The sequence below is a fragment of the Iodobacter sp. CM08 genome, from assembly GCF_033446605.1.
Lineage (GTDB): Bacteria > Pseudomonadota > Gammaproteobacteria > Burkholderiales > Chitinibacteraceae > Iodobacter.
The window spans coordinates 115,343-160,311 of the sequence record NZ_JAWQUO010000007.1 but is presented as its reverse complement, the minus strand read 5'-3'; the positions used below and the strand labels follow the sequence as shown (position 1 = coordinate 160,311).

Below are 44,969 nucleotides of genomic sequence, written 5' to 3'. Positions count from 1 at the left end.
AGTGAGGTGAAGGGCTTTATCTACAAAACAAGGTCGATGCCTTAAGGGCGCTATCAAGCTCACTTCACCTCGTGTGGTAGTAGCTAACCACCACAGGGAACAAGATACAAGGGTGCCAATAAGCTTTGCTTGCGACGTTTACGTCGCCAAGCGAAGCGCATTGCACCGCCGTTGCCATAATCTCGGCTAGCCTAAACGCAACCTCATTGCCAACATGGTGCAATGCGTCTGGATAAACCCTCAGACTTATTGGCACCCTACATAACATCAGACTAACTGCCCCTACAAAAGCAGCTGAAATACGCCCCAATCAGCTTATCTAGGATGCGCCCTGCGGTAATCCCAGGGCGGGATGGGGCTGGCTTCTTGCCATAGCCCGCGCTGGGCGGCGCGGGCTTCGCTTTCTGCAGCTTGGTAGAGCGCAAATTGCGCTGTGCTTTGCTTGCCCTTGGCAAAATGCTGGTAGTGCCAAGCTAAGCCTGCTTTTACTTGCTCGGCATTGATATCTTTGCCGGCAATCTGTAGCAGCACCACGCTGCGCTGGTATTTATCGGTATCGATGACCGTTGCAACTGCCGTTTTTTGATAAGCCCACCGATCTAGGCTGCGCCGTGACTCGCTGCCAAAAGCTTGGCTGTATTCGGGGGCATCAATAAAAGCCAGCCGTAGTGCGTGCTCTTGATTGGCCGCGTCACGGATAATTAAGGAATCACCATCCAGCACTTTAATCACCACGCCAGCAAGCACGGCGGGCTGATCGGCCTTACACGCCGTTAAAAATAGTAGCAGCACACAAAATCTAAGCATCGGCCCACCTCCACTCACTCTCTATAGCAGGGCTGGCGAATGTTTACTTAGCCCGCAGCGCCCGCCATAGCAATCTGGGCCAATCGCGCCAGACCAGTACGGGGCGGTGGCGGAAGACATCGGGCTCGAGCTTTAGTTTTTCTAAAATAGCGTCGCCGCCAAGGATGGTGAGGCGAATCTCTAGGCCAACTCGTCCTAGCAAGATTTTGCCTAGCGGCGCTCCGGCGTGCAGCATTTTTTGGCTGCGCCGCACCTGAAACGCCATTAAGCGCCGCCAGTTGGCGTTGATTTCGCCAGCGGCAATTTGCGCTTCGCTCACGCCAAAGCGCTCTAAATCAGCTTGCGGGAAATAAACCCGGCCATTGGCCCAGTCTTTTTCTACATCTTGCCAAAAATTAATTAGCTGCAAGGCGCTACAAATGCCGTCAGACAAGGCCAAATTACGCGGCGTAGCCAGCCCAAAAATATGCAATAAGATACGCCCAACGGGGTTGGCAGAGCGGCGGCAGTAATAGATTAGCTCACCAAAATCCGCAAAACGGTGTTTGGTTACGTCTTGGGTAAAGGCATCCAGCAGATCGTGATAAAGCTGGATTGGGATTTGATACTGCTGCGTGGACACGGCCAACGCCTGATAGCGCGCTGTTAGCGGGGTTTGCCCTGCCGCCATCAGGGCTAATTCTGCACGGCAAGCGGCCAGCGCGGCTAGGCGCTCTGCGGGCGTGGCATCGCCCTCGTCGGCCAGATCGTCGGCATGGCGGGCAAAGTGGTACACCGCCGCCACGGCTTTGCGATATTTGCGGGGTAATAGCAGGGATGCCACAGGGAAGTTTTCATAATGCCCCACGGCTTGTTCGGGTGTAATTGCAACCATAAACTGAACCTAATCTGACGCGAAAAGCACTTGCTAACAAGGCATGCTATATTAAGCAGGCATTGCCCTCAGGGCCCGTCTGTTTATCTTAAATAAAGGGAATCTCATGAAGAAATGGCTAATCGCATTATTAAGCGCTTTTGCACTTCACGGTATGGCATTTGCGGTGGTGGATATTAACACTGCTAGCCAAACAGAGTTAGAAGCCGTCAACGGATTTGGCCCAGCCAAGGCAAAAGCGATTGTTGAATATCGCGGCAAAAATGGCCCATTTAAAACCGTTGAAGACCTGAAAAAAGTACCTGGTATCAAAGACGGCGTGTTCAATAAAGTCAAAGCTGAAGTTTCTGTAGGTGGTAAAACAGCCGCCCCCGCAGCAAAAATGGAAAAACCAATGGCTTCTGCAGCCAAGGCAGAAAAACCAGCTAAGCCCGCTGCTAAACCAGAAGCGAGCAAGCCTGCAGCAAAGAAATAATCCCTTAGTTATAAAAAATAAAAGGCACGCGAAGTGCCTTTTATTTTGCCTACTCCCCGCCTAAGTAAATTCCCTTTTAACTTGAATCCAGCCTGTACTCATGGAATGCTGTGCTCTAATTTGCCAAAAGATGAGCATAAATATGACTGATAGCCGCGCTTGGGTTGCTCGTGCAATTCGCACCATTGAAGCTGATTTTAACCGCTCTGCCGATACTCACTTAATCCCGCTCACTTTGCCTGGCTTCCCAGGTATCGACTTTTATTTAAAAGACGAATCCAGTCACCCAACGGGCAGCTTAAAACACCGCCTAGCGCGCTCGCTGTTTTTATACTCGCTGGCAAATGGCTGGATTCACGCCAAAAGCACGGTAATTGAAGCCTCTAGCGGCTCAACCGCGATTTCTGAAGCCTATTTTGCTAGGCTGCTAGGTCTACCATTTATTGCGGTAATGCCCGCATCCACCAGCCCAGAAAAAATCGCTGCGATTACTTTTTATGGCGGCCGCTGCCATTTGGTCAGCGACCCCACCACGCTGCATAGCGAATCGCTCAAGCTTGCCGCCGAAACGGGCGGGCATTTTATGGACCAATTTACCTATGCCGAGCGCGCCACCGATTGGCGAGCCAATAATAATATTGCCGAATCCATCTACGCCCAAATGGCGCTGGAGCCGCACCCTATTCCAAAATGGATTGTGGCTAGCTGCGGCACCGGCGGCACATCAGCCACGCTAGGGCGCTATGTGCGCTACCGCCAGCACGCCACCAAAATTGCCTGCGTGGACCCTGATAACTCGGTGTTTTTTGATGCGTTTTGTAGCAAGGATCGCAGCTTAAGCCTGCATTGCGGCTCTTTAATCGAAGGCATTGGCCGGCCTAAAGTAGAAGCATCGTTTATCCCATCAGTGATCGACAGCATGTTTCAAGTGCCCGATGCACTCTCAATTGCCGCTACACGCTGGCTAGCGACCAAACTGGGGCGGCGCGTTGGCGGGTCTACCGGATGTAATTTAGCGGGGGTACTGGCTTTAGCGCTAGAAATGAAAGCCGCTGGGCAAAGTGGCAGCATTGTTACCCTGCTTTGCGACAGCGGCGAGCGCTATGCGCATTCTTATTACAACGACGCCTGGCTGGCTGAGCGCGACATTGATATTGCACCTTGGCTAGCGCAAATTAACCAGACGGCAGAACACGGCGAGCCGCTGAGTTTACGCAGGGCAGATCAACTGTAGGGTGGGCACCTGTGCCCACGCGTTAGCCGCGTGGGCAAGATAAAACATCCTGACTTAATCAGCCAAAGCGCCCTTGGCGCATCCACTTGGTGGCGATCCATTTTTCGCCTTTGATCACAGGGTTGCCGCCGTGTAGCGTGAGTGGATCGGTTTGGCTATGGCTATTACAGTATTCAAAATAAACCGCCGAGCCTTTCTTTGGTGAAATCGCCATGCCCAGCTCAGGAAAAATCGTTTCACCGCCCTCTTCCACATCATTCAAATAGATCACCATGGTGGATACCCGTTGGCCGCCATTTTTTAAATGCACTTGGCTGCCTGGGTCTGCTACGGGGAAGTAATCAAAGTGTGGCTTATACTCACCGCCCATTTTGTAATTTAAAATTTGCAGCCCCTCGCCGTTTTCAAGCGGCCAGTGCATTGCCTCGGCAATACGGCGATCTAGGCGGGTAATCAATTCGCTTTCATTGGCATTAAAAAAGGTGCCAAAGCTACTTCTATCATCGATCACTTCTTCCGCTCCAGTTTGCGGATCAACAATAGTAGAGCGCTTTAACTTACTTTTAGATAAACGCACCAGCTCATCGCATTCTTCTGGCGACAAGATATCGTCCAGCACCACCACCACGGGTGCGCTCATTCTAGTCGTTACCCGCACCGGCCTATCATGCGTTTGAATCACGCTACCTTGCATGGGAAACCGCGGCCGCTCGGCAACATAGCCAGCAGGCACCGCAGCAGCAGGCAAAGCGGTTTTAGCTTGCGTTGAAATATTCGAAAAATGAAAAACAATCGCATTGGCAAAAATAGGATCAAAGCCCTTGCCCGCCATCACTTCCACCAAAGATTGCGGCACGCAGCCCCTCGCCAAGTTTTCCACAATCCAGTTTTGCCAATCAGGTGTAATTTGTGTGTTCATTTCCCCCATCCTTTTCTTTATATTTGTAGCGCCATTCTTACAAGAGCCGCCGCTGCTGTCATCCTTATTTATTCTAGCGTTGCAAACAGATCAAGGCGTCTCTCTACATAAGATTTCATCAAAGCATGCTATTGCTTAAAGCTTAAGTAGGATACTGATACAAACCGCCCTTGATAAACGCTACAAATTAACAAACCCCTGTAAAAACAACACTCATCCTACTTTTTGGCAAATAGATTTCTCCGCTAATGCAGTTTGCACAGAGCAGCATGCGGCGGCTGTGTTAAAATTAGCGCCTTGATTTTTGTAGACGTGAGACTTGGCTTAGAATGGAACTTTCAGCCCTTACTGCCCTATCCCCACTCGACGGTCGTTATGAAAAACAGCTCGCCGATTTACGTCCTTATTTTAGCGAGTACGCGCTGGTTAAAAACCGCGTTGCCGTTGAAATTGCTTGGCTAAAAGCCCTTGCTGCAGAAGCGGCCATTGAAGAGATTAAACCATTCTCTGCAGCCACCATCGCTGAACTCGATGCGGTTGTCGCCCAGTTTTCACCCGAGCACGCGCTCGAAGTTAAAACCATTGAGCGCACCACTAATCACGACGTAAAAGCCGTTGAATACTGGATGAAAGAGCGCTTATCTGGCAATGCGGAAGTCAGCGCTGCCAGCGAGTTTATCCACTTCGCTTGTACCTCTGAAGACATCAATAATCTGAGCCACGCCCTAATGCTAAAAGGCGCGCGTGACGCCGTGATGCTGCCTAAGCTCAAAGAAATGGTCAGCAAGCTCAAAGAGCTGGCCCATGATTTAGCCGATGCGCCAATGATGAGCCGCACCCACGGCCAGCCAGCTACGCCAACCACCATGGGCAAGGAAATGGCCAATGTGGCCTACCGCCTTGAGCGCCAATTGGTGCGCATTGAAAAAATCGAGCTGTTAGGCAAGATCAATGGCGCGGTAGGTAACTACAATGCCCACATCTCCGCCTACCCTGATTTTGATTGGGAAAGCTTCTGCCGCCGCTTTGTAGAAAGCCTAGGCATCAGCTTTAACGCCTACAGCACGCAAATTGAATCGCACGATTATATGAGCGAGCTGTACGACACGTTTACCCGTGCCAACACCATTCTGATTGATATGAACCGTGATATCTGGGGCTATATCTCGCTGGGCTTCTTTAAACAGCGCGTCAATAAAAACGAAATTGGCTCCTCCACCATGCCGCATAAGGTAAACCCAATTGACTTCGAAAACTCCGAAGGCAATCTAGGGATGGCCAATGCAATGCTCACGCACCTATCGCAAAAACTGCCCATCAGCCGCTGGCAGCGTGACTTAACCGACTCCACCGTTTTGCGTAACATGGGTGTGGGTTTAGGTTACAGCTTGCTTGCTTATGTGGCCTGCTTAAAAGGCTTGAACAAATTGGAAGTCAATCGCCAAGCCATGCTTGATGACCTGAATGCCAATTGGGAAGTGCTCGCTGAGCCAATTCAAACCGTGATGCGCCGCTATGCCGTGCCAAATCCGTATGAGCAATTAAAAGAACTCACACGTGGCAAAAGTGGCATTACCCGCGAAGCACTGGCGGTATTTATTGATGGTTTAGAAATCCCTGAGCTAGAAAAAGCCCGCCTGAAAGAGCTGACTCCTTGGAATTACATCGGTAAAGCCGTAGAACTGGCGAATCGGATTTAATCCCATCAAAGCGGGCGCCACAAGCGCCCGTTTTTCTGTCAAGCTATCCCAATACGAAGCTTGTTATTGAATGCCGGAGAAAATGGTGAAACGTAAAGTATTACTGGGCAGTGCAATTACCGCCGCCATACTGTCTACTGCCTATATTGGCGGGGCCTATGTTGCAGGTAAAGCTGCAGAAAACACATTGCAAAAGCAGCACGAATGGCTAAGCAGCCTGCCCTACTTTATTGTAAAAAATCGTGAATATCAGCGCGGCTGGTTTAGCTCTAGCGAAAAAACCGCGCTATTGCTTAACCCTGAGCTATATCGCTTTTTTATTGAGCGCGCAGGCACCGAGCTACCTAAATTTGAAGTCACCTATACCCAGCATATCCAGCACGGCCCATTGCCGCTGCTTAGCCGATTTAACCTACACCCATATAAAGCGGTGGTTGAATCGGAATTTATGTTTTCGCCAGAAACTCAAAAGTTTTTAACTCAGTTCTTTGGCGCACAAAAACCCATTCATATTGAAAATAAAATCGGCTTTAATGACGATGGCGTCATTGATATTAAAGTACCCAGCTTTGATTACGAAGAAGCCATCTCTGGCGTAAAAGCCAATTGGAAAGGCTTTAATGCCACGCTAAATTACGGCGGCGATTTTAACAGCGTAAGACTGATTGCCAATGCGCCCGGCCTATCCGGTGGAGCCAAAGGCAAGCTCTCTTTCGCCTTTAATGATTTAACCTTTGGCTTTGATCATGTACGCGGTAAAACGGGCGTGATGCTTGGCAACACCCAAGCCAAGCTGGCTGGCTTTGATATGCAATTGCTTGAAGGCACACCGATCAAGCTCAAGCTAGAAAACCTAGCCTACGCAGGAAAAATCAGCGAGGAAGGTGAGTTTATCAATGGCAGCGCAAATATCAACCTAGCCAAGCTGGTTCTAGACGACCAACCTTACGGCCCAGCCGAAGTGCAAGCCACGGCCAGCCATTTGCACGGCCCAACCCTTGCCAAGCTTGCCGACGAATTTACCGCACTACAAAAGAAACAGCTTAGCCGCGATCAGTTTTCAAACGAGCTAGTTAAGTTGGTTAAAACTCACGGCATGCCACTGCTCACCCACGACCCGCTCTTAGCCATCAAAAAGTTTGACGTTAAACTGCCCGATGGCTCCATCCACTTCACTACCGAAGTAGGCCTAAAAGGCTTCCAGCCTGCCGACTTAGATAAACCAGTGGAATTCGTGAATAAACTGCACGCCAAGGCTGATTTCTCGGTACCGCGTAAAGTGATTGAAACCATGGTGATGTGGCAAGCCCGCAATATGTTTGGCGGCCCAGATAGCGGCGTGGCAGCCGATGATCTTGATTATCTAGCAGGGCAATTTGTAGAAGGCCAGATCAATAAGCTCACCGATCAAAACCTGATCCGCAGCGAAAACGGCCTGCTCTCTGCCAAAGCCTCGTTAGAAAAAGGTAGCTTCTTACTCAACGGCATCAACGTGCCCCTGCCTTGGCAACAGCCTGCGGCAGAATAAAGTGTTTTAAGCCATAACCGCCCTGATTATCAGGGCGGTTTTTTTATGCCCCTATACAACGCATTCTGAGTTAATGACCTGAACTACCCTAAGAGCTAGAAAAATTCATAGCGATATCCTTACCCATTTGATCAAATAAAGCCCAATAAACTTATCTCCATTCAACCGCTCATCAGCTAGATACGACTGAGCACAATGTTACATAATCTATTTATTACATGAATATTTTTACTACAAACAAAACAAGTAAGATAATATTTTTGTTTTTTTAAATTAAAAAAATGCATCTAAAAGCAATATAAATCCATTTATATGAAAATATGAACATGAAAAATAGCCTCAAACAAATAGGTACATAATTTTACTTATAAAAAATAAATATAAATTACAAAATTAAACTAACTAGTACAAGCTAAGTTTTCTAACAAAGTAATTAAGTAAAACAAGGCTTGTAGCAAAAGAATAAACCATCTTGGGCTTAGCTGCTTATCAGTATATAAAAAAAAAGAATGTAAACATATGTAACAACACAAAGAAATGTAAACACCAAGAAAGAATAAAAAAAACAAATGAAATCAACACGAAAGAATGAATCTTTACTTCCTCCAGTAAAAAAAATATTATGAATTAGCTGCGAAAAGTAAACGTGCAGCTAATTCCTTATTTTATATGGAGCTAGCAAAATGAATAAATACTTATTACCTTTAACCATATTTGCTTTCAGTTTATATACTGGCATCGTTAATGCTACTGTAAACCCCATACCTAAAACTATTCCTTCTTTAAGGCTTTGGAATGGGGGCGAGGGTGAGCTTGATTTATCTCATAAAATAAGAATTATGTTTGTAGACCCAAAGTTTGAAGCATTTTCAAGAGAGCTAGCTAGAGAAATACACAACTCCATTGGTTCACAAGTACAAGTCATCAATGGAAAAAAATTAGCAAATGATATTACTGGCCTTTCAAAGCTCTACCCCAGTTCAGGAGACTACACTAATATTACATTGGATATTCAGCAGGGCAAAACACTCACAAATAATATTGAAGGATATCAACTTAAAATTAGCAATGAGGTAAATATAACTGGTGAAACATATCAAGCAGCAGTATTTGGCACAAGAAGCTTACTGCAAATATTAAAGCAATCAAAAAAAATACCCGTAGGCACTGCCACTGATTACCCCGACTTAAAAGAAAGAAAGTTTATGCTTGATGTTGGCAGGCGTTTTTTTAGCAAAGACTATTTAATAGATACCATTCGATTTTTAAGTTACTTCAAATTAAATCAGTTTCATATTCACCTTAATGACAATAGTATTCAAAATAATAACTATGCAGCTTTCCGTTTAAAATCAAGCAATGCAAAATTCATAGACCTAGCTGCAAAGGATGGCGCTTACACTAAAAGCGACTGGCAACAAATAGAGCTTGCAGGTGCGATATATGGCATTGAAATTATTCCTGAATTTGACACTCCCGCTCACGCCTTAGCATTTACTAATTTCAAACCTGAAATTGCAATACCATCTAATAAAAGCATGCTTGATTTAAGCAACCCTAAAACACTACCTTTTATAAAATCAGTTTTAGACGAATTCTTACCTTGGTTTAGCAGCAAGCAATTTCACCTTGGAGCAGATGAATACGATCACAACCATGCTGAAGATTATATTTCATACGTCAATAACTTAAGCATATACCTAAAAAGCAAAGGTAAAACACCTAGAATATGGGGGTCTGCCACTGCACTTGGCTTTAGTGGAAAACGTTTAGATCCAGAGATCATTATCGACGCTTGGTTGAGTTCTCAATACTCACTAAACAATGTACTCAATGATGGGTTTAAAGCAAATTACATCGACTGGGAAAACTATTTAGTTGCAAAGTCCGACTACACAGATAATGTTGCTCTCGGCGCAGCCTATAATCTAGGTGGTGATAGCCAAAAACTGTATATCAATTGGCTCCCCCCTTATTCAGGCAAAAATGCACCTAGCCAATTTCTAGGTGCTGGCATTCCCTTGTGGAATGATAATGCAGCCATTGGCGTGCAATACAGCGATCAGTATGTTGACGCATTAATTCAGCCCACTCTTATTGCTTTAGCCCAAAAAACATGGAGCACAACTGATGCTCTACCCATGAACTACGGACAATTCAGTTTACTCGCCAATAAAATAGGGACAGGAACAGGGATAAGTGTAAAAAGTATGACTAATTCATTTGAATTTAAACAAGGGGATTTAGCCGCAGGTAAACCTACTACAGCCTCTAGCTGTTACGCATGTGGTACCGCTCAAGCATATTCTCCAGAAGCAACCACTGATGGTAATAGTAGGAGCAGATGGGCAGGCGCTGAAACTGATAATAAAGCATGGCTGCAAGTTGACCTTGGAAAAAACACTTTTTTTAATAAAATAGTTATCAATTGGGAAATAGCATCTGCTATTGATTATGATATCCAAACCTCTTCAGATGGAATCAAATGGACGAGCATTTACCAAAAAAGAGGCCAGAATAGTGCTGGAGTCACTCAGTTATCTGTTCCACCAAGTTATGCTCGCTTTGTTCGTATTGCCGGCATCACCCCAAAATACCCTCAATGGTCATACTCAATCTGGGATTTTGAAATTTATGCGGAATAACCCACTTTTTTGAATCGATGATGTTATTTGCTTTAACAGGTTAAAAATTTTTATTGAAGGCGCAGCTAATTAATCACCACCTTAAATGTAATATTTCTGGAGTCTTAAAATGAAGCTATTTCAACAATCCATAACATTTTTTTTATTGGCTTTATCTCTTGCCATTTCATCCACTGTTTTTGCAAAAGTCATTAATTTTGATGATTTACCAAGTACTGGCGACCCAATAACAGGGCTTTATAATGGCTTTACTTGGAACAACGTTTTTACAGATGGGAATTATACTGCGGCGACTATCTCTGGCCATAATGTAGCGTTTAATGGCTATGGTGATCCTGCTTCATTTTCTAGCACAAACCCTTTCCAATTAAACGATCTGTACGTGAGCATGGCGACACTCAGTGGCATAACCCATTTTGAAGGCTATGTCGGAAATACTTTAACTTTTCACAGTGATATTGCAGCCCAAACGACCTCAGCTACCCATGCAATTTTTAATTGGAGCGGCTTAAATAAAGTTGTTTTTTATAGCACAGGGCCTTTCGCAAACTCTTCATTATTAGACAACATCAATGTAACTACCCCGGTACCTGAGCCAGAAACCTATGCACTATTAGGACTTGGTTTAATAGCCCTATTCTCGACCCGGAAGCGGAGAAGTAATTGAAAGCATTCATAAATTAGTGGTGCTATATACATTTAATTTAAAAAAATAAAGCCGGATTATTTCCGGCTTTATTTTTAATGCACCTGCGGGTTCACCTCAGTAATCCCATTCCCAATAAACAGCTGGGTGACGTCTACCTGATCGAACTGGTATTTTTCGTTGCAGAATTCGCAGCCAACATCCACGTGACCTTGTTCGGCCAGTAGGCCTTCGATTTCTTCTTTGCCTAGCATTTTAAGCATGCCACCCACGCGCTCTCTGGAGCAGGTGCAGGCGAAGCTTGGGCTAACAGGATCAAAGATGCGAACTTTTTCTTCGTTATATAGGCGGTAAAGCGTTTCGCGCAGCGGTAAGTTGAGCAGCTCTTCATCTTGAATAGTTTGCGATAGCGCGTTGACACGGTCCCAACCATCGTCATCGCCGTGCCCATCAGGCAGCTTTTGAATTAATAAGCCACCCGATGTTTCGCCATCTGCAGCGAGCCATAGCTTGGTATCTAGCTGCTCGGAACGCTGCATATAGGTTTCGATGATTTGGGCGACGCTCTGGCCTTTTTCAAAGCCCACAATACCTTGGTAGGTTTCGCCGTCTTGCGGATCAATCATGATGGAGAACTGACCTTGGCCGATCAGTTCCGCCAGTGTGGCATCGTTGGCAATCAGCCCTTCCCAACGTGCCGTAGCCCGCATAGTCATTTCGCTGGTGCATTCCACCACCAGCATTTTAAGTGGGCCATTGCCACGCAATTGCATGACCAAAGTGCCATCTAGCTTAATGGTGGCGGTAAGCAAGGCAGCAGCGGCCATTAGCTCACCGATGCGTTTTTGCAAGACCGGCGGGTAAGGGTGACGGGTAAGCACTTCTTTGTAAGTGGCATCTAGTTGCACGATTTCGCCGCGTACTGGCAAGCCATCAAACAAAAAACGCTCTAGTGAATCTTTCATTATTTTATCTCTACAAACTTGCGCGAGGGGTGTGAGCTTATCCGCGCGGGGGATGCCAAAAAACGCGTGGGCAGAAACACCTGCCCACCCTACATTATTTTTCCTGATTATGTCTCTTGCTCAATGGACTCTGTGTAGATGAATTTCTTGAGTGTTGGGCTTGGTTTTTGAATGTGTAGGGCGGGTGAAACCCGCGAGCCATGCTGAAGAAATACGCGGGTTTCATCCGCCCTACAATATTTATAATGAAATTGAGCAAGAGACATAATCAGATTATTTTTTGTGTTTTTCCAGCGTGTAGCTGGTCATGGGCATGGATGAGCTGACGTCAAAGGCGCAGCCGGCTTCGATGCCAATGCGGGCGATATCGGCGGCGCTGAGATCTGGGTTATCGTAAACCGCGTTCATGGCGCCAATGGCGTAATCACGCCCGCTACCTATGCCCCAAAAGCGCTGGTATTCGTAAACTTCACGCAAGCTATACACGGCAAAAATACCATGCGGATTAGCCATCAAAACGGTCATTTGGCTGGATTCGTAAGGATCATCGTCTTCTTCGTCTACTTTTAAGAAAAAATCATCTTTTAATTTGGGATGCAGTTTTCTAAAGCTTTCAAAAATAGCAGGGCGATCACTAAAGTCTAAATTTTTTACTTTTTTAAGCGCAGCTTGCAAAACTAAATCGTGTGCAGCACTACCGGCGATTGAAAAATAGCCATCGTGTGCGGCAAAAATTTTATTCCAACATGCATCGTCACCTGCACCAAGACGAGTATCGCCGAAAGTAGATTGGCTATCCGCCGCAATGGCGATTTGATCGCCTTTTTTAACCACAACAACCGTCGTCATTTATTTTCCTTATTAGCGCAATTTCTAAAAAGAGCTGTAGACACAGAGAAAAAAATCAGAGCACAGAGCACGCAGAGAAAACCTCCAGGATAGGACTCGAAATAAGCGCCCGAAATAGCATGTCATCATCCCCGAGTGTTTATATTGGAGATCCAGCAGCGCAGCTGGATTCCCGCCAAAGACACGCGGGAATGACGAAGGTTTGATCTATTTTTTCTCTGTATGCTGTATTTACCCACTGTATTCTCTGTGCTTACACATTCTTTTAAAGAGAGTTAATCCAATTAATCTTGTTCTTCAATTAACTCAATCAGGCGAATCAAGGCATGGCGTACTGTTTGCTTACGCACGTCGCGCCTGTCGCCATCAAATAATTCTTGTTCGGTGATAATTCCCGCTGGCCCTGCAAAAGCAAAGCAGACGGTACCCACCGGCTTTTCAACGCTGCCCCCTGCCGGGCCTGCCACGCCGCTAACGGCAACACCCCATTCAGCACTGGCTAAATGACAAGCGCCTTGCACCATGGCGGCAACTACAGGCTCGCTCACCGCGCCCAGCTTGGCGATAAAATCAGGCGGGACGGCAAGCATGTCCATTTTGGCTTCGTTGGAATAAGTAATAAAGCCACGCTCAAACCACACCGAGCTGCCAGCCACATCGGTAATCGCTCCGGCAATCAGGCCACCCGTGCAGGATTCTGCAGTTGTTACGCTCTGACCACGCGCCAATAGCACACGACCGAGTTGAGTTGCTAATACCAACATGGGGATGGCACCTTTATATTTCAAATAAAAACAAATGCGTAGGGTGAGCAGGATTTTGTGCCCACGCGTCACTTATCCATACGCTGAGCTAAGCCTAAGGCGGGAATCCAGCGGCACTAAAACAACGGGGACGACGGGCTGTTATCGTTGCTCTTAATAATGCCTATGGGGGACTTAGCCCCCAATCCTATCAACTTAAGGTGAATTCGTAGGTTGGGTTAGCAGCTTTATCGCGTAACCCAACATTCTTGTGCGCCAAATGTTGGGTTACGCTGATTTATTCGCCCTCTTAATAGGCGAATAAACCAGCTAACCCAACCTACAAAAGCGTTATTTTCCATTGTTCGCTTAAGTTGATAGGATTGACTTAGCCCCCCCTATCCTTTTAAACCGCTGCGGGAACAGCTACCGCAGGCTCTCGAATAAAGTTCTCGCGGTAGAACTTCAGCTCATCAATCGATTCTTGAATATCGGCCAGTGCCGTATGCGCGCCGCGCTTTTTAAATTGCTTGGCCACGTCTGGCTGCCAGCGCTTGCACAACTCTTTGAGCGTGGAGACATCCAGATTGCGGTAGTGAAAAAATTCTTCCAAAGTTGGCAGATATTTCACTAAGAAGCGGCGATCTTGGTGCACAGAATTACCACATAGCGGCGATGCACCCTTAGGTACGTATTCTTCTAAAAAGGCAATCAGCTGCGTTTCTACTTCTGCTTCGCTTAAGGTGGATACTTTTACCTTATCAATTAAGCCCGATTTGCCATGGGTGTTTTTATTCCAGTCATCCATCGCATCTAAAACGCTAGCGTCTTGGTGCACAACAAACACTGGGCCTTCGGCAATCAGGTTTAAATTGCTGTCTGTAATAATGACGGCAATTTCAATCACACGCTCTTTTTCTGGATCAAGCCCAGTCATCTCCATATCAACCCAGATGAGGTGGTTCTTGTCTTGTGGCATACTTGGCCCTATTCAACATACAAAAATGCTATTTTACCTGCAAATGAACGCTAATCAGTTCTCCCTCCTCTTTCTGTTTGCATTAACGGCCAGTGTCATCATGCAACTCTGGCTGGCCATGCGCCATATCAACCACGTAAAGCGCCATAGAACCTGCGTTCCAGCAGAATTTAATGGCCATATTACCCAAGCATCACACCAACGCGCCGCCGATTACACTGTCGCAAAAACGCGTTTTGGTATGATCGTTAGCCTATTTGAGGCGATGCTGCTGGCAGCATTTACCCTAGGTGGTGGTATTGAGTGGATCAATCAACAACTATCTGGCTGGATTAGCTCCCCACTTTGGGCAGGCGTTACGCTGATTGCAGGCATCACCCTGTTGCATAGCTTAATTACGCTGCCGTTTACTTTGATCTCTACTTTTAAAATTGAAGCCTCATATGGCTTTAATAACACCAGCGCCAAGCTTTTTATCACCGATACGCTTAAAACCACCGCCGTTGCTACCGCGATTGGCCTGCCACTGTTGGCTGGGGTGCTTTGGCTAATGGATCAGATGGGGGCTTATTGGTGGCTGTGGGTTTGGGCCGTGTGGGTAGGATTTTCTCTGCTCTTGATGTGGGCCTTCCCCACTTTTATTGCACCTATTTTTAATAAATTTGAACCGCTAGCCGATGCGCATTTACAAACGCGGATTGAATCCTTATTAAAACGCTGTGGCTTTAAAACCAATGGCATTTATGTGATGGATGGCTCTAAGCGCTCTAGCCATGGCAATGCCTACTTTACCGGCCTAGGTAAAGCCAAGCGGATTGTCTTTTTTGATACCCTGCTTAAGTCTTTAAATGCAAGCGAAGTGGCCGCCGTATTAGCCCATGAATTAGGCCATTTTAAACATCGCCATATTGCCAAGCGCATGGCTTGGACCTTTGGTTTAATGCTGGGCATGCTCTGGGTTTTAGGTCAATTAAAACAAGAGCTATGGTTTTATCAGGGTCTTGGCGTAAATAGCCAATCCACTGCCACGGCGCTATTACTGTTCTTTTTAGTGATGCCCGTGTTTACGTTTATTTTTGCGCCGCTAAGCTCCATGTCATCAAGAAAACATGAATACGAGGCCGATGCCTACGCAGCAGAGCAAGAATCCGCTGGTGATCTTATTAATGCCTTAGTCAAGCTTTACGAGGGTAATGCAGCTACGCTGACACCTGATCCATTGCATAGTCTATTTTATGATAGCCACCCTCCGGCAGCGCTGCGCATTGCCGCTTTGAAGAAACTAAAAAACAAGGAATAAATCATGTCTCTTAGTACCGAACACTGTATCGATGGCGCAGCACAGCTCAGCGAAGTAGAAGCTGAAATGCTTTCTACCGATTTACAAGATTGGATTGTGACGCCAGCGTATTTAGAAAAAACCTTCCGCTTTAAAAACTTTTACGAAACCATGGGTTTTGTAAATGCGGTGGCTTGGATGGCCAATCAACAAGATCATCACCCCGATCTAGACGTGAGTTACAGCCGCTGCCGCGTACGCTGGAACACCCACACCGCCAATAATGGCATTAGCCGTAATGATTTTATCTGCGCTGCCCGTTCAGACGCACTCACTTTAAAAGCCACTTCATGACAGAAACAGCCCGCATCGTCGCTAGCCACGGCAGGTCTTATATTATTGAATGCGCGGGTGGCAAGCGCCTTCGGGCCAGTACCCGTGGTAAAAAAACGGACTACGCCTGTGGTGATCTAGTCGACATTCAGATTCTCAATGATGAACAGGCGGTGATTGAGCGTGTATTAGAGCGCCAAACCCTGCTTTACCGCTCGGATGCATGGAAAAGCAAGCTGATTGCCGCCAATGTCACCCAGCTGATTATCGTGCTGGCCTCAGAGCCAAGCTTTTCTACCGAGCTAATCAGCCGCTGCGCCATTGCGGCCGAAGCGGGTGGCATCCAAACCTTAATTTGCTTAAATAAGTGCGATTTACCCAGCGCTACAGCGGCCAAAGAGCGTTTAGAGTACTTTGTGAATCTGGGCTATAAGGTGATCGAAGTTTCGGCACTGACCAACGATATCACCCCACTACGCGCCGCCTTAGTTGGGCATATCTCTGTGCTGGTTGGGCAATCGGGGATGGGTAAATCCACCATTACCAATGCGCTATTGCCGGATGCCAACGCCCGTGTGAATGAGATTTCTATCGCACTGGATGCGGGTAAACACACCACCACTAACGCCACTTTTTATCACTTAGATGCCGAATCGGCGCTGATTGATTCACCAGGGCTGCAATCGTTTGGCCTTGCCCATATCACCGCTCAAGATTTACCTGCTTATTTTCCTGAGTTTAAAGAGCGTATTGGCACTTGCCGCTTTCATAACTGCCGCCACCGCCAAGAGCCAGATTGTGGCATGCGTGCGGGGGTAGAAGAAGGCACCATCAGCCCACAGCGATTAGCGCTGCTACACCGTTTACAAGATGAATTAAGCTCTGGTAGCCGCTATTAATCGCAAACAAAATAGCCACTTTATTTGAGAAATACGCAGCCTGGGCTAAGCTAAAATTAAAAAAAATACACGGGAGCGGTCAGCCGCTTCTGTGTCAATAAGGCTGCTTTAACACCGCTTAAATCTACCAATGCAAAACGCTTAACTCACTTTGCAAGCTGCAATCATGCGCTGACAGATAATTAAGATACTCAAAGGTTGCACCCACACTACGGTGATATTTTATTTAAGTTAATAGGATGGATCTAGCCCCAGCCTAAGTGAGCTATATTTTCTAAAACCCCACTCAAAGCAGCGCTCTTTTATCAAAAAACCAGAAATTATTTACAATAAAGTCAGTTCACACTATGACTAGCCACGCAAAGTAGGCAAAATTGCTGTCTAATTTTTAGATGTGATTTGCCATGGTTGCCGTTACTCGTCCGCTTGCCCAATCTATTGCTGAAGCTGCAGATCCAGATCGCTGGCTTAACGCGCTGACTGAGCGCTATCCGCCCACCGATATCGTGCGCTTGCGCCAAGCCATTGATTGGGTGTTCGAGCAGTACGGCCAACAAATTCACGCCGATACCGGCAGCTCATTATTTCAGCACGCCGTAGCCAGCGCATCGATTGTTGCCGATCTGCGCTTAGATGCTAATTCCGTAATCGCCACGCTGTTGTTTGCCCTGCCCAATCAATTGGACAAACCGCTTGAGCTTATCAACAGCCAATTTGGCCCCGATGTAACACGGCTGGTTGATGGGGCAAGTAAGGTCAGTAAATTACGCAGCTTGGCGCACCCCACGGGCGGCAAATCACAAGACGCTGCTCAACAGATTGAAGCCGTACGTAAGATGCTAATCGCCATGGTAGAAGACATCCGTGCCGTGCTGATTAAGCTAGCTTGGCGCACGCAAACCATGCACGAACTAGCGCGAGCCCCAGAAGAAACCCGCCGCAGGATTGCCCAAGAAACCCTCGATTTATTTGCCCCATTAGCAAATCGGCTAGGCGTATGGCAAATAAAATGGGAATTAGAAGACTTAGGCTTTAGATATCTGCATCCCGATACCTATAAAAAAATTGCCAAGCTATTGGATGAGCGCCGAGTCGATCGGGAAAAATTTATTGATGATGTATTAAATACGCTCAGAATTGAGCTTAATAATGCCGGTGTAAAAGCTGATTTAATGGGCAGGCCTAAACATATTTTCAGCATTTGGAAAAAAATGCAGAAAAAGAAGCTCGATTTCTCTGAGCTTTATGATATTCGTGCCGTACGGATTTTAGTTCCTGATTTAAAAGACTGCTATACCGCCCTCGGTATTGTGCATAATCTTTGGCAGCCTATCCCAGGCGAATTTGACGATTATATTGCTCACCCTAAGGGTAATTTTTATCGCAGCCTGCATACCGCCGTGATTGGTGAAAATGATAAAGCCGTTGAAGTACAAATTCGCACCATAGAGATGCACGAGCATGCCGAATATGGCGTGGCCGCACACTGGCGCTATAAAGAAGGCGGCCAAGGTGATGCACGCTATGAAGAAAAAATTGCTTGGCTGCGCCAATTATTAGACTGGCGTGAAGATATGGCCAGTGAAACGCAATTTGCAGAAACCTTTAAAGCCGAGTTATTCGACGACACCATTTATATTCTCACCCCCGCAGGCCGCGTCATTACCCTGCCTAAGGGCAGCACGCCAGTTGATTTTGCCTACCATGTGCATACCGATTTAGGGCATCGCTGCCGAGGCGCCAAGGTAAACGGCCAGATTGTGCCGCTCTATACCGCGCTAGAAAACGGTCAGCGAGTAGAAATACTATCGACCAAAGAAGGCGGCCCTAGCCTAGATTGGCTACATAATAGTTATGTAAAAAGCCACCGTGCCGCCAGCAAAATCCGCCACTGGATACGCCAACAGCATCAAGATATCGCGCTTGAGGCAGGCCGCTCTATTTATGATAAAGAGGCGGCTCGCTGTGCTGCGCGCGATGCTAATCAAGACAATATAGCAATTAAGCTAGGCTGCAAGCACATCGATGAGCTGTATGCCGCGCTTGGCCAAGGCGAAATATCCCAGCGTGAACTCAATCAAGCATTCAGAGAAAGTTTGGCTCCAATCGAGCCCATAACAGAACCCGCCAACGACTTTATTAAAGCCGCCAGAGCCAATGGAAATGGCGAAGGTATTTTAATTGAGGGCGTAGATAAACTCATGACGCTACTGGCTAAATGCTGCAAGCCCGTTCCACCCGATCACGTCATGGGTTTTGTGACTAAGGGGCGTGGCATTTCTATTCACCGCAGTGATTGCAGCACACTAAAACGCTTAGCTAGCGCCGCGCCGGAGCGCTTAATTAATGCTGATTGGGGCATACAGCGTGGCCATGTATTTGCAACAGATTTATTAGTAGAAGCGCATAACCGCAGCACTTTACTTAGAGATCTATCTGACATTATGGCGCGCGAGCGAATTAACGTCACGGCAGTGAATACGCAAAGCAAAGATCAGCGAGTGATGATGCGCTTTACTTTAGAAATCAGAGATGCTGAGCAATTACAAAGAATCTTAATTAAATTGCAAGATGTGAATGAAGTTATTAGAGTCGTGCGCGGGTAACACCTTACATCAGTTAACCCTCATTTACTAATGCCTTTATATTTTTTTGTGCAATAATACCAATAGGAGTATTTATACCAGCGGATGAATAAACGAACTTGAGAATGATATTTAAATTCATTCTTACAGTTTATTCAGCAAATGACCATTAATAAGTAGCGGTAGAGAGACCAATCATGAATCAATCCCTCAAAGTTAAGCTGATTATATTTATCTCGGTTTTAACACTTCTCTCTGGCTCTGTGCTTACATTTGGCAGCTATTTAAAAATGCGCCATGAAATGGTAAATGTAAGCCTGCATAATGAAATAGTAGGTGTTGCCACTGGTTACAATGTAGTACTTCGTAATTGGGTCAGCGAAAAGCAGAACATTGTTTCTGGCCTTGCCGAGGCATTAGCCAAAGCAGATGACCCCGTACCTGCCTTATACCAAACAGAAAAAAGCGCTAAATTTGATTTAGCCTATATCGGTACTCCAGATAAGAAATTTATCAGCGGCCACAAAGTCGATATGCCTGCAGGGTTTGATGCCACATCTAGGCCTTGGTACAAACAAGCCGTAGCGGCAGGAAAAACCATCCTTACTCCGCCCTATGTAGATGCAGAAAGCAAGCAACTGATCCTATCTTTTGCCTCCCCTGTAACAGGAGAAGCTGGCTTTAAAGGTGTTGCCGCCGTTGATATATCCTTAGAAGGCGTGGTGAAAGATGTATTAAACATTAAATTAACCGGTAATGGCTATGCCATTCTGGCAGACAAAAATGGCCAAATACTTGCACATAATGATAAAGATAAGCTCAATAAACCTACTAGCGATATATCCAGCGATTTAAATGCCAATAGTATAGCCAGTATGGCTGCAAGCAAAGAGTTAGCTGAAATCACCATTGCCAGTGAAAGAAAATTTGTCTTTATTCAACCCATTGAAGGCACTGATTTAAACTTAATCTTAGTCATTGATAAATCAGTCATTTTGGAACCGCTCAATCAACTGATCATACAAGCTGTTGCCGCTTTAGTTATTTTATTAATTATCGTTATTCCACTAGCTGGTTTTTTAATTACTAAAATGCTACGTAGCCTTGATAAAGTTCGTCATGCAATGCAAGAAATTGCTCAAGGTGGTGGAGATTTAACCCGCAAAATTGAAATTGATGGTAATGATGAAATTGCTGCAACCGCGCAAGCATTTAATCGCTTCACCGATCAATTACGCAATATGTTTATTGATATTCGTAAAGAAACAGAAAACTTAACCACCGGTATTGGCTCTATCAATTCGGTATTAAATGATCTGGCCAATGACTCGCAAAGATTATCTGATCTATCTGCATCCAATGCAGCAACCATTGAAGAAATCACTGTCAGCATTTCGCACATTGCTGATAATTCCAGAGATGCCAATCAACTCGTTACCAGTACGGGTGCCTTATCTGGGCAATCTGCAGCCACAGTTAAAGAAGTTGCCAATGAAGTTGGCAAATCAGCCAGAGAGGTTAGCGATTTATCTAATCTACTCGATCGCCTCAATCAAAGAGCCCAAGATATTAGTGGCATTATCCGCGTCATTAAGGAGATTGCTGACCAAACTAATTTGCTGGCCCTTAACGCTGCCATTGAAGCCGCCCGGGCGGGCGAACAAGGCCGAGGCTTTGCCGTTGTTGCAGATGAAGTACGCAAACTGGCAGAACGCACTTCTTCTGCAACGATTGAAATCACCGGCATGATTGAAGGCATTCGTGGAGAAACAGGCATTGCCGTCAATAATATGCAAACTACGATCACTGCAGTACAAAGCGGCGTGAACTTATCCGAGCAAGCGGCAACCAATATTGGCACTATCCGTGAAAATATGGATGAAGTTATGGCTAAGATTGGCGAAATTGCGCACGCAACCCTTGAGCAACAAAATGCCACAACCGCAATGGCACAAAGCGCGGAAAACATTACCAACCAAATGCAACAATCCGATGCCAATCTACAAAATGCCACCAGAACGGTTCATGATCTAAACCAACTAGCTGCCTTCCTAAGAGAGCAATTTGGCCGCTTTAAGCTTTAAACATAAATGCCAAGCATAAAAATAGCCCCAATTTATGGGGCTATTTTTATGGGTAAAAGCGGCAAACCATACAAAACCTGTACCACGTCAGGCAACAAAAAACCCGCAGAGCATAAAGCTTGCGGGCTGATGTTTGTAGCACAAAGCTGGTGTCCCCGACAGGAATCGAACCTGTATCTAGCGCTTAGGAGGCACTTGTACTATCCGTTGTACTACGAGGACTACTTTTGCAGCGCAGATTATACCCATCATCCGCAAGGTTTTACATCCTAATGCTTAATTTCTTTATCATCGGCTCTAAATCGCTAGGAAAATAAATTGCTTCACCAGGCGTAGTCAAAACTTCTAGCTTGCCATTACTAATAATGCCCACTTCTAATTTTCTATTTTCAACATCAATCAGAATATACGCCTTCCCCTTACCTTCCTCTCGGCTGCTGCCAGTCACATACAACACGCGATCTTGCAAAAGTGGGCTGGATTTTTCTATATACAGCTTAAAGGTAGCCAGCTGAGGGCCAAGTAATAAGCGCAGTGCATGCTTAAGCGGTGCGCGCTCCCATAGATTAATATCTTGTGGGTTTTGACCAATAAACTGCTGCAAGGTATCCCATTCGGCTTGGTTCTTTTTAAAAAACACATCAGGGGTGCTCGCTTCTGCTTGAGCCTTAGAGCGAGGAGTGTGGTTTTCTTGGCAAGCAGTCATGACCAAGGCCAAGCACAAAATAGTAATACGGAACAGCATAACAAATCCTTAGCGAGCGATCCTTGTTTGGAAAGAATACAGAGCTAAAGTTCATTTTTTAATATGTAAATGCTGCCCACTTCTTATTTGATCAAACCACCGGAATTATTCCCACAGTTTTTTCCAACCCGCTAAGCCCATAGCACGCAAATTGGCAATATTGCGCTCTACAATCACATCGGCATCAGCCTCTACCTTAGCAATGCTCTCTTCGCGGATTAAATGCAAAGTGGGATAGGGGCTGCGATTGGTGTAGTTATCAATATCATCCGGGGCGCTGCCCTCAAACTGATATTGCGGGTGAAAACTGGCAATTTGCAAAACGCCTTCTAGATTCAGCTCTTCCAGTAAAGAATCAGCAATTTCTAGAAAATCGTTATAGGCTAAGAAATTGCCCAAAACATAGGGATGGATGAGCAGCGTAGTTTCAATTTCAGCAGGATCTGCAGCAGCTAAAGTTTCTAGCTCGGTAATCAGTATTTCAATCAAAACATCAATATTGCGTGCCTCACTCAGCACATAGCGAATTTGCTTTTTAACGTGTACCGCTTTAGCAAAGGGGCAAAGATTAAGACCAATCACGGCGGTCGTTAGCCAGCGTTCAGTCTCTTGAATGATTTGTTGATGAGTTGGAAGAGTCATTTTGATAGGGGTGGATATTTAATGGCATTAAGCAGCATTTTTTCACGAATGGCAGTTTCTAAATCTACATTTAGCACATCACTTAGCCTAATCATATATAGCAGTACATCGGCCATTTCTTGCTCTACAGCGATGCGCTTCTCACGGCTTAATTGCTGGGATTCTGCCGCGGTATCCCATTGAAAATGCTCAAGTAATTCGGCCATTTCTACCGACATTGCCATGCATAAATTCTTAGGCGTGTGATAACGCTCCCAATCACGATCTTTAGCAAATTGGCGAACATCGAGCATTAATTGATTTAAATCCATAAATAGATAACTCTCTATTACATTGCGCGTGGGCATAAAAACTTGCCCACCCTACATTATTTATATGCTTTTAAAACCGCAAAATGCGCTTCGATAGATTGGCTGTTATCTGCCAACCATACTTGCCCATCTTGAATCGTGCATTGCAATTGCATATTGCGATTAGCCAGTGCGGCTAATGTGTGAGTCATTTCTATTGGTACATTAATCACTTGCAGATTATCTAAACGCTCTAGTTTACTGGCAATGCCTTTCCACCAAACATCGGCGCTATTGCCACTATAGGTAAACACCGCCACTTTTTCGGCGCGCCCACACGCTTGGCGAATCCGCTTTTCATCGGGCTGGCCTAATTCAATCCACAATTGAATCGCGCCGGTTAAATCTTTATCCCAAATATCTGGCTCATCGGTATCGCTCAAGCCTTTAGTAAAAGCGAGCGATTCGCTGGCATTCAGGGCGAATGCTAATAAGCGCACCATCATACGTTCATCATTTTCAGAAGGATGGCGTGCAATCACCAGCGGATGGGTTGCGTAGTAATGCCGATCCATATCGGCAATTTGCAAATCAGACTTAAAAATAGTTGCCTTGAGGGCCATGGCGGTTCACGAAGTTGAAATAAGCCCGCATCTTACCCTGCACAGACCATCCAAGGAAATGTAAAGCTAAGCCTCACGGCTTGCTGCTATGGCTATCTTGATGATGTGCTAGATGCTGCATTTTATGATGGGCGTCGGTCAGGCTTTCTAGGCAGGCACTGCGCAGCAATTCTTGCTCGCCATGGTGGGTGACGCGAAACAAGCCGTATTCCATCGCTTCAGGTTCGCTTACTGGCCAGATAGGGTGAATAACAAAGGTACTCATGATAGACATCCTGATAATCAAGTGTTATCAAAAGGTTATGCAAGCATCGTGCCAACAAGTGGAAAATTTGCATACCGTATACCCAGATCATCGGCCCAAACGATGGCGACTTTAATGCGGCAGCCAAACGGCCACCGCAATGCAGCAATTTACTCGATTCCTAGCTCCGCACAGATCTGTGCAACTTTTTGTTTTAATTCCAACAGCTCAGCCTCTAAAGCATCCACCTTAAGCTGTAATGCCGAATCTACAGCGCCCTTAGTATGGGACTGCAGCTCATTCATCACTGGCTCACCCGATAGCAAGTGCGCCCAGCGGCATTCCCTTGCACTTGGTGCGCGTGGCAGCTTCACGACTAAACCGCCCGCGCTTCGCTCCGCCAGCTCTTCTAAAAAGCCTTCTACCGCCGAAATATCTGAGAATTTGTGTAAACGCTCGCAGGCTAAACGCAGCTCACCTGCCGTTTGCGGGCCACGCAACATGAGCGCGGCTAAAATTGCCACCGATTGCGACGGAATTTGTAGCACAGCGGCAAAATGCTGCGAATAACGCGCAATTCGCCCACCGGGATGGTAGCCATCCACCAATTTCAATTCTTTTAAACGAACCAGCGCCTCATCCACCTCGGTGTCATTCACCTCCATGACAGGATCACGGTTAGATTTTTGATTACAAGCTGAAACAAGGGAGTTAAGCGAGAGGGGGTAAGTATCAGGAACAGTAATCTGCTTTTCAATCAACGCACCAAGAATGCGGGTTTCGAGCAGGGAAAGAAGGAAAGTCATAAACCACCAGCTAAACAATGCAGACAGGCTTATTATGCACCGATTGGGGGAAAGCTTACTAAAGAAGTTACACAGTAAAATCCATCAAAAAAACCTAGACCTTGAGCCACGGAGCAAAAGGAGGACACAGAGGCCCACGAAGGAAAACAAAGAAATAGTGATGTGCTGCAAAACATATCATTACTCACAAGGTTTTCTCCGTGTAGCTCCGTGCTCTCTTTGTCCTCCGTGGTTCAAGAGTTGGGTTTTAGTGCTTAGCTAATACTCATCAAGCTAGCATTACCGCCTGCTGCTGCAGTATTGACGCTGATAGAGCGCTCTGCCAAGAGGCGGGCTAAATCGAAATCTTCGCCCGCAGCCAAAGCCGCACTGGATAGACCTTGCACTTGTAAGATTGGGCCTGCCAACTCGGTGATTTGACGGTTGATCTTAGCTAATGCATCGCTATCCCCCTCAAATAATACTGCCCCAATATTTCTAGCCTCTTCAAGAGTAGATTTAAGAGATAAGCGGCTTTTAAGGGTGTTCGGCAAGGAATCTTGCAGCGCTTGCGCTACGGGGTGAGCAATAAAGACCGCTTGATTACCACTAGCCAATGCTGCGGCAAATTGCGCAATCGCGCCTTGCTCGCTGGCGGCAATACAAAGCACGGGGCCACGCGGATGCAGCAGATAGCGATTGCGCTCACCCGTTGGGCCTGGCAAATCAAGATTGGCACCTAGGCCAGATCCCGCTAAATAACGGCTGCAGCGCGCAGCGGCTTCGGTTTGCTGGCTCGCTTGCAAGTGATCGTGATAAGCCAGTAATGGGGCTAAGGCAGCCTGATCACCAGGCAAGGTTTGTGCTGGGCGGCGTGATAATAAACGTGGCAGATACAGCGGCCCGCCCGCCTTAGGCCCCGTGCCTGACAAACCTTCGCCACCAAAAGGTTGTACTCCAACTACGGCACCAATCACATTACGGTTTACATAGACGTTACCTGCTTGCACCTTGCCAACCACATGAGCAATGGTTTCGTCGATGCGTGTGTGCACGCCAAAGGTCAGGCCAAAACCTGTGCCATTGATATCGTCAATCAATTGATCTAATGCTTCGCGGCGATAACGAATCACATGTAGCACTGGGCCAAACACTTCTTGCTTCAGCTCAGTAAGGCTGTTGATTTCAATCAGCGTTGGCGCGATAAACGTGCCTTGCTGACAAGCTGCTGGTAAGGGCAGCGCCAGCACTTTAGCACCACGCGCCTCAAATGCGGCAATATGCGCAGCAATATTTTGCTGGGCTTCAGCATCAATAACAGGGCCCACATCAACGCTGAGCGAATCTGGATTACCAATATGCAGCTCTTGCATCGCGCCTTTAAGCATATGCAAGATGTGATCAGCAGCTTCTTCTTGCAGGCACAATACACGCAGTGCCGAGCAGCGTTGGCCAGCCGAATCAAAGGCCGACATCAGTACGTCCCCCACCACCTGCTCTGCCAGCGCCGATGAATCGACGATCATGCAATTCTGCCCGCCGGTTTCCGCAATCAGCGGAATAGTACGGCCATCTTTATCTAAACGCTGGGCTAAATTGCTGGCAATTAAACGTGCAACTTGAGTGGAGCCGGTAAACATCACCCCGCTACAACGCGCGTCGCTAATCAAGGCGCTACCAACGGTTTCACCACGCCCTGGCAGCAGTTGCACCGCCCCCGCTGGCACACCTGCGGCACGTAAAATACGCACGGCTTCGGCGGCAATCAATGGCGTTTGCTCGGCAGGCTTAGCCAGTACAGGATTGCCTGCGGCTAAAGCGGCGGCCACTTGGCCAATGAAGATCGCCAGCGGGAAATTCCACGGGCTGATACATACGATAGGGCCAAGCGGACGGTGCGAATCGTTAGCAAAATCTTGCTCGATTTGCTGCGCGTAATAGCGCAAGAAATCCACTGCTTCACGCACTTCGGCGATCGCATTAGGCAGGGATTTACCCGCTTCGCGCACAATCAGCCCCAACAGCGGCTGCATTCCTGATTCCAACAATTGCGCCGCACGGTTGAGGCAAGCAGCGCGCTCGCTCACTGAGGTGGCTTGCCAAATGGGGCCAATATTGGCGGCGTGCATAAAGGCGGTCGCCACATCGGCCACATCCGCTTCAATCACATGGCCAACAATATCTTGATGATCTGCAGGATTTTTAACGGCCTGCTTACGTGTTACATCCGGCTCAGCCGTCATCCCAAGCATAGGCAGGGCTAGCCATTCGGTATTAGCCCCCGCCAGTAGCGCGGCAGAAAGCGACGCCAATCTATGCTCATTAGATAAATCTAGGCCACTCGAATTGAGTCGATTTAAGCCAAATAAAAACCTTGGTAAGGGGATTTTATCGTGCGGGGCAAAGGCGGGTATCACCGCTAGAGCTTGTACGATAGGATCCACAATCAGCTCTTCAATTGCCACGTTTTCATCGGCGATGCGGTTTACAAAAGAGCTGTTAGCACCGTTTTCTAAGAGACGGCGTACCAAATAAGCCAAGAGCGTTTCATGGCTGCCTACCGGCGCGTACACGCGGCAAGGGCGGCCTAGTTTTTCACGCGCGGTGACTTCTTCATACAAAGGCTCGCCCATGCCGTGCAGGCATTGGAACTCATACTGGCCTGGATAGTAATTTTGCCCGGCCAGATGGTAAATCGCCGAGAGTGTTTGGGCATTGTGGGTAGCAAACTGTGGGTACACCGCGTCTGGCGTGGCCAATAGTTTTTTAGCGCAGGCTAGGTAAGATACATCGGTATAAACCTTACGGGTATACACCGGATAATCTTCTAGGCCATCGACTTGAGCACGCTTGATTTCGCTATCCCAATACGCGCCCTTCACTAAGCGAATCATCAGGCGATGGCCGCTGCGACGCGCCAAATCGATCACATAATCGATGACATGTGGGGCGCGTTTTTGATAGGCCTGAATCACAAAGCCAATCCCATTCCAGCCAGCCAGCTCCTCATCAAAGCACATGGCTTCGAGTAGATCGAGGGAGATTTCTAGGCGATCGGCCTCTTCGGCATCAATATTTAAGCCAATATCGTAACGGCGAGCCAAACGCGCCAAGGCGATCACGCTAGGCAAGAGCTCAGCGGTTACGCGGTCTTGCTGCGCGCGAGAATAACGTGGGTGCAGGGCTGATAACTTGATCGAAATACCTGGGCCTTCGTAAATACCACGACCAGCGGATGCCTTACCAATGGCATGAATCGCTTGCTCATAGGCGGCGTAATAGCGCTTAGCATCTTCTGCCGTGGTGGCGGCTTCGCCCAGCATATCGTAAGAATATCTAAAGCCACGCGCTTCAAATTTACGGCTATTGGCCAACGCTTCGGCAATGGTCTCACCGGTTACAAACTGCTCGCCCATCAAGCGCATCGCCATATCGACGCCCTTGCGGATCAGTGGCTCACCGCCCTTACCAATCATGCGAGTGAGCGCCGCCGACAAGCCCGCCTCGCTATTGGTCGCCACTAATTTACCGGTCAGCATCAGGCCCCAACTGGCGGCGTTTACAAACAATGAAGGCGATTGGCCAAGGTGAGCGTGCCAATCACCCTTGCTGACTTTATCGCGGATCAACACATCCCGAGTAGCACGGTCAGGAATCCGCAGCAGCGCTTCGGCCAAGCACATCAGTGCCACGCCTTCTTGGCTAGATAAAGAGAATTCGTGGATTAAGCCTTCAACGCCGCCACCGGTGCGCTTAGCGCGCAGCGCCGCCACCAATTTATGCGCAAGTGCTAGGGTTTGCTCTGCCATTTGCGTATTCGGCATTTTGGCTTGCTCAAGCAATACCGGCAGACATTCTGCCTCTGGGCGGCGGTAAGCCGAGGTAATGGCTGAACGCAAAACACTTTGCACCGCAATACTTTGTGCCAGCTCTAGGAAAGGTAGATTACTTTCAATCCCTTCACTATCATCAGGAAGAGACAGTGCTTCGCCATCTTGCGCCAGCTCCAGCGGACGAACACCCTGCTCAACCTGCTGCAAATAGGCAAAAATGGATTGCTTAATCAACCAATGCGGCGTTCTATCCATTTGCTGAGCAGCGGTTTTAATCCGTGCGCGCAAGGCATCGTCTACTTTAATTCCTAGTGTTGTGCTGGCCATGTCTATGCCGTGGTTATTTTATCAAGCTCGCATATTAAGACAGAGTTGCACCTAACAAATCAGGACTATCCCTAGGGTTGCACCTTTGTGGTTGCACCTCAAATAATTAACGACCGTCTATCCCCACAAAGCCGCAAATTGCAATAGATAGACCAACTCCTCCATGTCATTTGTAATAACATCGGCTCATTAGAAAATCATAATAAACCTAGTAAACAGAGGATTGAGAATGCTTTATACCCTGAAAGGAAAAATTCAGTTCGTCATGGTTTTGCTGACGACGCTAACCGTAGCGCTCTTTACCTACTTTAGTTATCAACAAGCACGCAGCCATGCACTGCAAGCGATTGATAGCCAGCTAGTTGCAGCGGCAACGGGTTATCACTTTGTACTCGGTGAAGGCTTTCATTCTGAGCTTAAACCGCGCGATCAAGCCGATTTACACCAGATGCGTGTCTTATCAGAGCGCCTTACCCGCTATAGCAAAGAGCTAGGCCTGCCGTTTATTTACGGTTACACCATGAAAGATGGCAAAGCCCACTACGTGCTTTCTTCTTTATCCCCAGAAGAAGAAAACAAACCCGATGCCGAGGTTTACCTCACCTCATCAGATACCGTAAACGAGCAGCTACAAACCGCGCTCACCCAAAACAAACGTACCTTTGCCGAATACGACAGCAAGTTTGGTAGCTTTCGCACCATTTACTTACCCTTTAAAACCAATAAAGGCGAAACCATTGTTGCCGCAGCTGACGCCAACCTATCCTCAGTAAAAGAAACCTTAAATAGTATTTTGCTCAAATCAGTTATCTTAGGCGCGATCGCCATTTTACTGTCTACGCTGGCATCGCTATGGCTGGCTAACTTAGTGACCCGCCCGCTGAATCGCTTAAGATTGGCCATGCAAAACTTGAATAGCGGCAATGCAGATCTTACTGTGCGCTTAGATAGCAGCAGCCGAGATGAAACATCGCATATCGCGATCGCGTTTAATCAGTTTATGGGCGATTTACACCAGGTGGTTAATCAGGTGCGAGATCAAGCCGGCCGCTTGAGTGGTGGTGTGGCCGATATCGAGCAAATGGCACAAAAGTTATCCCACGAATCACATAAACAAGCTGATATGGCAGCTGCCTCCGCTGCCAATATTGAGGAAGTCACCGTCAGCATTGCGCATATTGCCGACAGCACCCAGCAAGTAGAAAGCACCGTGCGAGAAGCCGATAAAGGCGCGACGGCCAGCGCCGATGCGGTTAAAACCATGCGTGACGACACGGATAAAATGGCCAATACCGTGGGCGAGCTCAGTACCACGATGCAAGATCTATCTACTCAATCACAGCAAATTAGCCTCATCACCGTCACCATCAAGGACATTGCTGGCCAAACCAATCTGCTAGCGCTGAACGCGGCCATTGAAGCGGCCCGAGCTGGCGAAACAGGCCGAGGCTTTGCCGTAGTTGCCGATGAAGTCAGAAAACTAGCAGAGCGCACCGCAAGGGCTACCGAAGAAATCGAGCAGATGCTTGGCTCTATCAGCGATAAAACCAATCATGCCGTTGGTAAAATGCAAGCCACCAAAGATATGGTTTGCGGCAATCAAGCGCTATCGCAAATCATTGCCGAGCGCATTGGTGCGATGCAAGTTGAAATGCAATCGGTATCTGGCAAAATCATTGAAATCTCCAGCGCCACCCGAGAGCAATCGATGGCCACCGAGCAAATCGCCCAAGTCGCCGAAAAGATTAACCATCAGGTCACCGAAACCGATATCGCACTGAAAAACACACGCACCACCCTCAGTGATTTATCTAGCCTTGCAGCTAATTTACAAACGATTGTGGGTCGGTTTAAGCTATAAAAACGGTAAATTTCCAGTAATTTTACAAGCAACTAAAGAAACGCTGATTAAATTGTCGTCCTTGAATTTTTTTATCGAGAATCCAGCGTAAATACTGGATTCTCGCCAGCACAAGAATAACAAAACTGAATAAATTAGTGTTTCCCTAAGGGGCGTTGCAGGCAGCGCCCCTTAGTTTTTAGATCAGCCATTTTCTTGATATGGGCAACACACCAACAATATGCATTATAAATAAGCCGTTTCTAATTTCTGTAATATCAAGCTGTTAAGCTCCGCTCCTATATGACTTGGTGGGGTGATCCATGAGTGTTTCTATCCAATTGATCGATACGATTTATGCGAAAACTGCCAAGGGCCAACAAGAAATTGCCGAGCGTAGTTTTGGTCTTTCGGCACGGATGCGCCGCTTGCTGATTTTAATTGACGGGGCTAAATCCAGCAGCGTGCTCGCTGCGCTATTAATTGGTTTAGAAATTCATCCCAGTCTCACAGAATTAGAACAAGCCGGGTTTATTCAAGATATCCGCATTATCGAGCGCAATATCGAAACGGCAATTGCAGAAAAATCGCTTGAGCAGAGTATCGCCCCCCAAGCCCTTAGCCCTTCCGTGATTGACCCCCTCTTACTTGAGCAGGCCAAAAACCTGATGGCAGAAAGTGCTAAACAATTTTTAGGACTCATGGCCAATTCATTAATTACAGAGATACAAGCCTGCAATATTGATAATTACAAACAAACGATTGCACGTTGGAATATGGCATTACGTCAATCACATAAAGCCAAACAACAAGCCGATCAATATGTTGATGCAGTTAAAACATTAATTGGTTTGGAATAATTGCTACGTCCTTGTTTTAGAAAACATCCAGTTCGCTTTATACTGCACCTCCAAATATAAAAACTGTTGGAGACTTGGATGCTTGCTCGATTTCGTCCCCTGATTGTTGCCGTCGCTGTCGCCACCACCCTCCTCGCCCCCCATGTTAGCGCCGCTGCCAATAAAGCCAGCGCAAGTGCCAAAGTAGAAAACAGCAATAGCTTGCTGTGGAAAATAGAAAAAAAAGGCACGCCTAATTCTTGGCTGTATGGCACCGCCCACGTTGGCGATCCTCGCGTTACCCAACTTAGCCCCAAAACCGAAGCCGCCTTTAGCGACGCCAAGCATGTTGTCACTGAAATTCGCCTAGATTTTGGCATGATGATGGAAATGGGCAAGCGCATGCTGACGCCAGAGCCTTCTTTAGCGCAAAAAATAGACACAGAGCACTACCAAAAACTCTTACCCGCACTAGAAGCACGGGGTTACCCAGAAGTTGCTACAGCCAAACTCAAGCCTTGGGGCGCAGCCATGCTGCTCATGACCCCAGTTAGACAATCTGGGCAAATGCCGCTTGATCTGCTGTTTGCCAAAATGGCGATCGAAGGGCAAAAAGAATATACCGGCTTAGAAACACTAGATGAGCAACTCAGCCTGTTTGAAAATATTCCAGAAGCAAAGCAAATAGAGCTGCTTTACACCGTGCTGGATCAACAAGAGGCTATGCAGCAAAGCTACCAGCAGATTTTAGATCTGTATCTCAAGCAAGATATCAATGGCCTGGCCGCCTTTGCCGAGCAAGACGATATCAAAATGGCAGATCAAGCTTGGTATAAGCAATGGCGCTTTCAATTACTGGAAGCGCGCAACCCACGAATGGCAGAGCGCCTAGCGGATAAGCTAAAAGACGGTAACGCGTTTATTGCCGTAGGCGCACTCCACCTACCAGGTAAAATGGGCCTAATCCAAAGCCTGCGCCAACAAGGCTATCGAGTTAGCCCTGTTAAATAATTGATTATTTCATCCACAAAAACCACTCATCCGTACCGCGATCACGATAGCCATGTAGGGGCGCTGCTTGCCGTGCCCTGTTCAAGGCGCAGCAAGCAGCGCCTCTACTCGCTATATGATAGTTTTGTGAACACCGCGTCTTTGCATCCTCCTGCTTGTAAAGGATTAGCCCGATGAAATACCGCCTCTTAGCCGGTACTGATTTAAACATCTCCACCCTCTGCCTTGGCACCATGACCTTTGGTGAGCAAAATAGCGAGGCCGAAGCGCATGAGCAGCTCGACTACGCACAAGCAGCAGGCATTAATTTTATTGATACGGCCGAGATGTATCCCGTGCCAGGCAAAGCAGAAACTCAAGGGCTAACCGAAAGCTATGTAGGCACGTGGCTGGCCACGCAAAGCCGCGATAAGATCATTTTGGCGAGCAAGATTTCTGGCCCAAACCGTGGCATGGATTGGATACGCGGCGGGCCTAAGCTTAATCGAGAACAGATTATTAGCGCATGCGATGCCAGCCTCAAGCGCCTGCGCACCGATTATCTAGACCTATACCAGCTACACTGGCCCGCCCGCCATGTACCGATGTTTGGCCAAAGCTATTACGACCCTAGCCAAGAGCCAGATCACACCCCTGATTTTGCAGAGCAATTAGCCGCCTTAAATGAGCTAGTCATAGCGGGTAAGGTTCGCCATATCGGCCTATCCAATGAAACCCCTTGGGGCGTAATGGAAGCCAACCGCGTGGCTAAAGCGCAATCGCTGCCACGTATTGCCTCAATTCAAAATGTATTTAATTTAATTAATCGTAATTTTGAAAATGGGCTGGTTGAAACCTGCCATCGAGAAAACGTCGGCCTGCTTGCATATAGCCCATTGGCCTTTGGTTTATTATCGGGCAAATACTTAGATAACCCACAAGCTGCAGGCCGGATGACGCGCTATAGCAATTTTGGTGCACGCTATTTAAAACCCGCCGTTCCCCCTGCTATTGCAGCCTATGTACAGCTCGCCAGAGACCACGGCCTATCCCCTGCCCAAATGGCCTTAGCGTGGGTAAGCAGCCGTTGGTACGTTGCTAGTAATATTATTGGCGCCACCACCATGGCCCAGTTAAAAGAAAACATAGCTAGCTTAGATGTATTGATTACCCCAGAGCTAGATGCCGCCATAGAGGCCATTCACAAACAAAGCCCTAATCCTGCCAATTAAGCATCAAGTAACTAACGATTAGTCATTCATACTTTTTACTCTGTCGGTACTTATGAAGGGGCCTTATTGCAGGTTTTTACTTTGCAATAAGGCCCTCATTTTATTTATAAAAACAGAAGCTTATTTCAATAATAATGGATTGATTTTGAGCCTAGCCATTCTATAAAGAGGACAGTCACTTTGCTTTTAATCCTGTTTTCTAGGGGATCACCTTATGTTTGGCTTTACTCAAAAGACAGAATCAAAGAATACCGCCGATGCTCAACTAGATACGATGCGCGCAGTACTAGATCATGTAGACAATATGGTCCTGCTCTGTGATACCAGCCATGAAAACAATGTTTTTTATGTCAACCAAACCGCAAAAAATGTCTTTGAGCAATATCGCCAAGAAATGACCCAAGTTTTACGCGGCGCAGACCCTACTGCAGCACAAGGTGGCTCTATCCATCGTTTTCACCATGACCCTGATCGTGTACGACGTATTTTAGAAAAACTAGGGACAGGCGCGCGTAATGCCACCCATGTGGCTGATATTCCACTGGGTAGCATCACCTTGCGTACCAAAGCTTTCCCCATTTGGGATGCCACAGATCCTAGCAAGGTAAAATGCTACCTTGCCTGCTGGGAAGATATCACCAGCAAACTTAAGCATGAAAATTTACAGCAAGACGTCGCCAATAAAGCCAACCAGCTACATGAGCAGGTGGCTTACATTGCCTCCACGATGGAGGAAGTCAGCACCAGCATTGATGAAGTTGCCCATACCACCAGCGAGGCCAGTAATCGGGGAAATAGCGCTTTTTCTAGCGCCAACGAAGGCCAAGTGGTGGTTGAAGGGGCAGTCCAAGGAATGCGTGATGTAGCGGTATTAGTGCGCACCACCGCCGGCGTTATCGGTCAGCTTAATACCCAATCCGATAAAATTGGCGTGATTGTGGGTGTGATCAAAGATATTGCCGACCAAACCAATCTGCTAGCGCTGAATGCCGCCATTGAAGCCGCCCGCGCGGGGGACACCGGTCGTGGCTTTGCGGTAGTGGCCGATGAGGTGCGCAAATTATCTGAGCGCACCGCCAAAGCCACTGCAGAAATTGGTGAGCTAATCCACTCAATTCAAATCGAAATTGAACGTGCTGTTGGCACCATGAATTCAGGCGAAAAAGACGTGACCGCTGGCGAAGAAAAAGCCGTTAGCGCCGAGAAAGCCTTAGCACGCATTGTGCAAGACGTAGGTGCGATGCGTAATTTAATTAGCGAAATCTCGAATGCATCCGAGCAACAAGCAAGCTCGGTACGCGATGTGGCTCAACGCTTAGAAGTCATTACATCGAATCAGTAATTAAAGCTTTCACCCAGTAAAAAGCCCATTAGCAAGCTGCTAATGGGCTTTTTTATCTACTTAATCTAGTCAGCGATACGCTTATAGATCTTTAGCATTCTTAGCCAAGTAATCAGCAACGCCAGCAGCGTCAGCCTTCATACCTGCTTTACCTTTGTTCCAGCCTGCTGGGCAAACTTCACCGTGCTCTTCAGTAAATTGCAGCGCATCAACTACACGCAGCATTTCGCTAATATCACGGCCCAGTGGCAAGTTGTTCACAACTTGGTGCTGTACAACGCCATTTTTATCAATCAGGAAAGAGCCGCGCAGTGCAACGCCTTCTGCTGCCAGCTCAACATCGTAAGCCTGGCAGATTAAATGCTTAGTATCCGCAACCAAGGTGTAGCCAACTTGGCCAATGCCGCCTTTTTCTACTGGGGTATTGCGCCATGCAGCATGAGTAAACTGGCTGTCGATCGACACGCCAATCACTTCAACATTACGGGCTTTGAATTCTTCCAGACGGTGATCAAACGCAATCAGCTCAGATGGGCAAACAAAAGTGAAATCTAGAGGATAGAAGAACACCACGGCGTATTTGCCGGCAGTGGCTGCCTTAAAGTTGTAGCTATCTACGATCTCGCCATTACCTAAAACGGCTGCTGCTGTGAAATCTGGTGCGCTTTTACCAACGAGTACGGCCATGTTGATGCTCCTTTATTTAAGACTAAAAAATAACCACAGGTATTTTGGGCTAATACATTCGACTTTGTCCAATCAACAAAGTTCATCTTGATGATAGCTTTTCTCAATGACATCTTGATGGTAACTGTATTAGATATTTTAACCACCTATCAATGAATGAGGCGATCTTTACATCATGGCTATGTTGCATAAAAGCGGGCACCTCAGCAAAACCAAGCCCTTGCTCGCTCTTGCCGCGTCAACGGCATTCAACGCCAATAAATTGGTTTGCTGGCGCTAAGCAAAAAAATCAGGGTATTAAGGTTCTATATCACTTTTTTAGCGCATATGGGCCTGCAACCCCAATCCTATCAACTTAAGGGAAATGTTTTAATTGTTACACAGGCTTCAGCTTGGATTGCACTATTGCAAGCATTTAAAACATCGTAGGGTGGGCGCGTTCTTTGCCCACGCCGCGTATCCGCGTGGGCAAGATAAACCGCCTTGCCCACCCTACATGGTGTGTCTAAGTTGATAGGATTGGGTTGCACCCGTCCTACAAAAATAGAGTACGGGTCTAAAAAATCTATTTACATAGGCTGAGCAAGAAACATCATCAGGTCAGTATGAATACCCTAGCCAAGGCCATTACATTTGTAGAGGGATCAAAATATCCAGCCACTTCACGGCAAGTTGGCGCTGCTCCATCGTTCCTCGATAAAGCAGCTGCTCTAGCTCATTACAAGCAGCCTGAATATTCTCCAGCTCTAAATGCCCAATCACCGTTTGCAAGGCGGGATCGCTACTTAAGAAGTCATCCAAATTGATCCGTGGCAATTCTACTGGAAAGCTAATTTCCTTTAGCGCGGGGATGTCTAAAGTATCCAATGTAAATTGCTGGTCTAGCTCATTATCCCAAGGGCCCGTTGCAAACGCGAAAGCGGTATCACGCGGTAACTCACTCAGCTCGATAGCACTCGTCTCACGATTTTGTGCCGCTTCTTTATCCAATGCCAAAGGTAGATTTAATTTTTCGTCTAAAGAAAGATAAAGCGGATTATCTTCATCAATACTACGCCCTAAGCTTTGTACCTGCTGCCACAGGCTATCACTAGAAAACTGCAACCTAAAACCAACCGCTCGGTTTTGAAAATCTTGCCGCATCCCTTGGCTAACGTAAATATCAAACAGCTTCATCCATAGCGCCAGTGAGCTCGGGTATTGCTCAACTTCACTGATCAATAAATTAATTGCCTGAGTAATCAGGCCGTGATCCAGCAACATCTGCGCTTCTTCCGAGACATTTTTAGGCTGCACCACATCCATATCATCGCGGCTCCAATCAGAAGCCGCCTGAGAAAAATTATTGACCATACCCATCACCTGATTACGGCTAGGCACGACCTCTCTTAATCGATCAGACATCGCTACAGGCGTAGCGATGGATGCAAAAGTACTTTGCCCAAGCGGAAACGCATCTAAATCGTTATTCATTTGGCGACGCGGGAAACGCCACCACATTACCGGCAGTAGCAAGAGTAGCAGCCACCATGGGCTAGGCCAGCTGCGCTCCTCTTGGTGAGACAAAGCTTCCACACCAACGTCTGAAGCTGAAGCATGCCCATCTTGTAAGGAGGCCAGTTGCTTTTCAAGCTGAGTGATTTGATATTTATATTGCAGTAGCTGCGCCGTTTGATCATCGGCCTCTAGAATCTGCAAACGCTCACGCGCAAGCAAGCTCTCTTCTGGGCTGAGTTGAGATTTACGAGCGGCCCCAAGAATAGAGTCAGACATACGCAGATGAAAGCCTGCGCTGCTTGCAAGCAGTGCAGGTGGAACAGCAATTTGTAATGAATCTCTAGCAAGCTGTGGGGCTAAGGCGAGCGAAGGGCTCGTTTTTGCAGGGGCCACCTCAGGGCTAACGGCCACATTGGCCAATACGCTATTACGATCAGGTAGTTTGATATTGGTATTGATAGGCAATCTAGCATTGGTATTTTGGGCAAGATCTGGATTCAGCCGGTAAATCTCATCCACCATGCGGGCTTTTTTGGCGCGATCTTGAGGGAAATAAGCCCGCGCAATGCGCTCTACGGAATCCCCTTCCTGACTTTGCCATATTCCTGCAAAAGCAGGTAGCTGCCTACGAATAGTGGGCAAAGCCACCGCTACTTCTATGCTGCGCTTAGACTTATACTCGCGTGGATCGAGCAAGACATTGTAATCACGTTGAAAAATGGCGCTTTTTTCACTTGCGCACCGTAGCCGAATCGAAAAATTGACCAAGGGCTCTTGCAAGGGCTCATCCCCTCGCAATACTAATTGGCCACCCGTTTCATTGGCTTCAAAAGATAAATGCGCCCGTAGATGGGCTACATTCTCATCCTGAGTTGCAACTAGCCGAAAACAATGGCTATCTAATTCATCCCCATCATTTGCAACGACATTTATTCTGGCATTAAAACGCTCACCCAGCGCCGAGCGAACTTGCAAGTCACCCAAGACTGCTGCATAGGCAGGTTGGAGCAACACACTAGCCAGTAGTAAATATCGATTAAGTCGCATAGGCACTTTAAACAATATCGAGGTGATCAAGGCCAGAAAGTACATCCGTATGCTTGGCCTCTGCGCCCTGTAATTTAATACTTAGACGTAAATCATTCACCGAATCAGCATTGCGTAAGGCATCTTCGTAAGTAATTTTGCCGGCCTCATAATGATCAAATAAAGCCTGATCAAAGGTTTGCATACCTAACTCACGTGATTTTTTCATAATTTCTTTGATTTCGTGCACTTCGCCCTTAAAAATCAGCTCAGAGATCAAAGGGCTATTCAGCATCACTTCCACCGCCGCCACGCGCCCTTTACCCGAGCGATGTGGCACTAGGCGCTGCGAAACAAAGGAGCGTAGATTGAGCGATAAATCCATCAACAACTGCTGACGGCGTTCTTCTGGAAAGAAGTTGATAATCCGATCCAGTGCTTGATTGGCCGAATTGGCGTGCAAGGTTGCCATACAAAGGTGGCCGGTTTCAGAAAAAGCAATCGCGTAATCCATGGTTTCACGGTCGCGAATTTCACCGATCAAGATCACATCTGGGGCTTGGCGTAAGGTATTTTTCAGTGCAGCCTGCCATGAATCCGTATCAACGCCTACTTCACGCTGAGTCACAATGCAATTTTTATGCGCGTGTACGTATTCAATCGGGTCTTCAATAGTAATAATGTGATCATAACCATGCTCATTACGGTGCCCAATCATTGCCGCCAGTGACGTGGATTTACCCGAGCCCGTGCCGCCTACAAAAATCACCAAGCCACGTTTGGCCATGGCGATATCGCATAAAACTGGCGGTAAGCCTAGCTCAGCCAGTGAAGGAATTTCAGAATTAATCGTACGCAGCACCATGCCTACATGGCCTTGCTGCATAAAAGCATTGACCCGAAAGCGCCCAAGCTGACCAGGGCTAATCGCAAAATTACATTCTTTAGTCGCTTCAAAATCTTCTGCTTGGCGATCATTCATAATCGCCCGCGCTAATTCTTTGCTGTGCTGTGCAGAAAGAATTTGATTTGAAACCGGCGTCACTTTGCCATCAATTTTCATGGCAGGAGGGAAATCAGCAGTGATAAATAAATCCGACGCCCCTTTGCCACGCATATGCCGCAATAGGTCATGCATAAACTTTGCGGCTTGTTCTTTTTCCATTATTCTTTTTCCGCGATGAGCTTGTTTTAATTGCCTAGTACCAACAGCAGCTTGTAAATATACTTTTGATATGCTGCGATAATACCTTACCTACCAATTAAGCAACAAACTTTAATGTAGACAGTCGAATGTAATAATAAATTTAATCACGCTCATTACTGCTTAAAATTTAAGATAATCCTAATAAACTTAAATTGCGCTGCTAGCCTAAGGCTATTTGATATAAATGCCAGCCTTCAGCTAAATCACTAGGGGAGCGCTGATTACTGGCATTTTCTCCATACGGGCTTAGCCTCTAAAATTGTCTGGAATTGCCGCTTTCATTCGTGCCTCGGGCAAAGAAATAATATTGCGCTGCAATAAGCCTTGTAAACACTGGTCTAATGTCTGCATACCAAACTGCTGCCCCGTTTGAATTGCTGAATACATCTGAGCAATTTTATTTTCACGAATCAAATTTCGAATCGCTGGCACGCCAATCATGACTTCATGCGCCGCTACACGGCCCCCTTCTTTCTTTTTTAACAGTGTTTGCGAAATAACCGCTCTTAATGATTCAGATAACATAGAGCGAACCATTTCTTTTTCTGCTGCTGGAAACACATCGACCACCCGATCAATCGTTTTAGCAGCTGAAGAGGTATGCAGCGTACCAAACACCAAGTGACCGGTTTCAGCGGCAGTCAGTGCGAGGCGAATCGTTTCTAGATCGCGCATTTCCCCCACCAGAATTACGTCAGGATCTTCACGCAGCGCCGAGCGCAGAGCATTAGAAAAGCTCATGGTATGCGGCCCAACTTCACGCTGGTTAATCAGGCATTTTTGCGAGGTATGGACAAACTCAATCGGGTCTTCCACGGTTAAGATATGCCCATATTCATTGGCATTGATATAGTTAATCATTGCCGCCAGCGTGGTGGATTTACCCGAGCCCGTAGGGCCAGTTACCAGCACCAAGCCGCGTGGTGTTTCTGCGATATCTTGGAAAATACGCGGGCAACCTAGTTCTTCTAGCGTTTTAATATCGGATGGAATCACCCGAAATACCGCACTTGCCCCACGGTTTTGCACAAAGGCATTCACCCGAAAACGCGCTAAACGTGGTATTTCAAAAGAAAAATCGCATTCCAAGGTGTCTTCGTAAATCTTGCGCTGGCCGTCGTTCATGATGTCGTACACCATATCGTGTACGTCTTTGTGCGACAGTGCCGGCGTATTAATGCGACGAATATCCCCGTCAACGCGAATCATGGGAGGCAATCCAGATGATAGATGTAAGTCTGATGCCTTGTTTTTCACGGTGAAAGCTAATAATTCGGAGATTTCCATTGTCTAATCCTGTCCACATAGTAGAAGTGAAACAAATTTTTGCGTAATAATGTTCAAACGCCTGCTATATATTGGCCCCATACAGCCTAAGACGGCCATGTTTAAACCACTTATATCTACCGATATGGTGAGTGGCTCATTTAACTAGCCAGCAATATTTCGAGTTGAGAGCCCATTATGGCAACGATATTTACAGCATGGCAAGGTGTGCAAGAGCGCATTGCCGATGCCTGCTTAAGAAATCATAGAGAAAGCAGCGATGTAGTGCTGCTTGCCGTTAGTAAGACATTTCCAAGTTCCGATATAAGAGAACTTTATTTAAGTGGCCAGCGGAACTTTGGCGAAAATTATGTACAAGAGCTTGTAGAGAAACACGCAGCTTTAAGCGACTGTAAAGAACTAGTTTGGCATTTTATCGGGCCGCTACAGAGCAATAAAAGCCGATCTGTGGCAGAGTTGGCGCATTGGGTGCATTCCATCGATCGTTTAAAGGTGGTTGAGCGTCTTTCTGCACAGCGACCGGAACATCTGCCCGATCTTAATGTCTGTATACAAATTAATGTATCGGGTGAGGCCTCTAAATCAGGCATTAGTCCTAATGAATGTTTAGAGCTGGCAAGCAAAATCTGCCAACTTCCCCGTATAAAATTACGCGGATTAATGTGTATACCCGAAGCGAGCCGCGATGCGGAGCATTTAGCTTCACAATTTAAGATACTTCGTGACGTGCAAAACCAGCTAATGAGCCACGATATTGCATTGGATGTTTTATCAATGGGCATGTCGAGCGATTTAGAAATCGCCATTAGCGAAGGTTCAACGCTAGTGCGGGTAGGAACCGCCTTGTTCGGCTCCCGCGTTACGAAACCGAGCGACACGCCCTCAAATTAAAAAGGGGAATGATGCGTTCGTTTCACCTTAAGGATACTTATGAAAATCACTTTTATCGGTGGCGGAAATATGGCCATCGCCATGATCGGTGGCATGCTTAAACAGGGCTTTAGCGCCAATCAAATTCATGTGGTCGAGCCCAGTGAAGAACAGCGCGAACACCTTAATCGTACTTATGCCATTGAATGTAGCAACCCAGACCAGCCTCTTTTGCCTAGTGATGTGATTTTATTTGCCGTAAAACCTCAGCAATTAAAAGCCGTGGCGCAATCACTTAGCTCGCAAATCAATGGTGCTTTGGTGATCTCGATTGCAGCTGGCGTTCGCGCCGATACGCTGGCCAAATGGCTAGATGCTTACCCACGGATTGTGCGAGTTATGCCCAATACCCCAGCGCTAGTGCAAGCAGGCATGTCTGGGGCTTATGCCACGAGTGATGTCACACCCGCTGATCGAGCTTTAACCGAGCGCATGCTGGCCGCGATTGGTGAGATGGTATGGGTAGAGAGTGAGAGTGAAATTGATGGCATTACCGCCATTTCTGGTTCTGGCCCAGCTTATGTTTTCTACTTTATGGAAGCCTTACAAGCCGCTGCACAGGCACAAGGCTTTACATCTGATGTGGCCCGTAAATTAGCTTACAAAACATTTGAGGGCGCAGTAAAGCTGGCCTTACAAAGTGAAGACGATGCCGCCACTTTGCGTAAAAAAGTGACTTCCAAAGGTGGCACTACCGAGCAGGCGATTAATACGCTAGAGGCTAGCCAAGTGCGCACTAGCATTATTGCGGCAGCGGCAGCGGCGGCAGCGCGCTCACAGCAATTAGGAGATGAATCCTAATGCTAACTAACACGCTCAATTTTTTAATTCGCAATCTGTGCGAATTTTTTCTACTACTGCTCTTAGCTAGGTTTTTTTTACAAGCCGCGCGGATTCCTTTTAAGCATCCGCTAACCCAGTTTGTACTATCACTCACCAACTGGGCCGTTATTCCGGTGCGGCGTATTTTGCCGCCGTTTCGTGGGCTAGACAGCGCCAGCTTAGTACTGGCATGGCTAGTGGCGCTGCTTATGCATGCCACTTTGCTTGCCCTATCACCTTGGCCCTTTGATTTTACTGCGCCATTTTCACTATTTTCTTTGGCCCTTGCTGCCCTATTAGAAATCTGCAAAATGTCGCTTTACCTGCTGTTTGCCACCGTTATTGGCCAAGCGCTGATGTCTTGGCTAGCGCCTTATAACCCGCTGATGCCGATTTTAACCGCGCTCACCGCACCTTTCCTGCGCCCACTGCACCGCTTTATTCCACCAATTGGTGGCGTGGATATCACCCCTCTGGTGCTGATTTTGGGCATTCAACTGGTGCTGAATGTACTAGTGCCCAGCTTAGAGCAAATTATTTTGCAAGGCGTAAGCATGATTATGCTGAAGTAAAAAGCGACTAGCTCTGCGTGAGAGCTCCAATTCCTAAGCCACAAAGAGCACAGAGCCGCACAGAGCAAAAACATTGAAATTCATCGTTTTCTCTGTACGGCTCTGTGCTCTCTTTTTTCTCTATAACTCAAGGTTTGGTAAGGAATTAGCCTTTCAAGCGATCCACATCGGGTTTAACTTGGCGGTACTCACCATCAATGACATCGCTATCTGCTGAAGCTGGCGTAACGGCGGCCTTATTGCCCACCAAATAGCCCCAAGGCAACAGTAATACAAGCGCCACCACGTCGCCCAAAATGCCCGGCAACAGCAGCAGTACCGCAGCAATATAATAACGAGCAACGGCAAATAAGCTGCTCAGCCTTAAGCGCCCAGAGCGCACATCATTAAAAAGCGCGGCACCCACGGCCAGTTTATGATGGCGTAGCATCAGGCCACCGCTAAAAAACGCCACAATCAACCACAGCACCACCCAAAAAGTACCGATCGCTTTTGCCAGTAAAACGATCGTGATAATTTCAGCAATCGGGTAGGCTACAAATAGTAATAACAGCAGGTAAGGCATGACAACTCCAAATAATATTTTGATCGTACTGTGCAATTGCCCAGACGAAGATGTAGCAAATCGTTTAGCCAGCGGTGTTGTAGCAGCGCGCCTTGCGGCCTGTGTGAACCAATTGGCCCCCGTGCAATCTACCTACCTATGGAATGAAAGAATCGAATCCACAAGGGAAGTTCCCCTCTTGATTAAAACGACCCAAACCGCCTACCCTGCTTTAGAAGCTTGGTTAGCCGCGCATCACCCTTATGATGTAGCCGAAATTATCGCTCTAAGCCCCGCTGCTGGCCTACCCGCCTATCTCAACTGGGTACAAGACTCTGTTGGGCCAAAGGAAGCCGCCGAATGATCACGCTATTTCGACTACTTTGCTTTTTCTTGCTGATCGGCTCCGCTAACGCAGCAGACGACTTACTGCCCCCAGAAAAAGCCTTCCAAGCTTACATGGTACAGATTGATGACCACACATTGGAAGTCCGTTTTAAAGTAGCGCCAGGCTACTACCTTTATCGGGATCGCATTAGCTTTAAGGCCAATCCACCGCTCACGGCTGAGTTTCCGCTTGGTACAGAAAAAAACGACCCCAGCTTTGGCAAGGTACAAGTTTACAAGCACGATACCGCTGTGCGGCTCAAATCTACCGTTCCTATTCCTTTAGATGCGGCCATTAACGCTAAATTCCAAGGCTGTGCTGAAGTAGGCGTGTGTTACCCACCGCAAACCCAGCAACTTAAAATAGGTGACAAGCCCAAAGACGCACTAGACCAGCTTTTTGGCAAGAGCAGCCCCCCCGCAGCAATCGGCCCCAGCGGGGCCGATGTTTTTTTCAGCGGCGGATTCCTAGCCACCCTCGGCATATTCTTTTTAGCGGGGCTGGGCTTAGCACTCACCTCCTGCATGTATCCCTTGATTCCTATTGTCTCTGGCATTGTTTTAGGTAACGGTCAGCAGGGCAAAATGCGCGCGTTGGGGCTAACCCTTGCCTATGTGCAAGGTTTGGCATTGAGCTACACCTTAATCGGCATTGCAGCCGCCGCAACCGGCACCTTGCTTGTTGTAGTCTTACAACAACCTTTTGTTATTGCAATATTCTCCATGTTTTTTGT

Annotated in this window: 40 protein-coding genes and 1 tRNA gene (1 of these 41 cut by a window edge); 21 read left to right on the top strand and 20 right to left on the bottom strand. The window is 47.1% G+C overall.

Translation table 11 applies throughout. From position 1 onward, the window contains the following. Positions 1–315 precede the first annotated feature (315 nt). Complete coding sequence (locus R6242_RS05815; protein ID WP_318424915.1) at positions 316–807, bottom strand: thermonuclease family protein; 492 nt, start codon at positions 805–807, stop codon at positions 316–318. 43 nt (positions 808–850) lie between these two features. Further along, positions 851–1,681 (bottom strand): squalene synthase HpnC, encoded by an 831-nt coding sequence (hpnC, locus tag R6242_RS05810; protein ID WP_318424913.1) that lies wholly within the window; start codon positions 1,679–1,681, stop codon positions 851–853. A 106-nt stretch (positions 1,682–1,787) separates the two neighbouring features. On the opposite strand from hpnC, the gene R6242_RS05805 reads away from it, so the two are divergent. Both R6242_RS05805 and R6242_RS05800 read left to right on the top strand, forming a co-directional pair. Further along, positions 1,788–2,156, top strand: coding sequence for a ComEA family DNA-binding protein (locus tag R6242_RS05805; protein WP_293936120.1), 369 nt, complete (start codon positions 1,788–1,790; stop codon positions 2,154–2,156). Between the two features lie 142 nt (positions 2,157–2,298). After that, a complete protein-coding gene (locus R6242_RS05800; protein WP_318424910.1) occupies positions 2,299–3,390 on the top strand; it encodes a PLP-dependent cysteine synthase family protein in 1,092 nt (363 codons plus the stop codon). Between the two features lie 58 nt (positions 3,391–3,448). Here the strand turns inward: R6242_RS05800 and R6242_RS05795 are convergent, their stop codons facing one another. Beyond that, entirely contained in the window at positions 3,449–4,309 is an 861-nt protein-coding gene (locus tag R6242_RS05795; RefSeq protein WP_318424908.1) for a 2OG-Fe(II) oxygenase, read from the bottom strand. A 329-nt stretch (positions 4,310–4,638) separates the two neighbouring features. Between R6242_RS05795 and purB the strand changes: the two genes are divergently transcribed. The 4 genes from purB to R6242_RS05775 all read left to right on the top strand — a co-directional run bounded on the left by purB (position 4,639) and on the right by R6242_RS05775 (position 10,849). Further along, entirely contained in the window at positions 4,639–6,009 is a 1,371-nt protein-coding gene (gene purB / locus R6242_RS05790) for an adenylosuccinate lyase (protein ID WP_318424904.1), read from the top strand. An 82-nt stretch (positions 6,010–6,091) separates the two neighbouring features. Continuing rightward, the gene (locus R6242_RS05785) at positions 6,092–7,537 is read left to right on the top strand and encodes a YdgA family protein (RefSeq protein ID WP_318424902.1); all 1,446 of its coding nucleotides are present in this window, start codon (positions 6,092–6,094) and stop codon (positions 7,535–7,537) included. 683 nt (positions 7,538–8,220) lie between these two features. Next, on the top strand, positions 8,221–10,182 hold the full coding sequence (locus tag R6242_RS05780) for a family 20 glycosylhydrolase (RefSeq protein ID WP_318424899.1): 1,962 nt from the start codon (positions 8,221–8,223) through the stop codon (positions 10,180–10,182). Positions 10,183–10,291: 109 nt separating this feature from the next. Next, positions 10,292–10,849, top strand: a complete 558-nt coding sequence (locus R6242_RS05775; protein ID WP_318424896.1) for a PEP-CTERM sorting domain-containing protein — start codon at positions 10,292–10,294, stop codon at positions 10,847–10,849. Between the two features lie 74 nt (positions 10,850–10,923). Here the strand turns inward: R6242_RS05775 and hslO are convergent, their stop codons facing one another. The 4 genes from hslO to orn form a co-directional block, all read right to left on the bottom strand. After that, the gene (gene hslO, locus R6242_RS05770; RefSeq protein WP_318424893.1) at positions 10,924–11,793 is read right to left on the bottom strand and encodes an Hsp33 family molecular chaperone HslO; all 870 of its coding nucleotides are present in this window, start codon (positions 11,791–11,793) and stop codon (positions 10,924–10,926) included. A 273-nt stretch (positions 11,794–12,066) separates the two neighbouring features. Continuing rightward, the gene (locus R6242_RS05765; protein ID WP_318424891.1) at positions 12,067–12,642 is read right to left on the bottom strand and encodes an MFS transporter; all 576 of its coding nucleotides are present in this window, start codon (positions 12,640–12,642) and stop codon (positions 12,067–12,069) included. 284 nt (positions 12,643–12,926) lie between these two features. Next, the gene (locus R6242_RS05760; protein ID WP_318424889.1) at positions 12,927–13,406 is read right to left on the bottom strand and encodes a CinA family protein; all 480 of its coding nucleotides are present in this window, start codon (positions 13,404–13,406) and stop codon (positions 12,927–12,929) included. Positions 13,407–13,791: 385 nt separating this feature from the next. Beyond that, positions 13,792–14,364, bottom strand: a complete 573-nt coding sequence (gene orn / locus R6242_RS05755; protein ID WP_318424886.1) for an oligoribonuclease — start codon at positions 14,362–14,364, stop codon at positions 13,792–13,794. Between the two features lie 100 nt (positions 14,365–14,464). Here orn and R6242_RS05750 point away from each other — a divergent pair, with 100 nt between their 5' ends. The 5 genes from R6242_RS05750 to R6242_RS05730 all read left to right on the top strand — a co-directional run bounded on the left by R6242_RS05750 (position 14,465) and on the right by R6242_RS05730 (position 21,544). Then, a complete protein-coding gene (locus R6242_RS05750; RefSeq protein WP_318424884.1) occupies positions 14,465–15,664 on the top strand; it encodes a M48 family metallopeptidase in 1,200 nt (399 codons plus the stop codon). 3 nt (positions 15,665–15,667) lie between these two features. Next, complete coding sequence (locus tag R6242_RS05745; RefSeq protein WP_318424882.1) at positions 15,668–15,997, top strand: 4a-hydroxytetrahydrobiopterin dehydratase; 330 nt, start codon at positions 15,668–15,670, stop codon at positions 15,995–15,997. Beyond that, positions 15,994–16,875: a ribosome small subunit-dependent GTPase A gene (gene rsgA, locus R6242_RS05740; protein ID WP_293933660.1), complete on the top strand. Its 882-nt coding sequence runs from the start codon at positions 15,994–15,996 to the stop codon at positions 16,873–16,875. The genes R6242_RS05745 and rsgA overlap by 4 nt, the downstream gene beginning before the upstream one ends. A 404-nt stretch (positions 16,876–17,279) precedes the next feature. Next, positions 17,280–19,481: a bifunctional (p)ppGpp synthetase/guanosine-3',5'-bis(diphosphate) 3'-pyrophosphohydrolase gene (locus R6242_RS05735; RefSeq protein ID WP_318424876.1), complete on the top strand. Its 2,202-nt coding sequence runs from the start codon at positions 17,280–17,282 to the stop codon at positions 19,479–19,481. A gap of 176 nt (positions 19,482–19,657) precedes the next feature. Beyond that, a complete protein-coding gene (locus R6242_RS05730; protein WP_318424873.1) occupies positions 19,658–21,544 on the top strand; it encodes a methyl-accepting chemotaxis protein in 1,887 nt (628 codons plus the stop codon). A 147-nt stretch (positions 21,545–21,691) separates the two neighbouring features. Here the strand turns inward: R6242_RS05730 and R6242_RS05725 are convergent. From R6242_RS05725 to putA, 8 genes are all read right to left on the bottom strand, one after another. Further along, positions 21,692–21,766: transfer RNA gene (locus R6242_RS05725), tRNA-Arg, on the bottom strand. A 40-nt stretch (positions 21,767–21,806) separates the two neighbouring features. Beyond that, positions 21,807–22,289 (bottom strand): hypothetical protein, encoded by a 483-nt coding sequence (locus tag R6242_RS05720; protein WP_318424870.1) that lies wholly within the window; start codon positions 22,287–22,289, stop codon positions 21,807–21,809. 105 nt (positions 22,290–22,394) lie between these two features. Further along, the gene (locus tag R6242_RS05715) at positions 22,395–22,931 is read right to left on the bottom strand and encodes a DUF1415 domain-containing protein (RefSeq protein WP_293931273.1); all 537 of its coding nucleotides are present in this window, start codon (positions 22,929–22,931) and stop codon (positions 22,395–22,397) included. Further along, the gene (locus tag R6242_RS05710) at positions 22,928–23,278 is read right to left on the bottom strand and encodes a nucleotide pyrophosphohydrolase (RefSeq protein WP_318424867.1); all 351 of its coding nucleotides are present in this window, start codon (positions 23,276–23,278) and stop codon (positions 22,928–22,930) included. The genes R6242_RS05715 and R6242_RS05710 overlap by 4 nt, the downstream gene beginning before the upstream one ends. Before the next feature lie 20 nt (positions 23,279–23,298). Beyond that, positions 23,299–23,844 (bottom strand): YaeQ family protein, encoded by a 546-nt coding sequence (locus R6242_RS05705; protein WP_293931268.1) that lies wholly within the window; start codon positions 23,842–23,844, stop codon positions 23,299–23,301. 73 nt (positions 23,845–23,917) lie between these two features. Continuing rightward, positions 23,918–24,109, bottom strand: coding sequence for a hypothetical protein (locus tag R6242_RS05700; RefSeq protein WP_293931265.1), 192 nt, complete (start codon positions 24,107–24,109; stop codon positions 23,918–23,920). Between the two features lie 149 nt (positions 24,110–24,258). Beyond that, a complete protein-coding gene (locus R6242_RS05695) occupies positions 24,259–24,894 on the bottom strand; it encodes a YceH family protein (RefSeq protein WP_318424861.1) in 636 nt (211 codons plus the stop codon). Positions 24,895–25,148: 254 nt separating this feature from the next. Further along, positions 25,149–29,033 carry a trifunctional transcriptional regulator/proline dehydrogenase/L-glutamate gamma-semialdehyde dehydrogenase gene (putA, locus tag R6242_RS05690; RefSeq protein ID WP_318424858.1) on the bottom strand — a complete coding sequence of 1,295 codons (3,885 nt, stop codon included), beginning with the start codon at positions 29,031–29,033 and terminating at the stop codon, positions 25,149–25,151. Between the two features lie 229 nt (positions 29,034–29,262). Here putA and R6242_RS05685 point away from each other — a divergent pair, with 229 nt between their 5' ends. The 5 genes from R6242_RS05685 (at position 29,263) to R6242_RS05665 (ending at position 35,276) form a co-directional block, all read left to right on the top strand. Continuing rightward, positions 29,263–30,894: a methyl-accepting chemotaxis protein gene (locus tag R6242_RS05685; RefSeq protein WP_318424853.1), complete on the top strand. Its 1,632-nt coding sequence runs from the start codon at positions 29,263–29,265 to the stop codon at positions 30,892–30,894. Positions 30,895–31,196: 302 nt separating this feature from the next. Beyond that, positions 31,197–31,733 carry a hypothetical protein gene (locus R6242_RS05680; protein ID WP_318424850.1) on the top strand — a complete coding sequence of 179 codons (537 nt, stop codon included), beginning with the start codon at positions 31,197–31,199 and terminating at the stop codon, positions 31,731–31,733. 78 nt (positions 31,734–31,811) lie between these two features. Continuing rightward, positions 31,812–32,723 (top strand): TraB/GumN family protein, encoded by a 912-nt coding sequence (locus R6242_RS05675; RefSeq protein ID WP_318424847.1) that lies wholly within the window; start codon positions 31,812–31,814, stop codon positions 32,721–32,723. A 173-nt stretch (positions 32,724–32,896) separates the two neighbouring features. Further along, complete coding sequence (locus tag R6242_RS05670; RefSeq protein ID WP_318424844.1) at positions 32,897–33,934, top strand: aldo/keto reductase; 1,038 nt, start codon at positions 32,897–32,899, stop codon at positions 33,932–33,934. 214 nt (positions 33,935–34,148) lie between these two features. Continuing rightward, the gene (locus tag R6242_RS05665) at positions 34,149–35,276 is read left to right on the top strand and encodes a methyl-accepting chemotaxis protein (protein WP_318424841.1); all 1,128 of its coding nucleotides are present in this window, start codon (positions 34,149–34,151) and stop codon (positions 35,274–35,276) included. Between the two features lie 81 nt (positions 35,277–35,357). On the opposite strand, the gene R6242_RS05660 is transcribed toward R6242_RS05665, so the two are convergent. The 4 genes from R6242_RS05660 to R6242_RS05645 form a co-directional block, all read right to left on the bottom strand. After that, the gene (locus tag R6242_RS05660; protein WP_293931247.1) at positions 35,358–35,963 is read right to left on the bottom strand and encodes a peroxiredoxin; all 606 of its coding nucleotides are present in this window, start codon (positions 35,961–35,963) and stop codon (positions 35,358–35,360) included. A gap of 627 nt (positions 35,964–36,590) precedes the next feature. After that, positions 36,591–38,507: a hypothetical protein gene (locus R6242_RS05655; protein WP_318424836.1), complete on the bottom strand. Its 1,917-nt coding sequence runs from the start codon at positions 38,505–38,507 to the stop codon at positions 36,591–36,593. A 7-nt stretch (positions 38,508–38,514) separates the two neighbouring features. After that, positions 38,515–39,651, bottom strand: a complete 1,137-nt coding sequence (locus R6242_RS05650; protein WP_293931241.1) for a PilT/PilU family type 4a pilus ATPase — start codon at positions 39,649–39,651, stop codon at positions 38,515–38,517. Positions 39,652–39,939: 288 nt separating this feature from the next. Then, positions 39,940–40,980 (bottom strand): type IV pilus twitching motility protein PilT, encoded by a 1,041-nt coding sequence (locus R6242_RS05645; RefSeq protein WP_293931238.1) that lies wholly within the window; start codon positions 40,978–40,980, stop codon positions 39,940–39,942. Between the two features lie 177 nt (positions 40,981–41,157). Here R6242_RS05645 and R6242_RS05640 point away from each other — a divergent pair, with 177 nt between their 5' ends. The 3 genes from R6242_RS05640 to R6242_RS05630 are packed head-to-tail and all read left to right on the top strand — an operon-like array spanning position 41,158 to position 43,304. Next, positions 41,158–41,871 (top strand): YggS family pyridoxal phosphate-dependent enzyme, encoded by a 714-nt coding sequence (locus R6242_RS05640; protein WP_318424832.1) that lies wholly within the window; start codon positions 41,158–41,160, stop codon positions 41,869–41,871. A 39-nt stretch (positions 41,872–41,910) separates the two neighbouring features. Next, positions 41,911–42,711, top strand: coding sequence for a pyrroline-5-carboxylate reductase (gene proC / locus R6242_RS05635; RefSeq protein WP_318424828.1), 801 nt, complete (start codon positions 41,911–41,913; stop codon positions 42,709–42,711). Beyond that, positions 42,711–43,304 carry a YggT family protein gene (locus tag R6242_RS05630; protein WP_293931229.1) on the top strand — a complete coding sequence of 198 codons (594 nt, stop codon included), beginning with the start codon at positions 42,711–42,713 and terminating at the stop codon, positions 43,302–43,304. Before proC ends, R6242_RS05630 begins: the two co-directional genes overlap by 1 nt. A gap of 145 nt (positions 43,305–43,449) precedes the next feature. Here R6242_RS05630 and R6242_RS05625 read toward each other — a convergent pair whose 3' ends face one another. After that, positions 43,450–43,869 carry an FxsA family protein gene (locus R6242_RS05625; protein ID WP_318424824.1) on the bottom strand — a complete coding sequence of 140 codons (420 nt, stop codon included), beginning with the start codon at positions 43,867–43,869 and terminating at the stop codon, positions 43,450–43,452. Here R6242_RS05625 and cutA point away from each other — a divergent pair. Further along, the gene (cutA, locus tag R6242_RS05620) at positions 43,868–44,212 is read left to right on the top strand and encodes a divalent-cation tolerance protein CutA (RefSeq protein ID WP_318424820.1); all 345 of its coding nucleotides are present in this window, start codon (positions 43,868–43,870) and stop codon (positions 44,210–44,212) included. The two genes, R6242_RS05625 and cutA, sit on opposite strands and share 2 nt — an antisense overlap. Then, positions 44,209–44,969: the start of a protein-disulfide reductase DsbD gene (gene dsbD / locus R6242_RS05615; RefSeq protein ID WP_318424817.1), read on the top strand. 775 nt of this gene lie beyond the right edge of the window; the window shows 761 of its 1,536 coding nt (coding positions 1–761); its start codon is at positions 44,209–44,211; its stop codon lies off the right edge, out of view. Before cutA ends, dsbD begins: the two co-directional genes overlap by 4 nt.

Coding starts and splice junctions, on each gene's coding strand:
- R6242_RS05645 (WP_293931238.1), bottom strand. CDS start 40,980: ATGGAAATCTCCGAATTATTAGCTTTCACCGTGAAAAACAAGGCATCA.
- R6242_RS05760 (WP_318424889.1), bottom strand. CDS start 13,406: ATGTTGGTATTAGCAACTCAACTCGGTCGTGTGCTATTGGCGCGTGGT.
- R6242_RS05720 (WP_318424870.1), bottom strand. CDS start 22,289: ATGCTGTTCCGTATTACTATTTTGTGCTTGGCCTTGGTCATGACTGCT.
- R6242_RS05625 (WP_318424824.1), bottom strand. CDS start 43,869: ATGCCTTACCTGCTGTTATTACTATTTGTAGCCTACCCGATTGCTGAA.
- hpnC (WP_318424913.1), bottom strand. CDS start 1,681: ATGGTTGCAATTACACCCGAACAAGCCGTGGGGCATTATGAAAACTTC.
- R6242_RS05765 (WP_318424891.1), bottom strand. CDS start 12,642: ATGACGACGGTTGTTGTGGTTAAAAAAGGCGATCAAATCGCCATTGCG.
- R6242_RS05655 (WP_318424836.1), bottom strand. CDS start 38,507: ATGCGACTTAATCGATATTTACTACTGGCTAGTGTGTTGCTCCAACCT.
- R6242_RS05660 (WP_293931247.1), bottom strand. CDS start 35,963: ATGGCCGTACTCGTTGGTAAAAGCGCACCAGATTTCACAGCAGCAGCC.
- R6242_RS05700 (WP_293931265.1), bottom strand. CDS start 24,109: ATGAGTACCTTTGTTATTCACCCTATCTGGCCAGTAAGCGAACCTGAA.
- R6242_RS05705 (WP_293931268.1), bottom strand. CDS start 23,844: ATGGCCCTCAAGGCAACTATTTTTAAGTCTGATTTGCAAATTGCCGAT.
- R6242_RS05630 (WP_293931229.1), top strand. CDS start 42,711: ATGCTAACTAACACGCTCAATTTTTTAATTCGCAATCTGTGCGAATTT.
- R6242_RS05680 (WP_318424850.1), top strand. CDS start 31,197: ATGAGTGTTTCTATCCAATTGATCGATACGATTTATGCGAAAACTGCC.
- proC (WP_318424828.1), top strand. CDS start 41,911: ATGAAAATCACTTTTATCGGTGGCGGAAATATGGCCATCGCCATGATC.
- R6242_RS05745 (WP_318424882.1), top strand. CDS start 15,668: ATGTCTCTTAGTACCGAACACTGTATCGATGGCGCAGCACAGCTCAGC.
- R6242_RS05685 (WP_318424853.1), top strand. CDS start 29,263: ATGCTTTATACCCTGAAAGGAAAAATTCAGTTCGTCATGGTTTTGCTG.
- R6242_RS05715 (WP_293931273.1), bottom strand. CDS start 22,931: ATGACTCTTCCAACTCATCAACAAATCATTCAAGAGACTGAACGCTGG.
- R6242_RS05750 (WP_318424884.1), top strand. CDS start 14,465: ATGCAACTCTGGCTGGCCATGCGCCATATCAACCACGTAAAGCGCCAT.
- R6242_RS05805 (WP_293936120.1), top strand. CDS start 1,788: ATGAAGAAATGGCTAATCGCATTATTAAGCGCTTTTGCACTTCACGGT.
- R6242_RS05695 (WP_318424861.1), bottom strand. CDS start 24,894: ATGACTTTCCTTCTTTCCCTGCTCGAAACCCGCATTCTTGGTGCGTTG.
- orn (WP_318424886.1), bottom strand. CDS start 14,364: ATGCCACAAGACAAGAACCACCTCATCTGGGTTGATATGGAGATGACT.
- rsgA (WP_293933660.1), top strand. CDS start 15,994: ATGACAGAAACAGCCCGCATCGTCGCTAGCCACGGCAGGTCTTATATT.
- R6242_RS05670 (WP_318424844.1), top strand. CDS start 32,897: ATGAAATACCGCCTCTTAGCCGGTACTGATTTAAACATCTCCACCCTC.
- R6242_RS05785 (WP_318424902.1), top strand. CDS start 6,092: ATGGTGAAACGTAAAGTATTACTGGGCAGTGCAATTACCGCCGCCATA.
- R6242_RS05795 (WP_318424908.1), bottom strand. CDS start 4,309: ATGAACACACAAATTACACCTGATTGGCAAAACTGGATTGTGGAAAAC.
- R6242_RS05710 (WP_318424867.1), bottom strand. CDS start 23,278: ATGCCCACGCGCAATGTAATAGAGAGTTATCTATTTATGGATTTAAAT.
- putA (WP_318424858.1), bottom strand. CDS start 29,033: ATGGCCAGCACAACACTAGGAATTAAAGTAGACGATGCCTTGCGCGCA.
- purB (WP_318424904.1), top strand. CDS start 4,639: ATGGAACTTTCAGCCCTTACTGCCCTATCCCCACTCGACGGTCGTTAT.
- R6242_RS05775 (WP_318424896.1), top strand. CDS start 10,292: ATGAAGCTATTTCAACAATCCATAACATTTTTTTTATTGGCTTTATCT.
- R6242_RS05650 (WP_293931241.1), bottom strand. CDS start 39,651: ATGGAAAAAGAACAAGCCGCAAAGTTTATGCATGACCTATTGCGGCAT.
- R6242_RS05780 (WP_318424899.1), top strand. CDS start 8,221: ATGAATAAATACTTATTACCTTTAACCATATTTGCTTTCAGTTTATAT.
- R6242_RS05815 (WP_318424915.1), bottom strand. CDS start 807: ATGCTTAGATTTTGTGTGCTGCTACTATTTTTAACGGCGTGTAAGGCC.
- hslO (WP_318424893.1), bottom strand. CDS start 11,793: ATGAAAGATTCACTAGAGCGTTTTTTGTTTGATGGCTTGCCAGTACGC.
- R6242_RS05800 (WP_318424910.1), top strand. CDS start 2,299: ATGACTGATAGCCGCGCTTGGGTTGCTCGTGCAATTCGCACCATTGAA.
- R6242_RS05735 (WP_318424876.1), top strand. CDS start 17,280: ATGGTTGCCGTTACTCGTCCGCTTGCCCAATCTATTGCTGAAGCTGCA.
- R6242_RS05640 (WP_318424832.1), top strand. CDS start 41,158: ATGGCAACGATATTTACAGCATGGCAAGGTGTGCAAGAGCGCATTGCC.
- R6242_RS05730 (WP_318424873.1), top strand. CDS start 19,658: ATGAATCAATCCCTCAAAGTTAAGCTGATTATATTTATCTCGGTTTTA.
- cutA (WP_318424820.1), top strand. CDS start 43,868: ATGACAACTCCAAATAATATTTTGATCGTACTGTGCAATTGCCCAGAC.
- R6242_RS05665 (WP_318424841.1), top strand. CDS start 34,149: ATGTTTGGCTTTACTCAAAAGACAGAATCAAAGAATACCGCCGATGCT.
- R6242_RS05675 (WP_318424847.1), top strand. CDS start 31,812: ATGCTTGCTCGATTTCGTCCCCTGATTGTTGCCGTCGCTGTCGCCACC.